Source organism: Streptomyces sp. NPDC057617, assembly GCF_042800555.1.
GTDB lineage: Bacteria > Actinomycetota > Actinomycetes > Streptomycetales > Streptomycetaceae > Streptomyces.
The window spans coordinates 230,687-288,357 of record NZ_JBHVGV010000008.1 but is presented as its reverse complement, the minus strand read 5'-3'; the positions used below and the strand labels follow the sequence as shown (position 1 = coordinate 288,357).

Here is a 57,671-nt window from a genome sequence, read left to right as displayed (position 1 = left end):
AGATAGCCCCGGGGCGGTACGACCACACCGTTCTCGCCCTGGATCGGCTCGATGATCACCAGCGCCGTCTCCTCGGTGACCGCGGCCCGCAGCGCCTCGGTGTCCCCGTACGGCACATGCGTGACCTCGCCGGGCAGCGGCAGGAACGGCTGCCGCTTGGGGGGCTGGCCGGTGAGGGCGAGCGCGCCCATGGTGCGGCCGTGGAAGCCGCCGTCGGTGGCGACCATGTGCTGACGGCCCGTCAGACGGCCGATCTTGAAGGCGGCTTCGTTCGCCTCGGCGCCGGAGTTGCAGAAGAACACCCGTCCCGGGCGGCCGAAGAGCTGGATCAGCCGTTCGGCGAGGGCGACGGGCGGCTCGGCGACATAGAGGTTGGAGACATGGCCGAGTGAGGCGATCTGCCGGGAGACCGCCCCGACGATCGCGGGGTGCGCGTGGCCGAGGGCGTTGACCGCGATGCCGCCGACGAAGTCGGTGTACTCGGTGCCCTCGGCGTCCCAGACGCGGGCGCCGTCACCACGTACGAGGGACAGCTTGGGCGTACCGTAGTTGTCCGCCATGACGCCCTGCCAGCGCTGCGACAGCTCCTCGTTGCCGGTCATTTCGCTTCCCCTTCAGATGCGTTGAGTCCGTCGGGCCCGACGGGTGCGTCGGGTACGACCATCGTGCCGATGCCCGAGTCGGTGAAGATCTCCAGCAGGATCGCGTGCGGGACCCGCCCGTCCAGCACCCGCGCCGTCCTGACCCCGTTGCGTACGGCGTACAGGCACCCCTCCATCTTGGGCACCATGCCGCTGGACAGCTCGGGCAGCAGCTTCTCCAGCTCGGTCGCGGTGAGCCGGCTGATCACGTCGTCGCTGTTCGGCCAGTCCTCGTACAGCCCCTCGACATCGGTGAGGACCATCAGCGTCTCGGCGCCCAGCGCGGCGGCGAGCGCGGCGGCGGCGGTGTCGGCGTTGACGTTGTAGACATGCCCGTCGTCGGCGCTGCGCGCGATGGAGGAGATCACCGGGATCCGGCCGTCGCCGAGCAGCGCCTCGATGGCGCCCGTGTCGATCGCGGTGATCTCGCCGACCCGCCCGATGTCGACCAGCTCGCCGTCGATGAGCGGCCGGTGCCGGGTGGCGGAGATCGTACGGGCGTCCTCGCCGGTCATACCGACGGCGAGCGGACCGTGCTGGTTGAGCAGCCCGACCAGCTCGCGCTGGACCTGTCCGGCCAGCACCATCCGTACGACGTCCATCGCCTCCGGGGTGGTGACGCGCAGGCCCGCCTTGAACTCGCTGACCAGGCCGTGCCGGTCGAGCTGCGCGTTGATCTGCGGGCCGCCGCCGTGCACCACGACGGGCTTGAGGCCGGCCTGCCGCAGAAAGACGACGTCCTGGGCGAAGGCGGCCTTGAGGTCCTCGTCGACCATGGCGTTGCCGCCGAACTTGATGACGACGGTCCTGCCGTTGTGCCGGGTCAGCCAGGGCAGCGCCTCGATGAGGATCTGCGCCTTGGGCAGCGCGGTGTGCTTGCGGGCGGTCATGAGCTGTACGCGCTGTTCTCGTGGACGTACTCGGCGGTGAGGTCATTGGTCCAGATGACCGCGGAGTCCGTGCCCGCGGCGAGGTCGGCGGTGATCCGTACCTCGCGGTAGCGCATGTCGACCAGCTCGCGGTCCTCGCCGACGGCGCCGTTGCGGCAGACCCAGACGTCGTTGATGGCGACATTGAGCCGGTCGGGGTCGAAGACGGCGCCGGTGGTGCCGATGGCGGAGAGGACCCGACCCCAGTTCGGGTCCTCGCCGTGGACGGCGCACTTGAGGAGGTTGTTACGGGCGATGGAGCGACCCGCCTCGACGGCGTCGTCCTCGCTCGCGGCGTTGATCACTTCGATCCGGATGTCCTTGGAGGCGCCCTCGGCGTCCCCGATGAGCTGACGCGCCAGATCGGCGCAGACCGTACGGACGGCCTCGGCGAACTCCTCGTACCCGGGCGTCACAGCGGACGCGCCGGAGGCGAGCAGCAGCACGGTGTCATTGGTGGACATGCAGCCGTCGGAGTCGACCCGGTCGAAGGTGGTACGGGTGGCCGCGCGCAGCGCCGAGTCCAGCTCGGGCCCCTCGACATCGGCGTCGGTGGTGAGGACGACGAGCATGGTGGCGAGGCCGGGGGCGAGCATGCCCGCGCCCTTGGCCATACCGCCCACGGTCCAGCTGGCACCGCCCGCGACGGCGGTCTTGTGGACGGTGTCGGTGGTCTTGATGGCGATGGCGGCCTTCTCGCCGCCGTGCTCGGACAGCTCGGCGGCGGCTTTCTCGATACCGGGCAGGAGCTTGTCCATCGGCAGGAGCAGCCCGATGAGACCGGTGGAGGCGACGGCGATCTCACCGGCGCTGTGCTCGTCCCCGCCGGGCTGCTCGTCGCCGCCGATACCGCTGTTGAGGACCTCGGCAACCTTCTCGGCGGTGGCGTGGGTGTCCTGGAAGCCCTTCGGGCCCGTACAGGCGTTGGCGCCGCCGGAGTTGAGGACGACCGCGCTGACCTGGCCGCCCTTGAGGACCTGCTCGGACCAGAGGACGGGGGCGGCCTTGACACGGTTGGAGGTGAAGACGCCCGCGGCGGCTCGGCGCGGCCCCCTGTTGACCACGAGGGCCAGGTCCGGGTTGCCGTTCTCCTTGATTCCGGCCGCGATGCCCGCCGCCGTGAACCCCTTCGCTGCGGTGACGCTCAAGGTGCCACTCCGATCGTGGAAAGTCCGGTGTCCTCGGGGAGTCCGAGGGCGATGTTCATGCTCTGCAGCGCGCCGCCGGCGGTGCCCTTGGTGAGGTTGTCGACGGCGCTGATCGCGATGATGCGGCCCGCGGACCCGTCGTGGGCGACCTGGATCTGTACGGCGTTGGAACCGTAGACGGACGCCGTCGCGGGCCACTGCCCTTCGGGGAGCAGATGTACGAAGGGCTCGTCCGCGAAGGCCTTCTCGTAGGCGTCCCGTATGTCCTGGTACGTCACGCCGGGCCGGGCCTTGGCGGAGCAGGTGGCGAGGATGCCGCGGGGCATCGGGGCGAGGGTCGGGGTGAAGGAGACGGTGACCGGCTCGCCGGCGGCCGCGCTGAGGTTCTGGATCATCTCGGGGGTGTGCCGGTGGCCGCCGCCGACGCCGTACGGGCTCATGGAGCTCATGACCTCGGAGCCCAGCAGATGCGGCTTGGCGGTCCTGCCCGCGCCGGAGGTGCCGGAGGCGGCGGTGATCACCGCCTCGGGCTCGGCCAGGCCCGCCGTGTACGCGGGGAAGAGCGCGAGCGAGACGGCGGTGGGATAGCAGCCGGGCACCGCGACGCGCTTGGACCCCTCCAGCGCGGCGCGGGCGCCCGGCAGTTCGGGGAGCCCGTAGGGCCAGGTCCCGGCATGAGCCGAACCGTAGAACCGCTCCCAGTCGGCGGCGTCCTTCAGCCGGAAGTCGGCGCCCAGGTCGATGACCAGGACATCCTCGCCGAGCTGCGCCGCGACCGCGGCGGACTGCCCGTGCGGCAGCGCGAGAAAGACGACATCGTGCCCGGCGAGCACCTCACCGGTGGTCGCCTCCAGCACCCGCCCGGCCAGCGGTACGAGATGCGGCTGAACCCCTCCGAGCCGCTGCCCGGCACTGGAATTCCCGGTGAGGACCCCGATCTCGACCCCGGGATGCCCGAGCAGCAGCCGCAGCATCTCCCCGCCCGCGTACCCGCTCGCCCCTGCCACTGCCACGCGTACAGCCATCGAAAGCCCTCCTCAGCGATGGCATGACTATACGTTTCTCCGCAGCTTTATGCAATGCCCACGGCTGCGCACGCCCTGCCGGACGTGCGACCACGAACGATAGTTCGCGGTTCCGATCGTTAGTTGGCGAGCCGTGACCCCGTCTCGGTCCGATCTCTGCGGGTTGCGGTCGCGTACGGAGATACGTCCACGCTGCGTATAGCGCGGTGCTGTCCTGGTTGAGTGGAAGCGCAGGCGGAGGCACGGATCCAGTCCGATGTGTGCGGGCTGGAGGAGCTGGTTGTGCCGTACGACGTCGGTGATGCCGTACGGGCGAGGTTGTCGCTGGGAGGGGACTGGTTACGGCGGTGGTCGGCGGCCTGGTGCTTCGGCGGAGGCGAGGCAGTCTGGCCGCTGCGGGATCTGGCGACGGTTCCGGTGCTGGCCTCGGAGCCGGTACGCGGTTTCACCTGGCGGGCCCGTCAGCGGCACCGACCGGGATTGCAGTATCTGGTGTCTACCGGCCGTCACCACGGGTTCGAATCGCTGGAGGAGGCCCGGCTGCTGCTGGCGCTCGACTTCGTTCGGGTGGCCGAAGTGCTGCCTCAGCCGTTTCGTCTCTCCTTCGAGCACACCGATAGCCGCGCTGATCACATCCCGGACTTCCTCGCTGTCATGCCGGACGGGGCCAGGTGGTTGTTCGACGTCCGGCCGCAGCGGTTGGTCAAAGAGGCCGACGCGCTGAAGTTCGCCGCTACCGAGGAGGTGGCGTCGGCCTGCGGTTGGCGTTACACGGTGGTGTCGGGCTGGCGGCCTCATGTCTGTTCCGTGCTGGATCAATTGTCGGCTCAGCGGCGACAGATGGAGGACGGTCTCGGCCTTCAGGGGCAGCTGAAAGCGATTGCGGAGTCCTCGTTGGTCATGGCGTTCGGGCGGTTGGTGGAGTCGACGACCCTGCCGGTCGTGGCACGTGCTCATGTGCTGCACCTGTTGTGGCACCGCCGCCTCGGGGTCGATCTGGGCCGTCCATTGGGGGACGGATCCCTGATCTGGCGGGGTGGCCGACGGGAGGGGCTGTGACGGCGCTGATGGACCTTGCCGTCGGTATTGAACTGCGGATCAGCGGCCTGGGCTGGCGAGTCGAAGAGATCCGCCCGCATCTGGGGCAGGTTGTCCTGACGGGACCTGGAGTGGAGAGCCAGTGCCGTTCGGTCCGGTGGTTGATGCATCACCCGGACTGCGTGCCGGTGCGAGCATCCGCCCTTCCTGCGCGGCACGGTGCTGTTCATCAGCGGCTTTCCGGCGATGACTTGACTCCCGACCAGCTGAAGCGGGCCAGGATGCGGGCGGCGCATTCCCTGGAGGCGGAGACCGGTTTTCGCGAGGGGCATCCGTCGCGGGCTCTGCCGGGCGAGCCCCGGTCGGCCTACGACCCGGCGACCACCACGGTCTCCCAGCGCAGGCGGGCCAAGGTCGCCGAACTGGCGGCACTCGGTAGGGAGGAAGCCGCGATGCTGGGGCTGCAGCACATGAGCCTGCGGACGCTTGAGCGCCTGGCGGCCGAGAGCGGCGAGAACCTTGTCCTGGCCTGCGCGGACGGCCGCTGGACCCGCCGAAGCGGCGGCCATCCCAGCGTCACCGAGGAGATCCGGGAAGCGGTCTTCGCGGTGAGGCGGGAGTGTGTCGACCGCGCGCGGATCAGCATGCGGGCCAAGCACCGACTGCTCCACCAGTACGTCCGGGAGGTATTTCCGTATTTCCCGCCGGAGAAGGTGCCCGGCGTCGACACTCTGGCCACGGTCTGGCATGAGTGGTTCGGGGCGGGCGGCGCCCGGCAGCGCTACGCACGGTCCGCGGCGGCGGCCGAGGCTGCGGGGGTCTCGCAGCGGTTGGTGGTGCACCGGCCGGGGCAGGTTGTGGCGCTGGACACCACACCGTTGCCGGTCAAGGTTCGTGAGTCAGTGTTCGGCGACCCGGTCTCGGTGATGCTCACTATCGCTCTTGACCTCTACACGCATTCGATCGTCGCGTTCCGTCTCACGCTGGTCTCCGATACCTCGGTGGACATCGCGATGTTGTTGCGGGACGTGATGATGCCGCTGCCGATGCGCGAGGGCTGGGGCGAGGAAATGGAGTGGCCCTATCCGGGCGTCCCGGCGGCCGTGGTCGCCGAGTTTGCCGGGCACCATGTCGCGGCCCTGCCGTTCTTCGCGCCAGAAACGGTCACCACGGACCATGGCGGCCCCTACAGGAACCACCACCTGGTCGAGGCAGAGAGGACGCTGGGCTGCAACATCCTTCCCGCCCGCACCTTGCGCCCCACAGACAAATACGCCGTCGAGCGGGCGTTCTCCGCCCTCAACGGTCTACTTCTGGAACATCTGCTCGGGTTCACGGGTTCGGATGTCGCCGACCGCGGGGCCGATCCGGAGGCCGACGCGGTACTCACCTTGTCTCGGCTCGAACACCTGATCGCTACCTGGGTAGTCAAGGTGTGGCAGAACAGGGTCCTGGGCGAGTACGCGCCAGCCTGGGGACCGGGTGAAGACCACAGCCCGAACTCGCTGTTCGCCGCATCCATGTACCAGGGCGGTTTCGCCCTGCAGATACCGAAGCCGGAACTCTACTACCAGCTTCTCCAGGCCCACTATGTCAAGATCCATCCTCGTCGCGGGGTGAAGATCGGCGGACTGTGGTACTTCGACCGTGTACTGCACGAGGCCCGGTTCCAGGGCCCGTCCACCCGGGGTGGGCGCCACAAGGGCAAGTGGGTGGTGCGTTCGGACCGGCGCGATCGGCGCACGGTGTTCTTCCAGGACGACCTCGAACCCGACCGCTGGCACATCCTGCGCTGGAACGGGCTTCCGCAAGAAGGTGAGATTCCGGCGTTCACCGACGTCACGGCGGACGCACTGCTCGCAGAGGTACGCCGCCGGGGCCTCGGTCCGCGTTCGGATGCCGAACTCTTGCCGGTTCTGCTGGAGTTGCTCGGATCTGCCATCCCGGTCGAGAGCTGGCCGACCCAGATGACCAAGACGGAGCGCAAGCGCCGGTCACGGCAGGCCGTCCAGACACAGGCCGCAGAGGCTGACCGGACACATCCCAATGTGCTGGCTCGGCCGGCAGAGGCGGAGGTGGTCGCCTGGCCGGGACAGGCCTGGAGTGTTCAGCAGAGTGTCGACGCCGACCGGCGCCGCCGCCGTGAACAGACTGTCGCCGACCGTGCTCCCGTCGTGCCGCCCCGGCTGGGAGCGTCCCTACGCCGCCCGCTGTTTCTGCTGCTGCCCGACGACGAGGGCACCGAAAATCCGGAGCCACCGGGAGAGCCGTCATGATCGAGCTTCCGCCGCCGAATGTCCTTGCTGCGGCTCTGACCCGGAAGTCACCTCGCCGCGATACCCATGCCGAGTGGCGGAACTGGTGCGAAACCCGCCTCCAGTTCGTCCCGGCAGCCCAGTTGATGTTTCACCAGTGGAAGTCTCTGAGCCTGCGCGAGCGGTCGCTTTATGACCTGTACCGCACCGCAACGCACGTGAATCTGACGCTGCAGGAGACGCCGATGTCGATGAAAGTCTCCAGGCTGGTCAACCGGCGGGTTCGCAACAACGCGCTCAAGCAGAAGCCGTCCACCCGGGCCGGAGTGATGGTGTCGGGCTGGGGCTATCAGGGCAAGACCGAGACCGTCTGTGAAGTCCTCGCCACCTTCGAGCAGGACTGGCGTGCTCTCCACGACCACCTCAACCCCCATGCAGTTGAGGGCACCCGGGACCTGCATGCTCCGGTCGCCTACGTCCAGACCCCGGTCACCGCGAAACCGAAGAGCACCTGTCAGGCCATCTTGGACTTCTTCGGCGCGGACACCAAGAAGATGACGTTGCCCGAACTCATGCGCCAGGTCACTGCCTCACTGCACGACCACGGCGTCAAGGCCCTGGTTCTGGACGACATCACCAGACTCCGCATGCACCGGGCCGATGACCAGGACAGCCTTGATCTGATCCGGGCCTTCATGAGCATGAACGTCACCCTCATCCTGATCGGAGTCGACATCCCTCACTCCGGGCTGCTGCGGGAGGGGAAATGGGACGGCGAAGCCCGTCAGTGGGTACTGCCGCCATCCCGGCACGCCCGCGTCCACGGTCTGGAAGCAACGCAGACCGAGCGGCGCTTCGACCTGGTCGAGCTCGACCGCTTCCGTTACACCACCCCCGGACAGATCACCGCCTTCCATGACCACCTCACTGGACTGGAAGACAACCTGCGGCTCCTCAAGGCACGCCCCGGAATGCTGACCTCGGGCACCATGCCCGAGTACCTCATGCGCCGCACCGACGGTGTCGTCGGCCTGCTGGAGCGGCTCATCGAGGACGGCGCTCAGGAGGCCATGGACTCAGGACGGGAACTACTCGACGAGGACCTGCTCGACGAGATCATCATCAGTCTGGACGACCCCGGCCGTGACCCGGCCGCCGGCGAGATTCCCGCCATCCCCGGTTCACCCGTGCCGGACACGGCCCCGGCCAGCGCAGCCCCCGCCCGCCCCAGGAAAGGTCGCAACACCGTTTTCGACGACCACGGCCCCGAACTTGCCCAGCCCGGAGCCTGACACCATGACCGCCCGAACTACGCTGCCTCGCAGTCTCGTCCCCCTGCCCGGCGAAGGGCTCGCGGGCTACGTCCTGCGGCTGGGACACCGCACCGACCGGTCACCGGCCCGCATCCTGCACTTGACCGGGGCCGACGGGAAACACAAAGAGTGGGCTGGCACCACTGCACGGCTACTGCTCGCCCTCCCCGCCGCAGGGCAAGCCTCACTCGCGGCTACCGCCCAAGTAACCGCAGAAGAGACGGCAGGGTTCACGCTGAGCCCGCTGGCCTCCCAGTATCCGCCTGTCGCCGAATCCCTCCTCCCACGCTCGCAGGACGGCATGCTCACCTTCGACAACTGGGTCTACTCAAAGTTCACCCGTTACTGCCCCCAGTGCCTGGCGGGCGACGGCTCGCCCATCCAGCAACGGCACGGCGGCCCCTGGCGCATCCGGTGGCGGCTCCCCGTCGTATTCAGCTGCCTGACGCACCAGGCGTTCCTGCATGCTGACTGCCCGCACTGCCGGTTACCGGTCCATGTCTTCCGCAACGGCGGCCCCAGCCGGATCCTGCCCGCCCTCACCTGCGCCGGGCTGCACCCCGCTCAGTGCCGGAACATCGACAACCGTCACGGCACCGTTCAAGGTCGCGGCCGGCAGCACACACTCTGCGGGGCCCGACTCGACGGCAGCGCCCCCGCCCGCACCATCGCCCGCCCTGCAGCGGACGACCTGGCTCTGCAGATCTACCTCGACAGCCTCCTCGATCTCCGCCACGACTCCATCGACGCCTCGCGCACGTTTGCCGACCTGCGAGTCCTGACAGCCGTCATCAGCGCGACCTGGCCTCGTGCGGCCGAGTTCGCTCGGGACACAAGCGCGGCGGACGCCGTCGATGACCACGTCGAACACATGCGGAAGACTCTGCTCAGATCGAAGTACACCTGGGACCGGCCACCGACCGATGCCGCCGCGACGGCCGCTGTCCTCCACATCGGACGCGTCCTGCTCGGCTTGGATGCCCCCGACCTACGCCACGCTCTGCGGTCTCTCCTGACGCGTAGTCCGCAACCCACTGATCACACATGGGGCCGGACCTGGCGGCGGCTGGAAGCCGGAGGCTCGTCCCACCTCAGGCAAGGACTCGAACCCGCCGCCGTCATCCGCCCCGCCGCCCGCACCTTCGCCGACGGCCCCACCGCCCCGTCACGGTCCGGGGGCTACCGCCCCGAACACGTTCCGCAGTGTCTTCCCGAGAATTGGTACAGGCCCCTGCTCGACGGACCGTTCGAGCACCATGCCGAACGCCACCTCGTCCTTCGCCGCACCGCTGCCGTCCGGCTCGTCCAGCTCCCCACCGGCATGGCCATGGCCCAGGCAGCCGACTACCTCGGCATCCCTAACACCTGGCTCCGTTACACCCTGGGTACCCATCGCGGGGGCGGCCCTCACCTCGCCAAGGACCCCTTCGCCTTCGACGATGCCGTTGAGGCCATCGCCCGCTTCCTGGACGCTCTCCCCTACCCGGTCGACTATCAGCATCGCCGCACCCGACTCAAGGACTGGGCGCTGGGCCAGACCGAGTGGGATGAGATCCGCAGCCAGCTCCCAAAGATCGGCAACGGCAAATACCGCCCGAAACTCGACCCACACAAACGGCAGTGCGCATCCACCTTCATCTGGACCGCAGCTACCCAAAGCGAACGCGCCCTCGCGCCTCTCGTCCCCGACGCCCCCACGGACCCCGCGTTCCGCGAGACCTGGCGCACCAGAGCAGGCTCCCTCTACTACCACCTCGTCCACTCGGAAGGCCTCTACTACAAAGCCCTACGCGGCCTCCTCGCCGACTACGCCACCGGCCTCGCCCAGGACACTGACACCCCACGACCATCGCAGTCCTCAGCAGCGGCAATCCCGCCTCTACCTCGTTGGGAAGCAGGGGTGGCAAGAACGTGAGTACGGAGATTCCGGGCGAAGAGGAAGGTTCCGCCACTACGCTTGGGCGGCCAGATATTCTTCGACGCTGGGGGAACTCGCCGGTGACGGGTAGAAGCGGAGCGTACGCATGTCGATAGCCGTTCCCGCTTCTCGAGGCCGGGTTCCAGCAGCGGCAGCGGAGCAGTTCGCGGCATCCCGGGGAGGGCAGGTGTCGGCGTTCGTGACTCGGGCCAGCCGGGGAGCCGGCCAACGATGTCCGTGGGAGCTGGTGTCAATGGGTGGGCACTCGGACTTCGAGCGCGGGGCGGTGGCATGGATCATCGCGGAAGCGTTGATGCGGCAGCGGTGTGGCAAGGTGACACACGCATTCGACTCCTGGAGGGCGGCCACGCTGGGCGGTACTCCGTTGACTGGGCAGCGGCGGCAGCTGGTGACGGCGTTTGCGGAACCGGTATTCAAGCCGCAGAACGATCCGGCGGCCAAGCCGCATCACGGAGTGCCGGGCCATGTAGGTGAATGGCTCTGGTACTTGCTGGCGCTGGAGAGCCCGGATACGCCCGCACGGGTACGGGAGTACCTGACCCCGCCCAAGGACAACGTCAACGACTCCGGCGGAGACGGTCTGGTGATCTACCGCTCACGTTCAGGCACCGGACCGGAACTTCTCTTCCGACTATGGGAGATGAAGAAATACACCGGGAAGGATGATTCGGTCACCGACACGGTCCGCGGTGCCTGGGATCAGCTATCGGAACACGGCATCAACTACGTGATCTCCCAGATCGCCTGGGCCGACCGGGAAGTCTCTGGCGACGTCGGTACATTCGTCAGCGAGCTGGCCGATCTGTGGCTGGAGGGGCATCCCAGCAGCGGTGCCGGGGTGAGCGTGGCCACCAACACGTCCGCGGCTCCTAAACAGCGCGCCTTCACAACGTCTCACGAACGCATTCCGCACCTACGGCATGATGGTCAACTCGAAGGCATGATCGTGGCCATCGATGACTTCCCCGATTTCGCTCGGCACGTTCAGGAACTGGTGTGGACCGCACTGTAAACCCCGAAATCCTTGCGATTGCCCTCGGCGTCCACGAGGCTGGCCTGCTGCCGTCCCCAGACGAACTCGCCACATTGATCACCGAGGTTGAGGTCGGTGCGATCAGGGCCGAGGCTGGCGTCCCAGACCAACTACTAGGGACGGCCTGGTACCTGCACGGCATCGCTGCGGCGCTTGAGGGCACCGAGCTGTACGACCCGGTCCGGCGCCGACACGCCTTCGCCGTCAGTGCCCACATCCTTGAACTGGCTCTGGACGACCGCCGCAACCGTCTCGACACCACCAACCGGAACGAGGACGACAGGACCGGCGAAGACGACGACCTAGCGGAGACTGCGGCTGCGGAAACCACGGGCCCGCCGCAGGATCCCGATGAGGTTCGAGCCCGCCGGCTGTCACTGGCGTTCGGCGCCCAGGTCGGCTATCGGCGATGCGAGCAGGACCCAAACGCTGCCGCAGTCTTCCGACAGGTCGACCCGCTCCTGGTCACCGAGGAGTCCCTGGCCTCTCACCTGGACACCCTCGCGGTTGAGGCCGGGGTGGCATTTTTGGGCTTGCAGCGGCGCAGGCTGACCCGGGTGGTGCGCGTGTGGCGACGGCAGTTGGGAGACCTGCAGCGACTGGCCGGCGTCACCGATCTACGAGAGAGCATGTACGGCCCGGCGCAGGCCGTCATTGAGGCAGTTCACAACCTGACACTGTTTCTCACCCGTGCCGACCCCGCAGCGTTGGAGACCGCCCGGACCCATCTGCGGGACGTGGTCACCGGCAGCGCTGGCCTGGCGGACCGCTCCGCCCGCTGGGTCGCCGCCCATCTCCTGGAACTCCTTGACGACCTGGCCGACGGCAGTCTCCAGCGCCTGCTGCCTCCCGATACCCCGCCAGCACTCGCCCAGGCATTCGCCCTCTCCGACCCCCCAGTGATGACGCTGTGGCCGCCGCAGCGGGAACTGCTGCGGCAGTCCCGCCCGCTGGACCCGGCCACCTCCCGGCTGCTGATCAGCGTGCCGACCAGTGCTGGCAAGACGCTCATGGCGCAGCTAGTCATCTGCGCCCATCTGGCCGCTGGCGCCGGTCGCGTGCTGTATGTCTCACCGCTGCGCAGCCTGGGCCGGGAAATGCGCCAGGCCCTTCGCTCCCGGCTACGGGTGCTGGGCCGCAAACTCGGCGACGACCAGCCCGACTTTCCCGCGCCCGGCGCCCAGGCCACAGCCGGTGACGCAGACGTGGAGGTCCTCACCCCCGAGCGGCTGATGCACGCCCTGCGGCAGGACGCGAATGCGGCACTGGAGGGGGTGGGCCTGATCGTGGTCGACGAAGCTCACCATATGCAGCACACCGAGCGCGGCTTCCTCCTCGAAGGACTGTTGGCGTTCTGCCAGGCCCATCCGAGCCCACCACGACTGGTCCTGCTGTCTGCTGCGGTCGGCAACCACGCTGAGCTCGCAGCCTGGCTCGATCCCAGCCAGCCCGCCGAGGACGTTGTGTTCACCTCGCAGTGGCGCGGGCCCCGTCGGTTGCACGGCCTGCTGAGCCCGATAAAATTTACTGACCAGCTCACCCGTACCAAGCTCCCGCCACGCGCAAACCGCACGCGCAACACCGAGGCGGTCCTGCCGATGGGCCTGCGCATCAGCGTCCGTCCGACCTCGACCGGCAAGACCTTTCACATGGCCACTCAGCGTGACCAGCCGCTAGGCCAGCGGATCTACCGTGAGAAGTTCCCCGGCGACACCACCGGCAAGCAGACCTCATCAGTGACGAACTACGCCCTGTTTGCATTTGGAGCCGCACACCTATCCCGCGCCGGCAGTGTCCTGGTGGTCTGTTCCTCCCGCCTCGCCACGCGCAACACCGCCCAGGCCATCGCCGCCCTCCTGCCCGAATTCCCGCCTGCGGCCCCACTGGCCGGCTTCCTCGCTGACACTCTCGGCGCCGACCACCCGATCGTGGACTGCGCCCGACACGGAGTCGCCTACCACCACGCCCAACTGCCCGCCGAAGTCCTGCACGCCGTCGAGGACGCCCTGCGCGGTGACCAACTCAAAGCACTGTGCTGTACCAGCACGCTCACCGACGGCGTCAACCTGCCGGTGCGCTCCGTCATCATCAACAGTGAGGTCGACGACGGTCTGCCACGCACATGGTCCGGCCAGCCGCAAATGGGACCAGCGCAACTGCTCAACGCCGTTGGCCGTGCCGGACGGGCCGGACGCGAAAGCGAAGGCTGGATCCTGCTCACCCGCCACCGCGACCCGCGCTCCCCCGACTTTGCCCTGCTCGAACCTGGCGCGGAGCGCCTGCAGGTGCTGTCCGCGCTCGGCACCGACGACGCCCTGACAGACCTCGCCGCCGCCGAACAGCTGATTGCTGACACCGCCGATGCCATCTTCAAGCTCGCCGAGAATCACGCTGCCAACTTCGCCTCCTACGTGTGGTTCACCTTAGACGCGCTCTCCCGCGTTCCCACCCTCACGACCATCGAGCCGATGGCCGCCGTCGATCGGCTGCTGGCCATGCGGCAGCTACCGCCCGAACTCAAAGACCGCTGGCTGCACCTGGCCGCAAAGGTCGCCGAACAGTACGAGGCCACCGAACCGGCCGCCCGGCGGCGCTGGACCACCCCGGGCACCAGCATCGGCACCGCCCGCACCCTGGACTCGATCGCCGAAGCCCTCACCCAGGCCCTCCTGCGAGACCCCGCCGCCACCGCGCCGGCCTACGAGGGCATCTGGGCGGAGGTCCTGGCTGGAGTTTTCCCCGACGAATGGCCACTCCAGCGCACCCTGGACTTTTTCGCCCAGTACAGCGTGTACGGCGTTCTGCTGACTTTCCCGGAAGCCAAGGAAGCGTGGACTTTCACCGAGAAGCGGACCGGCACCAGCGCTCGCCGCCACGTAGACATCGCCGCGGCGATCACCGGATGGACCGGTGGCACTACCATCCCCGACCTCGCCGACGCCTGGCTGCCGGGTCTGCCTCGCGAATGGGCTTTGGAACAGACCGTCAGCAACATCAGCGTCACCTTCGAGCACTATCTCGCCTGGACCATCGGCGCGCTGACCAACCTCATCAACACTCGTCTGGAACAAGCCCGGGCCGAGATCAGGCTGCCCGCCACCGTCGGCTGGCACCTGCGCCACGGCGTCGACACCACTCAGGCCCTGGCCCTGCTAAACGCTGGCGTCACCTCCCGGCGCCTCGCCCACCAGATCGGCCAGTCGGCCAACGACCGGAACATCGGCGCCGAGGAACTGCGCGCCTGGCTGACCGACCTCCACATTGACGGATGGCGCCGCGAATTTTCCGCCACCTCCTATGAGATCAACGACCTGCTGGAATACGTCCGCACCCGCCGCCCCAGCATGATTGGTAGCCTGCTCGACGCCAGACATACCTCCTTGCATGTCACCACCACCGGGGTGACAGTCGCCGACGGCCTGCCCGTCCAGCTGAGGTTCGCCGCCGGCCCTCAGCCATCGGCCCTGACCGCCGACGTAAACCAAGACACCGTCGCTATCATCCCGGCCGACGCGTACCTCGACGTCCTCACGATCATCGACAGCGGCATCGATTTCGACGCGACGCTCACTGACGACCGGCTCAGTTTGCGCCTGCGGGCCGCTTGGTGACGTCCACACCATCCAGCAACCTGGACTTCTGGAACTGAGGAGACTCTCCGTGGCGTTGGGCCGTAAAGGAGCACGTCGCATCGTCGTCAACGGTGTGGCCTATCGCTGGCGGCTCCGCCGAAGGCCGACCTACAGCCAGGCCCTGTGCTGGTCGCCTTGCACTTACGCCGTCGAGCATGCAGACCACCCCGGACCGGTCCTCTTGGTCACGACGGACCAGCCTCATTCCAGCAACTGGTTCGGTCACCAGGCGAGGCCGGTGTTGCCGTCCGACGTCGCTAACGCAATCAAACTCGCGCTCAGCCGGGGGTGGACACCCACCTCCTCGGGCCCACCGTTCCAACTCGACCAATCCGATGGCTTCACCCCTACACGCTGAACCAGTCAGTCGGCGGACGCCTCTGCCAGCAACACGACTCGATCACTCTCGGCATCGAACCCCAGCACTGGGTGGTCCGCGTCTCCTTCGGGCGTCATCACCGCCGCCTTGCCCAGCCTGCCTCCGATGGCTCGCAGGAATCCGCACAGCACGTCCAGCCGATCCTGTCCCTGCAGCTCACGCAGATCGACATCGAAGTCAATCTCCTCGGACGCATAGAAGCGAAAGATGGCCAGCACACCGGATGTCGGCCAGACCCTCAGCTCCGGGCACTCGGCCTCCGCCGGACGGGACAGCACCGCCTCCGCCGGAGGCATGGGCCCCACGACCGCACCCTCGGAATACTGCCACTGCCACCCACTCGCAGCCACCAAATCGAGGACAGCTTGCCAGTCCTCGACCGAGGTATCGGCGACATGGACGTCCGGCAGCGCCCCCATCACCTCATGGTCGAAGAAGCACTTCACGTCATCCCACAGAAGATCGGACACCCCGCCATGCTGCCGGGCCCACCACCATCACGCAGCCCAGTTTCTCCAGCGCGGCGGACCGTCCGTTCCTCCGCAGCCCGACTCGCCAACTACCCGTCGTCAAAATCGCCAACCAAGAATCGACACGCCCCGGCGACCTCGCCTGATTAGCGGCGCACCCGCCAACTATCGGTCGTGGTCACAGGACGGCCATGCGCACCCGACTGGACCGGGCACAGGATGTCGGGTGCGGCGGGGGGCGTGCCGCCTAGCGTGATGGTCACAGAAGAAGGAACACGAAGGAGGCCCCGGGGTGCTGGAGCGGCTCAATCAGGCCATGGAGGACATCGAGCGCAGCCTCGACCAGTCCATCGAGGTGGCCGCGCTGGCGCGTACCGCGGCCACCTCGGAGTACCACCTGCGCCGGATGTTCTCGGCGCTGGCGGGCCTGCCGCTGTCGGAGTACATCCGGCGTCGGCGGCTCACCGTGGCGGGCGCCGAGGTGCTCGCGGGGAGCGGGACGCTGCTGGAGATCGCGGTGCGCTACAGCTACGGCTCGGGCGAGGCGTTCGCACGGGCGTTCCGGGCCATGCACGGCGTCGGTCCCGGCGAGGCCCGGCGTACCGGCACCGCGCTCGTCTCCCAGCCCCGGTTGACCTTCCGTCTCACCGTCGAAGGGAAAAGCAGTATGCGTTATCGCGTCGTGGACAGGCCGGCCTTCAACGTCGCCGGCGTCAAGGCCCGGGTGCCGCTGGTGCACTCGGGGCCGAACCAGGCGATCATCGACTTCGTCCGCGGGATAGAACCTGAGACCGTGGAGCGCCTGGAGAAGCTGTCGGACCAGGAGCCGGGGGGCATCGTCGCGGTCTGTGACGACCTGGACCCCAGCCGCGCGGAAGGCACGGAACTCGACTACTACCACGGGGTGATCACGTCGGCGGACGCCCCGGAGGGCACGGTCGCCCTCCCCGTGGCGGCCGGCACCTGGGGGGTCTTCACCACCTCCGGGCCCGCGCCGCAGGCCATCCAGGAACTGTGGCGGGACGTGTTCACGGAGTGGTTCCCCTCGAACCCGTACCGCAGCCGCCCCGGCCCCGAGATCCTGCGCGTCCGTATGTCACCGGACAATTCCGAGGCCGACGCGGAGCTGTGGCTTCCGGTGGAGCGGGAGCAGCACTGAGCGGAACGGGAGCAGCATTGAACAGAGAGCGGCGCTGAACGGAGCACCCGCTCGTGGGCCGCGCCGCATCCCGGAAAATTTTTCGCGGGGTGATGTCGATCCGGGCGGCCGCCGTTCGACGTAGGGGTGAGAGCCGGGGACCGGCCCCGGCCTCACCACCGACGCGATCGAGGAGAGTCACCATGCCGCGTTATCTCACACTGGTCCACATCGACGAGCAGCACCTTCCCGCCGAAGCGCCCGACCCCGGGTTCGATCAGCGGATGGGGGCGCTGTTCGAGGAGATCACCCGGGCCGGGGTGATGCAGGAGACGGCCGGGCTGGCGCCGACCGCCGAGGCGACCCGGCTGACCTGGTCCGGCGGGAAGGTCGGTTACACCGACGGACCGTTCACCGAGAGCAAGGAAGTCGTCGGCGGGTACTCCATCATCCGGTGCGCGGACAAGGCCGAGGCGGTGGAGTGGGCCAAGCGGTTCCTGGAGGTCCACCCGGAGAACTGGCAGGTCTCCGTCGAGGTCCGCGAGATCGCGGAGGGCTGATCCGGCCGCGCTTGCCCCGGCCTCGGCCACCTGTTCTGATGGGTGGCTGTGACGGGAACGAGTACGGCGGAAACGGTCGAAGCGGTCTTCAGGATCGAGTCCGCGCGGATCATCGCCGGCGTCGCCCGCATCGTGCGGGACGTGGGCATCGCCGAGGAACTCGCGCAGGACGCTGTCGTCGCCGCGCTGGAACAGTGGCCGGAGTCGGGTGTCCCGGACAGGCCGGGCGCCTGGCTCACGGCCACCGCCAAGCACCGCGCGATCGATCTCGTACGGCGCAAGGAGACCTACGCGCGGAAGCTGGCGGAGGTCGGGCGGGCGCTGGAGGACGTATCGCCGCCTCCCGGGTCCGGGGATCCCGGGGAGGGCGCCGAGGACATCGACGACGATCTGCTGCGGCTGATCTTCACCGCCTGCCATCCGGTGCTGTCGACCCAGGCCAGGATCGCGCTGACCCTGCGGCTGCTGGGCGGGCTGACCACGGAGGAGATCGCCCGCGCCTTTCTCACCTCGGAGCCGACCGTCGCCCAGCGCATCGTCCGCGCGAAGCGGACGCTCGCCAAGGCCGGGGTGCCCTTCGAGGTGCCGTACGGTGCCGACCGGGCCGCCCGGGTCTCGTCCGTCCTTGAGGTGATCTACCTCGTCTTCAACGAGGGTTACTCCGCGACAGCCGGTGACGATCTCGTACGCCCGGCCCTGTGCGAGGACGCGCTGCGGCTGGCGCGGGTGCTGGCGGGCCTGATGCCCGAGGAACCCGAGGTGCACGGTCTGGCGGCACTGCTGGAGTTCCAGGCGTCCCGTATCGCGGCGCGCACGGGGCCCGGCGGCGAGCCGGTGCTGCTCGCCGACCAGAACCGCTCCTGGTGGAACCGTACGCTCATCGCCCGCGGCGTCGAGGCCCTGCGCCGCGCGGGCCACGGCCCGTACTCCGTCCAGGCCGCGATCGCCGCGTGCCACGCGCGGACGATCCGCTACGAGGACACCGACTGGGCGACGATCGCCGCGCTGTACGGCAGGCTGATGGCGCTGACCCCGTCCCCGGTGGTGGAGCTGAACCGGGCGGTGGCCGTCTCGATGGCGGAGGGTCCGACGGCCGGGCTGAAGCTGGTGGACGCCCTGGCCGCCGAACCGGCCCTGAAGGACTACCACTTGCTGCCGAGTGTCCGGGGCGATCTGCTGGAGCGCCTGGGGCGGAACGAGGAAGCGCGCGCGGAGTTCGAGCGTGCGGCGTCCCTGACCCGCAACGCGCGCGAGAGGGAACTGCTCCGGGAACGGGCCGCGCGCTCGGAGGCGGCGTCCGGCGACTGAAGCGCGTCCGGCCGCCCGATCCCCGGGCCGGATCCCTGTCCGGTCCTTCGGGAGGGCCCTTCGGGAGGGCCCTTCGGGAAGGTCCTTCGGGAAGGTCCTTCGGAACCCTTCGGGAGTCAGTATCCGGTCGGCCGCACCAGTCCCGATTCGTACGCGAACACCGCGAGCTGCGTACGGTCACGCAGGCCCAACTTCCCCAGTATCCGGCCCACATGGGTCTTCACCGTCTGTTCCGCCACCACCAGACGCGCGGCGATCTCCGCGTTCGACAGGCCCTGCGCGATCAGGGACAGCACCTCGGTCTCGCGTTCCGTGAGATCGCCCACGCGGTCCTTGAGCGGGGCGCGGGGCGCGGCGGTCACCCGGGCGAACTCGGCGATCAGCCGCTTGGTGATGTTCGGGGCGAGCAGGGCGTCGCCGTCCGCCACCACCCGTACCGCGTGCGCGAGTTCGGCGGCCGAGGCGTCCTTCAGCAGAAAGCCGGAGGCGCCCGCGCGGATCGCCTCGTACACGTACTCGTCGAGGTCGAAGGTGGTCAGGACGAGGACCTTGACGGTCGCTCCGGCAGGGGCGGTGAGGCGGCGGGTCGCCTCGATGCCGCCGAGTCCGGGCATCCGGATGTCCATCAGGACGACGTCCGGGGCGAGGTCCGCGGCCTGGGCGACCGCGTCGAGGCCGTCGACGGCCTGGCCGACGACCTCGATACCGGGCTCGGCGTTGAGCAGTACGGTCAGGCCCTGGCGGACCATCATCTGGTCGTCGGCGATCAGTACGCGGACGGCCGGCTCAGCGGTCGTCATACGGTGTCCTCGGAAGATCCGGCGGGGGCGCCGGGTCCCGCGGCGGACCTGTCCGGCTCAGCAAAGGACGGCTCCGCAAGAGGCGGCTCCGCAAGGGACGACTCCGCGAGGGGCGTCGTGGGCAGCGTCGCGGTCACTTCCCAGCCGCCCTCGGGGGTCGCCCCGGTCGCCAGCTCGCCCCCCAGCATCGCCACGCGCTCCCGCATCCCGAGCAGACCATGGCCGGTCCCGGGCGAGGGCGGGGCAGTACCGCCGGGCGCGGTGTTGGTGACCCGGACCGTGATCCCCGAGGAGTGGTACGCGGTCTCCACCCGCACCTCCGCCCCCGGCGCGTGCCGCATCGCGTTGCTGAGCGCCTCCTGCACGATACGGAACGCCGACAGCTCGACGCCCGGCGGCAGCGGGCGCGGCTCCCCGGTGGTGCGGGCGGTGACCCGGACACCCGCACCTCGCACATTGCCGAGCAGCTCGTCCAGCCGGTCGAGGGTCGGCTGCGGGGCATGCCGTACCCCCTCCGCGAGGGAGTCGCCGGAGCCGAGGGCGTCCTCGGAGCGGAGTACGCCCAGCACCCGGCGCAGTTCGGTGAGCGCCCCGACCGCGTTCTCGCGGATGCCCGCGAGATTCTCCCGCAGCTCCTCGGACGGGTTCTCGGCCAGATGCGGGGCGGCCTGCGCCTGGATGGATATGACCGCCATATGGTGCGCGACCACATCGTGCAGCTCGCGCGCGATGCGGTGGCGCTCCTCCAGCAGGGTGCGCCTGGCCCGCTCCTCCGCGGTGATCTCCTCCTGTGCGACCAGTTCGGTACGGGCCACCTGGCGCCCGCGCAGGGCCGCCCCGACCACCACCGCGATCACAAAGAGCAGGATGACGGTGCGGTTGAGGTGGCCGGTACGGAACAGGCCCGCCAGCACAGTGATCACCAGGACCTCGACCGCCACCCGGGGCCGGGACCGCAGCGCCACCAGGAACAGCACCCACGCTTCGAGGGTGATCCCCGCGCCGGTCCAGGGGTAGAGGGTGGTGGTGCCGGCGGTGAGGGGATTCGCGTACAGGGAGAGCGCGACCAGGACAGCTGTCGACGCCCACCAGGCAGGCACCGGGCGGAACGGCGCGGCGACCAGTGCCGCCGACTGGACCGCGGCGAGCAGCAGGGCGAGCGAGGGGCTCATCCGGTAGTCACGGGTGTACTGGTCGCCGTTGGAGACCAGCAGGAACACCCCCAGCAGCACCAGCGGCACGAAGAACGCCGGCCACCAGTCCAGCAGCCGCGACCGGCCCAGGCGCCGGGGCGGCTCGGCGGCGGCGGTCCACAGGTCCTGGCGCAGGGCGCGCGGCACCGCCCGTACGGCCACCGCAAGCCGTCCGGACCACTTCGGCCGCTCTCCGGGATTCCCCGCCCCGGGATTCCTCGCCCCGCGATTCCCCGCCCGACTCCTCACGGGCTTCAGCCTAGGCACGCCGCACCACCTCTTCCCGGTCGGGACGCCCTTCGCGGACGATCCGGCCGCTCGGCCGCGGCCGCCCTTTGTGCGCAGTGATCTCGTACGTACGGAACGCCGCCCAGCACACCAGCAGCGCCACCGCGAACACCGGCAGCCAGGCCAGCCTGGCCAGCACCCAGCCGCTTCCGTCGGGCACGGTGTGCAGGCCCGGCAGGACATTGCCCCCGAGCAGACCGAGGGCGGTGACGGCGATCATCGCGGTCTGGTGCCAGAGGAAAACCGTCATCGCGGACAGATTCAGCAGAGCGACCGCCGCCCAGGCCGTGGGCCGCCGCAGCCACCTGCGAAGCGGACCGGTCAGCAGCAGGGCCGCCCCGCACTGGGCGAGGCCGAAGGTGACGGCGGCCAGGGTCGGCGGGTTGAGGTTCGAGACCGCGGCGCCGGGCACGCCGACCATCGACGCCGGGTAGCCGGCGAACAGGATCAGCGCGGCCGTCGCCGCCGCGCCGCCGGCCAGCAGCGCCCAGCCAGTCCTGGGCCCCGGCAGTCCGCCGCGGGCCCAGGCCGCGCCCAGGCAGTACGGTACGAGCCAGCCCGCCGCCACATTGATCCAGCCGAGCCACTCCGGGCCGCCGAACCCGAACCGGAAGAGGTCGACGTACAGCACCACGGCCAGCGGCCACAGCGGGTGCAGCCGGGCGGCCACCGGGGTCGCGGCAGTCAGCGCGGCGAAGACCAGCAGGAACCAGAGCGGCGAGAGGACCAGCCGGAACAGGGCGTGCACGGTGTCGTACCCGGCGCCGGAGGCCAGCATCACGCCCGCGGCCACGGCCCATACCGCCAGGACGGCGGCGACCGGCCGGAACAGCCGCGCGAGGCGGCTGCGGAGCCACCGCGGGTAGCCGGTGCCGCGGGCGCGGGCCGAGGCGTAGCTCTTCGCGGCGACCTGCCCGCCGACCAGGAAGAAGACCGCGAGCGTCTGGAACACCCAGGATATGGGCGCCAGTTGGGGCAGGTAGTGGAGCGGGCTCGCGGCGCGTACGGTGCCGCTGTCGGCGACGAGAGCGGTCACCAGCCAGTGCCCGAGCACCACGCCGAGGATGGCGAAGGCGCGCAGGGCGTCGATGGCACGGTCGCGTTCCGGTGGGGTGGCGGAGTCGATCCGCCGTACGAGATCACGCATGGCGGGCCGCCTCGGGCGCCTGTCCGGCGACGCCGGTCTTTCCGGTGACGATCCGGGCGAGGTTCCGCAGGGATACGGAGCCGGGCTTGAGGTAGTCGCTGTGGCCGCCCGGGCCCGCGTCGAAGGGGCGGGCGCCGAACTCCTGCGACACCGGATCGCGCCCGAACCCGATTGTGGTGAAGGGCAGTCGGAGCCGGGTGTGCGGCACATCGGCGATCCAGTCGCCGTCCCCCCGGCCAGCCCAGACGGTGGCCCGGGTGCGCAGATCGGCGGCACTGTCGACGCCGGTGCCGGGGCTGCCGTACAGGACGATGTCGGAGACCGGCAGGCCCGGGGCGGCCAGCGCGCAGACCACCGAGCCGTACGAGTGGCAGAGCAGGGCGGTCCTGGCGGCGGGCTTGGCCGTACGCAACTGCCGTATGAAGGAGTCGAGTTGAGGAGCCGCCTCATGGGCGCGGCCCGGGGTCACCGCCTCGCGGCTCACCGTGCCCGGAGTCCCGTATCCGAGCCAGGCGATCACGGCGGACCCGGCGCCCAGCTCCTTCTGGAGCGCTCGCGCGCCGGTCCGGAAGCGCCCGTACCGGTCGAGGCTGGTGTCCGAGCCCGGTACGAGGACGGCGATCCGCCGGGCCCGCGCCAGATCGCCGAAGACCTCGGCGGTACGGCCTCCGCCGCGGCCGTCGAAGGAGAGGAAGTGGCGCATGGCGCCCGCCATGGCGCGCAGCGCCGAGGCCCGGCTCCGGTCGCCATGGTTGGCCGCCATGCGCTCGGCGGCCCGGATGCCGTCGCGGTTGGCGGCGTACCGTGCGTCCAGGGCCGGGCCCAGGGCGACGGCCGTGAGCGGGGCGAGAACGGGCGGGGCGGGGGCCGGAACAGCCGCGGGGCGGGCCGCGCCGGACACCGGCACCGCCACCGACGCGGCGACGAGTGCGGCGAGCAGGGTGCGGCGGAAACGGCTGCTACGCGGGCCAGACGCCATGGAGGAGGGTCCTTCCGTACCGGAACGGGTGGTGCGGTGAGTGCGGTACGGACGCTATGGACGGGGCCCCGTGGCCGTCGTCCCGCCATGGAACTCACCTTGCACGTAGCTCTGAGGTACTACGGGTACGGGGCAGGGTCGGCGCGGACCGGCACAGGGGGGTTCTGCTGGAACCCGGGTAGGAGCGGACCCCTCTGGCACCCCTGCGAGGGCATCCGCCGGTGGTTGGCTGGAGTGTGACCGCCCGGAACATCCGGGTCTGCCGCCCAGGAGAGGGCCGGCGTCCAGGAGACCCGGGCCCAGGTCACGGCACGTACACAGCGCCCTCGGCGCACACCGAGCACACCCGCAGCACCCAGAAAGGCACCCCCATGACCGAGCCGACGCGGATCACCACCCCCTTCGACGCCAAGTCCACCGCCGCCGAGGTGATCGCCGGCATCGATCTCACCGGCCGTCGCGCCATCGTGACCGGCGCATCGTCCGGCATCGGTGTCGAGACCGCGCGGGCGCTCGCCGGAGCGGGTGCCGAAGTGACCCTGGCGGTACGGAACACCGCGGCCGGCAAGGAGGCCGCCGAGGACATCGCGGCCACCACCGGCGCCAGGAACGTCCAGGTCGCACCGCTGGACCTCGCCGACCAGCGGTCCGTCGCGGCCTTCACCACCGGCTGGGAAGGCCCCCTGCACATCCTGGTCAACAACGCCGGAGTGATGTACACCCCGGAGACGCGGACACCGGAGGGCTGGGAGCTCCAGTTCGCCACCAACCATCTCGGCCACTTCGCGCTCACCACCGGACTGCGCCCGGCGCTGCTCGGGGCGGGCCGGGCTCGGGTCGTCTCGCTCAGCTCGGTCGGGCACATCGGGAGCCCGGTGGACTTCGACGACATCCACTTCCGTACCCGCCCGTACGACCCGCAGACCGCCTACGCCCAGTCCAAGACGGCCAACGCCCTCTTCGCGGTCGAAGCGAACCGGCGCTGGGCCGACGACGGCATCACCGTCAACGCGGTGCACCCCGGCGCAATCCTGTCGAACCTGACGCGCCATATGGACCAGGAGCAGCTCCAGTCCGCGATCACCGGCGGCGCCTATGTCTTCAAGACGCCCGGGCAGGGCGCGGCCACCTCCGTCCTGGTGGCGACGTCACCTCAGCTCGAAGGCATGGGCGGGCGCTACTTCGAGGACTGCCACGAGGCTCCCCGCCATGTCCCCAGCGGCCCTCGCACCGGCGTGGCACCTCATGCCCTCGACCCGGAAGCGGCGGCGCGCCTCTGGCAGGTGTCCCTCGATCTGATCGCCGGGGCCTGATCGCAGCGTCCCGATCGCCGGGCCGAGCTGACCACCGCGTCGAAGCGGGTCCGACCGGCCGACCGGCTCACCGGCTCCTGGGGCGGGCGCGTACATGCATGCGCTCGCCCTGTCTGCCGAACAGGCTGAGGACCTCGACCGGCTCCGGCCCGGCCGAGGTAAAACCGTGGGGCGTACGGGTGTCGAACTCCGCGGCTTCTCCGGCGGTGAGTACGAGGTCGTGCTCGCCCAGCCGCAGCCTCAGCCGCCCGGCCAGCACATAGAGCCACTCGTACCCCTCATGGACCCGCTGCTCCAGCTCGCCGCACGAGGCAGCCGCGGGCCCCGGAGGGATGATCAGCTTGTACGCCTGGAGGCCCCCGAGCTGGCGGGTCAGCGGGATGTACGTCGTGCCCTCGCGGATGAAGGGGCGGGGGTGGACACGCGGGTCGCCCGTCGCGGGGGCGTCGACCAGTTCGTCCAGGGGGACGCCGTACGCCTTCGCCAGCGGCAGCAGCAGTTCCAGGGTGGGTTTGCGCTGTCCGGACTCCAGGCGCGAGAGGGTGCTGAGCGAGATCCCGGTCGCCTCGCTGAGGCCGGCCAGTGTGGTGCCCCGGTCCCGGCGCAGGGCGCGCAGACGCGGCCCCACGGCGGTCAGGACGCTTGAGAAGTCGTCGTCTGCGATGTCCGCGATTGCCATGTCTCCATTTGCCGTCTCGGCAACAAGGTTTGTCAAACATTCCCCGGCGGGCGGAGTATCCCCGGCAGACGGAGGTATTGCGGATGGCACACCACGATCACGCGGACCACCACCACACTCATGAAAGGGGCGCACCGATGACCGACCACTCCCATGAGACCCCCGCCGTCGAGGAGTTCGGCTCGATGGAGGAGTACTGGGACGACCGTTACGGCCAGGACGACCGGATCTGGAGCGGGAATCCGAATGTCGTGCTGGTCCGCGAGGTGACCGGGACGCCCCCCGGCAGGGCCCTGGAGCTGGGCTCCGGCGAGGGGGCCGACGCGGTCTGGCTCGCGCGGCAGGGGTGGCGGGTCACCGGCACCGACATCTCCGGAGTCGCCCTCGGCCGCGCGGCCGAGCACGCGGCGGCGGAGGGGGTCGCCGACCGGATCGACTGGCAGCGGCACGATCTCGGGGAGTCCTTCCCCGAGGGCTCGTACGATCTGGTCTCCGCCCAGTACCTGCACTCGTACGGCGAGCTGCCCCGGGAGAAGATCCTGCGGTCCGCCGCGTCGGCGGTCGCGCCCGGCGGGGTGCTGCTGATCGTCGGGCACTGCGGCTTCGCGCCCTGGGAGGAGAACCCGCACCCCGACGTGCACTTCCCGACGCCGGAAGAGGTCCTGGAGTCGCTGGAGCTGCCGGACGGGGAGTGGGAGGTGCAGATCTGCGAGGAGCACGACCGCAGCCAGACCGGCCCCGACGGCCGGCCGGGCCACCGCAGGGACAACACCCTCAAGGTCAGGCGCCTGCCGAAGTGACGGACCCGGCCCCGCGGTTCCTGCCGGAGGGCCCCGGTCCGGGGACCCGCGGCTCCTGCCATAGTGACCGGCCGGGAGAGTGTCCCCGTCAGCCGGAGGGGTGCCCCCGCGCCGGGTAGGGGCGCCCCCTCAGCTCTCCCCCGCCCCCGGCCGCTCGCCCACCACAAACGTGTTGCCGAACGGGTCGGTGATCTCCGCCAGCCTGGCATGGACCATGTCCGAGGGCGCGCCCGCCGTGCCTCCCGCCGCGACCGCCCGCGCCACCGCGGCATCGGCGTCGGCGACCTCGAAGCAGGTCCCCCAGGCCGAGGGCGCCCCCTGCGATACGCCCAAGATGCCGCCGATCTCATGGCCGTCCGGCCGGCGCAGGAAGGTGAAGTCGGTGTCCGGTTGCCCGTCGTCGCCGTCCAGGGTGTAGTCGAAGACCGCCGGGTAGAAGGCGCGCGCGGTGGCGGGGTCCGGGGTGGTGAGATCGTTCCGTACGAGACTGCCCGGCTCGTTCACGATCCCGCTGCCGATGCGCCCGCGCCCCTGCCACAGGCCGAACTCGGCACCGACCGGGTCCACCGCCAGGGCCGCGCGCCCCCGGTCCCCGACCTCCGCCGGGCTCTCGATCAGCGTGCCGCCCGCGTCGAGGACGCGCTTGGCGGTGCTGTCGCAGTCGTCGGTGGCGATATAGACGCGCCAGTGCCCCAGGGCCGGCCCCGTCGTCACCGGCCTGAGTCCCGCCACCGCGTGGCCGCGCAGCAGACACACCGTGTACTGGCCGGCCCCCGGCGCCCCCACCGCGAACTCCCAGCCGAACAGAGCCCCGTAGAACTCCTTCGCCCGCTCGGTCTCCGCGACGGGAACATCGAGTTCGATCCAGGTCGGAGTGCCCGTCGGCTGATTGCTGGTCACGTAACTCATGTTCTTCTCCTGACACATCGCTCTCGCCGCTCTCGCCGCCCCACTGCCGGGCGGCACCCTCGACGCTAGATCCCGTGCAGGTCAGACCGTGTCCTATATGGCCGCCGCCGCTCCAGCCGCCGCCCTGACCGCCCGGATCGCGGAGACCGCCCGGATCGCGGATCGGTCCGACCCGTGTCGTAGGAGCCTCATAGAATCGCCGGATGAGCGCTGCCGATACCGACCCGCGTCCCGAGACACCTGCCGGAGCCGGCCCCGAGGCCGGCAGCGAGGCGCTGCGCGTGCTGCACCGCGTCTTCGGTTACGACTCCTTCCGCGGGAGCCAGCAGGAGATCATCGATCATGTGGTGGCCGGAGGCGACGCCCTTGTGCTGATGCCGACCGGCGGCGGCAAGTCGCTCTGCTACCAGATCCCCGCGCTGGTGCGGAAGGGCGTCGGAGTCGTCGTATCCCCGCTCATCGCGCTCATGCAGGACCAGGTCGACGCGCTGAGAGCGCTCGGTGTGCGGGCCGGGTTCCTCAACTCCACGCAGGATTTGGACGAACGGCGGCTGGTGGAGGCCGAGTTCCTCGCCGGTGAGCTGGATCTGCTCTATCTGGCGCCGGAGCGGCTGCGCGTGGAGTCGACCGTACGGCTGCTGGAGCGTGGCACGATCTCGCTGTTCGCCATCGACGAGGCGCACTGCGTGGCCTCGTGGGGGCACGATTTCCGCCCCGACTATCTGGCCCTGTCCGCGCTGCACGAGCGGTGGCCCGAGGTGCCCCGTATCGCGCTGACCGCCACCGCCACCGAGGCCACCCACGCGGAGATCGCCTCCCGGCTCAGGCTCCAGGACGCGCGCCACTTCGTGGCGAGCTTCGACCGGCCCAACATCCAGTACCGCATCGCGCCGAAGAACGACCCCAAGCGGCAGCTCCTGCACCTCCTGCGTGCCGAGCACGCGGGCGACGCGGGGATCGTGTACTGCCTCTCCCGGGCCTCGGTCGACAAGACCGCCGAGTTCCTGGTGAAGAACGGCGTCGAGGCGCTGCCGTACCACGCGGGGCTCGATGCCCGTACCAGGGCCGCGAACCAGGCGCGCTTCCTGCGGGAGGAGGGCATGGTGATGGTCGCGACGATCGCGTTCGGCATGGGCATCGACAAGCCTGACGTACGGTTCGTCGCCCATCTCGATCTGCCGAAGTCCGTCGAGGGCTACTACCAGGAGACGGGCCGCGCCGGGCGCGACGGCCTGCCGTCCACGGCCTGGCTCGCGTACGGACTCCAGGACGTGGTCCAGCAGCGGAAGATGATCGACACCTCCGAGGGCGACGACGCGCACCGGCGGCGGCTGGGCGCCCATGTCGACGCGATGCTCGCGCTGTGCGAGACGGTGGAGTGCCGCCGGGTCCAGCTCCTCGCGTACTTCGGTGAGAAGAGCGGGCCGTGCGGCAACTGCGACACCTGTCTGACGCCCGCCGAGTCGTGGGACGGCACGGTGCCCGCGCAGAAGCTGCTGTCGACGGTGGTCCGGCTGAAGCGGGAGCGCAATCAGAAGTTCGGCGCCGGGCAGATCACCGACATCCTGCTGGGCAAGAAGACGGCCAAGGTCATCCAGTTCGACCATGACGCGCTGAGCGTGTTCGGCATCGGTACGGAGCTGCGCGAGGCGGAATGGCGCAGTGTGGCACGGCAGTTGCTGGCGCAGGGTCTGATCGCCGTCGAGGGCGACTACGGCACGCTCGTCCTCACCGATGACAGTGCCGAGGTACTGGGCGGGCGGCGGTCCGTGATGCTGCGGCGCGAGCCCGAGAAGGCGGCGGTGGCCAAGCCCGCGCGCGCCGAGAAGAAGGGGCGTGCCGTGCCCGTCGATCTGCCGGACGAGGCGGTGCCGGTGTTCGAGTCGCTGCGCGCCTGGCGGGCCGCCACGGCGAAGGAGCAGGGGGTGCCCGCGTATGTCGTCTTCCATGACGCGACGCTGCGCGAGATCGCGCTACGGGCACCCGCGACGCTGGCGGAGCTGGGCACGGTGAGCGGCGTGGGCGAGAACAAGCTGGCGAAGTACGGCGAGCAGATCCTGGAGACGCTGGGTACGGAGTGACGTCCGGGGCGGAGCGGACCCGGCCGCGGCGGGCGCGCAGGCGGTGCGGGCGTTGCTTCAACACGCGGGCGGGTGTGCGAATTTCTGTACCTTCCCCTAGGCCTTACCGCGCTATACAAGCCGACGGAGCGTTGTCGCCTCACCGTTAGGCTCCGCATGATGCGTTCTCCCTACGTTTTTCTCCGCCGAGGCGCCGTGACCCTGAGGCGCCTGTCGCTGTACGGACGCGGTCCCGGCCGGGCCGTGGGAGCCACGGTCGCTGCCGCGACCGTGCTGGGCGGAGCGCTGAGCGGATACGCGCCGGACACCGGTGTACGGGACGCGGGCGCGGCGGCCGATCTGTCCGTGCACACGGACGCGCTCCCGGAACGGCCGGAGGCGCGCGCGGCCGAGGCGTACCCGCCCCTCGACGGCATCCGCGTCCCCGCGGACGGCGGACTCGGCGGCCTGTCCGTGGCCGCGCTGCTGTCCCGCGACCCCCGGCTGCCCGAGCGGTCGCGCGCCGCCCTGCGCGACTGTCCCGGCCCGCGCTGTCCCGTACGGCCGCCGGTGTACGAGGACGTGACCGGCGACGGCGGGGCCGAACTCGTCGTCGCGGTCGACGAACCGGCGGCCCGCCGCACCTTCCTGGCGGTGTATCAGGCCGCCGCCGGCCGCGTACGGCCCCTCCTCGTCCACCCCGGCGCACCCGGTGCGGGACTGGCGGTGGCCGGCGGGGACTTGCTGCTCACCGTCGCGGAGGACGCGGGTCCCCGTACCGTCCGCTACCGCTGGAACGGCGCGGCGCTGACGGCCGTCGGCGACGAGATCCCGGCGGACACGGCTCTCGCCGCGGCCGTACGAACCAGCACGCCCGCCCTGCTCCGTACACGTACCGAGACAGCGAGGACGCCGCCATGCCCACCGTCCGCCGTGCCCGCCCCGACACCCGCGCCGACGTCTGCCCGGACGGCCCCGCCGAGCCGCACATCCTGTTCGTCGAGGACGACGAGGTGATCCGGAACACCGTCCGTATCGCCCTCCAGCGGTACGGCTTCACCGTGTCCACCGCCGCCGACGGCCTCACCGGTCTCGAACTCTTCCGGGAGACCCGACCCGATCTGCTGGTCCTCGATGTCATGCTTCCCGAGCTGGACGGCATCGGACTGTGCCGGCGGATAAGGGAGTCGAGTCTGGTCCCGATCCTGATGGTGACCGCGCGCGGGGACGATCTGGACATCATCTCGGGCCTTGAGGCCGGTGCCGACGACTATGTGGTCAAGCCGTGTGAGAGCGCGGTGCTCGTCGCGCGGATCCGTTCGCTGCTGCGCCGCGCCTCCTTCGCGCCGGCCGGCCCGGCCGCGGACAGCGGCGGGCCGGCCAGCGGCGAGGAGGTCCTCCGGTTCGGGGACCTGACCATCGACACCGATGGCATGGAGGTGCGCCGGGCCGGTGAGATCACCGCGCTGACGCCGACCGAGCTGCGGCTGCTGCTCGTCTTCGCCGCCTCGCCCGGTGTCGTACTGGAGCGCAGAACACTGCTGAGACAGGTCTGGGACCACGCCTGGGACGGTGACACCAGGGTGGTCGACCTCCATGTGAAACGGCTGCGCGCGAAGATAGGTGCCCATCGCATCGACACCGTGCGCGGCTTCGGATACAAGCTGCGGCGGTGACGATGGCCCCTCGCCCGTCAGCGCCTCGCCCGTCGGCTCCCAGCACGTCGGCGCCTCGCCCGCCGACGCCCCACCCGCCGGCTTTCCTTCCGCGGCCCGCGCTCTCCGCCGCGTATCCGCTGCGCTCCTTGCAGTGGCGCATCATGGGGCTCGTGGCCGCGGCGACGTGTGTGGCCGTCGTCGTGCTGGTCGTGCTGGTCGACCGGGCCTCGCGCGCCTTCGAACTGGAGCAGTCGCGCTCCATCGCCATGCTCACGCTCGACCGTGCGGCCGTGGCGTACGCGCGCACCGGAACGGTCGGCGGCACGGGAGCCGAACTGGACGCGCCCGGAGTCCCGGGTGAGCTGCGCGCCCTCGTACGGCAGGGGCGCCGCGGTACGCAGTACGGGCACGGCGAGACCGGCGGGGACGGCCCCGCGATGTGGGCGGCGCGGCCGGCCGCCGGGCGGACCCTGTCCGTACGGCTCCCGCTGGGCCCGGCGCTCAACGACCTGGACGCGTTCAACAAGAGCGTCCTGAGAGCGGGTCTGCTGACGGCCGCCGTCGTGCTGCCGCTGGTGAGTCTGGTCGCCAGGAACATGAGCCGCAGACTCAGATCGGCCGCCGCGACCGCCCAGCGGATCGCGGCCGGTGATCTGGACGCGCGGATCTCGGCGCGCCCGCGCGCGTTCGACGAGATCTCCGAGATCTCCGGGGCCGTCGACTCGATGGCGGCCTCGCTCCAGACACGGCTGCGCAACGAGCAGCGCTTCACCGCGGATGTCGCCCATGAGCTGCGCACCCCGCTGATGGGTCTGCTCACCGCCGCCGAACTGCTGCCGGACGGCGAGGCGGAGCGCTATGTACGGAACCGGGTGAAGGCGCTGTGCGCGCTGGTGGAGGACCTCCTGGAGATCTCCCGGCTCGACGCGGGCGTCGAGCGCGCCGATCCACGGCACTGCGGTCTGGTGGCGCTGATCGAGGAGGCGGTGGAACGGGCCGGGGCCCGCGGCGAGGTGGCGGTGCTGGTCCCCGGGGTGGCCGACCCGGCGGGCGTCCGTGTCTGGACCGATCCGCGCAGGCTGGAACGGATCGTCGCCAACCTCGTCGGCAACGCGCACCGGCACGGGCGGGCGCCGGTGACGGTCACGGTGGGGGTGGACGCCACAACCGGTGTCACCACCATTTCCGTACGGGACCGGGGCCCGGGTTTTCCGCCCGGACTGCTCGACGACGGGCCGCAGCGGTTCCGTACGGGAGCGCGCGAGAGGGGCACCGGACACGGTCTGGGGCTGACGATCGCGCTCGGGCAGGCGAGGGCGGTCGGGGCCACGCTGGCGTTCGGCAACGCTCCGGACGGCGGCGCGGTGGTCGTCGTACGGCTGCCGCACGGCCCGGCGGGGGGCCTGGCAGGCCTGGTGGCACCCGGCTGACACCACCTCGACGCCCGGACTGAGCCGGGCGCCACGCGGTGCGGTTATCCGGCGCCGCCGACCTGGAGGTGCCAGTGCCCCGGCGTACCGGTGAGGGTGACCGTCGACAGCGGGCGGACATCCACGTACCAGTACGTCCGGGGCGGCGCCTTCAGCGCGTACACCAGCGCCGCCCGTACGACCGCCGGTTCCGCGACCGCGACGATCGCGGCGATGTCCTGCGCGGGGCGTGTGTCCAGCCACCCCCCTATCCGGGAGATGAAGGCCAGCAGGGGTTCGCCGCCGTGCGGTGCCGCGCGCGGGTCGGCGAGCCAGGCATCGACGGCGGCGGGCTCCCGGGCCACCACCTCGGAGAGCGTGAACCCGCGCCACCTGCCCATGTCGCAGTCGCGAAGGGCGGGCTGCGCGAGCGGCGCGAACCCCAGCGCGTCCCCGGTGGCACGGCTGCGCGGGGTCGGCGAGCAGTAGCGGAGGTCGGCGGCGGCCAGCGGGATCAGGGTGTGGGCGGCGAGCTGCATCTCGTACCACCCGACCTGGTCGAGGGACCGGTCGTCGTCGAAGCGCTCGTCGAACACGTCCGAGCTGCGCGCGGCGGCGACCAGCGTGACCCGAACACTCATGGGCGCGATCGTGGAGCCGATTGCCCAGCAGGTCAAGAGGCTCCCCGCGGCGGTGCGCCCGGCGGCGGCAGCGGTGCGCCCGGCGGCCGGGGTCCCGCCGGGACGAGCGCCTCGTCGCAGGCGGTACGGAGCCTGCTCACCCCCTCGCCGATCTCGGCCGGACCCGCCACCGCGGCGAAGCTCAACCGGAGGTGGGCGGCGGGCGGTTCGGCGCTGAAGTACGGCCGGCCGGGCGCGACCGCGACCCCCGCGCGCAGCGCGGCGGAGACGACGGCCTGCTCGTCCGTGCCGTCCGGAAGCCGGAGCCAGAGGTGATATCCGCCGGACGGAATGTACGGGAGGTCCAGCTCGGGCAGCTCGGTACGGAGCGCGGCGGTGAGGGTGTCCCTGCGGACCTTCAGCGCCGTGGAGACGGAGCGCAGATGCCGGGTCCAGGCGGCGGACCCCACCAGTTCCAGCGCGGCCTCCTGGAGCGGGCGCGGTACGAAGAAGGTGTCGACGACATGGATCGCGCGCAGCCGCTCCAGCACGGGGCCGCGCGCCGCGAGTGCCCCCACCCGCAGGCTCGGCGACGACGCCTTCGTCAGGGAGCCGACATGGACGACCGCACCGTCCGGGTCGTCGGCGGCGAGCGGCCGGGGCAGCGGGCCAGCGTCGTCGTGCGCGAGGCGCCGTACGAAGTCGTCCTCGACGACGAAGGCCCCGGCTTCCCGGGCGATACGCAGCACCTCTGGGCGGCGCGCCGGGGAGAGCACGGCGCCGGTGGGGTTCTGGAAGAGCGGCTGGCAGACGAAGACCCGGGAGCCGGTGGCCCGGAAGGCGGCGGCGAGCAGTTCGGGCCGTACGCCGTCGTGGTCGACCGGCACCGGCACCGGACGCAGCCCGGCGGCGCGGGCGATCGCCAGCATCCCCGGGTACGTGGGCGATTCGACCAGGACCGGCGCGCCGGGCGGGGCGAGCGCACGCAGCGCGGTGGTCAGCGCACTCTGGCCGCCGGCGGTGATCAGCACCTCGGCGGCCGTGACGGTGTCCCCGATGCCCCGGGCGAACCACTCGCGCAGCTCGGGAAGGCCCTCCGAGGGCGGCCGTCCCCAGGCGCCGGGCCGTCGGCCCGCGCGGGCCAGGGCGGCGGCCATGGCGTGTTCCGGCTGAAGGGAGTGGTGGAGGTAGCCGCTGTTGAACTCGATGACTCCCGGCGGCGGCGCGGCGAGCGTGATCAGGACCCCGGAGGCGTCGACGGCGCGCGGTACGAGTTCGGTGGTCGCGTCGGCGCTGAGGGCGACCTCCTGCCAGCGGGTGTCGCCGCGCTGCGGGGCCGCGGCCCGCGCGGCCCGGAAGGCTCCGGCGCCGGGGCGGGTGACGACCAGCCCCTCGGCGGCGAGCCGGGCGAGGGCGCGGGAGACGGTCACCGGGGAGACTCGGTAACGGTCGACCAGTGCTCTGCTGGACGGCAGTTTTCCACCGGGTGAGTAGCGGTCCAACTCCTGCCTCAGGGAATCGGCCAGTTCCGACACGCTGCTACGCTCGTACATGACAGCACAGGATAGCGCTACTCCACATACCCCGATAGCGGTCGGCGGTGGCACACTGCTCGCCGCGCTGGGCGTCACCTCCTTCTCACTCACCTTCCCGTCCACCGTGTGGGGCCTGGAGAGCTTCGGTCCCTGGTCACTGGTGGCCGTACGGAGCGTGCTCGCGGCCCTGATCGCGGGCGCCTTTCTGCTGGCGCTGCGGGTGCCGGTCCCGGAGCGCCGGCACTGGGGCGGACTCGCGGTGGTCTGCGGCGGGGTCGTGGTGGGCTTTCCGCTGCTGACGACCCTGGCGCTGGAGACCTCCACCACGTCGCACGCCGCCGTGGTGGTCGGGCTCCTGCCGCTGACCACGGCGGCGTTCGCCGCGGTCCGTACCGGCCGGCGGCCCTCCCGTACGTTCTGGCTCGCGGCCGTGGCCGGTGCGGCCGTGGTGATCGCGTTCGCTGTTCAGCAGAGCGGCGGGGCACTGTCGGCGGCCGACCTGTATCTGTTCGGCGCGCTGGTGGTGTGCGCGGCGGGCTATACGGAGGGCGGCAGGCTGGCCGGGGTGATGCCCGGCTGGCAGGTGGTCGGCTGGGCACTGATCGGCTGCCTGCCGCTCTCGGTGGCCGGCGCGGCGGTGGCTCTGGCCTTCGAACCGGTGCGGCTGACCGGCCATGGGGTGGCCGGGCTCGTCTGGGTGGCCGCGGGCTCGACGTTCTTCGGGCTGTACGTCTGGTACCGGGGCATGGCCGCGATCGGGATCCCGAAGGCCAGTCAGCTCCAGCTCGCCCAGCCGGTGCTGACCCTGGTCTGGTCGGTGCTGCTGCTCGGTGAACACCTGACGCCCGCGGCGCCGGTGGCGGCGGTGGCGGTACTGGTCTGCATCGCGGTCACACAGCGCGCGGGCACCTGACGCGTACGGCGGTCAGGAGGAGGCGGGCACCTGCCGCATGGGGCTCGTCACTTGCCCGCCCCGCCGTAGTGGTCCGCCACCACCCGGGTCATCGCCCCGATCGGATCGGCACCGACCTCCTTCGCCGAGAAGAAGCAGTGCCCGCGCACCTCCGCGAACTCCTTCGCCAGGGTGAGATGGCGGGACAGCTCGGCCGGGTCCTGCCAGGCGGCCGGCTGCGCCGGGTCGCCCGCCTTGTACAGCGCCTCGCCGATGTGGAGCGCCACCCCTGTCCCCCGTACCACCCCGTCCCACCAGCGCAGCAGCTTCGCGTAGTCGGCGGCGGGGAAGCCGATGTTCCAGTAGAGCTGCGGGACGATGTCGTCGATCCAGCCCTCCTTGACCCACTTGCGGGTGTCGGCGTGCAGATCGTCATAGGTCTGCACGCCGGCCGTGGTGTCGGAGCCGAGCGGATCGGTGGCCGCGTTGCGCCACACCCCGAAGGGGCTGATACCGAACCGTACGTCCCTCCGAGTCCTGTTCGTCCGGTTGATCTTCTTGATGCGGGCCGCGGTCTCCCGTACCAGCCGGTCCGTGTTGTCCCGCCGCCAGGCCGCCTTGTCCGGGAAGCCCGCTCCGTACCGCGCGTACGCCTCGTCGTCCTCGAAGACCTGCCCGGCGACCGGGTACGGATAGAAGTAGTCGTCCCAGTGCACGGCGTCGATGGCGTACCGCTCGACGGCGTCCAGCATGGCGTCCTGGACGAAGCGTCTGACCTCGGGCAGCCCCGGGTTGTAGTAGAGCTTCCCGCCGTACGGGAGGATCCACTCGGGGTGGACCCGGGCCGGGTGGGTCGCGGTCAGCCGGGACGGATCGGTGTGGTTCGCGACGCGGTACGGGTTGAACCAGGCGTGCAGCTCCAGACCGCGTGCGTGCGCCTCGCGCACCGCCGTGCCCAGCGGGTCCCAGCCGGGATCGCGGCCCTGCACCCCGGTGAGGTACTGCGCCCAGGGCTCGTACGGCGAAGGCCACAGGGCGTCCGCCGTGGGCCGGACCTGGAAGACGACCGCGTTCAGCCCGCGCGCCACGGCCGTGTCCAGATGCGCGATCAGCTCGGCCTGCTGCCGCTCCGCCGTCAGACCGGGCACCGAGGGCCAGTCGCGGTTGGCGACCGTCGCCAGCCACATCCCGCGGAACTCCCTGCGCGGCGCGTGGTGCCGGGGCGTCCGCGCGGCGGCGTCGCCCGCCGCCAGCAGTGCCGCCGCCACCCCCGCCGCGCCCGCGACCAGCCCTCGTCTGCCGATGTGTGCCATGCGCCGCCCCGTCCTCCGGTCCGCTGCCCGGCGGCCCGCCGGTGGTCGCCGGGCGGGCCGCTGCTTCCGCTGAGCATGCCCGCCCCGGCCGGTCGTCCACACTCCCCCGCGGAGTAACGTCCTGTCCGGAAGCGGGCACCGGAACCAGACGGGGGACCCGCGGGGACACGGACGAGTGAAAGGCACGATGTGACCGACACCCTGACCGATATCACCCGCGTCGGAGTGGTGGGCTGCGGCCAGATGGGCGCAGGCATCGCGGAGGTCGTCGCCCGGAGCGGGCTGGCCGTGAAGGTCGCCGAGACCACCGGCGAGGCACTGGAGATCGGCCGTACCCGGCTGCACAACTCGCTGTCGAAGGCCGCCGAACGCGGCAAGATCAGCGAGGAGGAGCGCGACGCGACGCTCGGCAGGCTCACCTTCACCACCGATCTCGGTGAGTTCGCCGACCGCGATCTGGTCATCGAGGCCGTGGTCGAGAACGAGAAGGTGAAGACCGAGATCTTCCAGGTGCTCGACCAGGTGGTGACCCGCCCGGACGCGATCCTCGCCTCCAACACCTCGTCGATCCCGCTGGTCCGGCTGGCGGTGGCGACCTCGCGCCCCGACCAGGTCATCGGTATCCACTTCTTCAACCCGGCGCCCGTGCAGCGGCTCGTCGAGCTGATTCCCGCGCTGACGACGTCCGAGGACACGATCAAGCGGTCCGAGTCCCTCGTCCAGGGGGTGCTGGGCAAGCATGCGATCCGCGCCCAGGACCGCTCCGGCTTTGTGGTGAACGCGCTGCTCATCCCGTATCTGCTGTCCGCGATCCGGATGTTCGAGTCGGGCATCGCGAGCCGCGAGGACATCGACGACGGGATGGAGCTGGGCTGCGCCCATCCGATGGGCCCGCTCAAACTGTCCGATCTGATCGGTCTGGACACGGTGGCGTCGGTCGCCGATTCGATGTACGCGGAGTTCAAGGAGCCGCTGTACGCCGCACCGCCGCTGCTCCAGCGGATGGTGGACGCGGGCCGGCTCGGCCGCAAGACCGGCGCGGGCTTCTACCCGTACTCCTGACCCTCGGAGGCGAACCGGCCGGGGGGCCAGGAGTACGCGAGGCGGACCGGGGGCGGTCAGCCGAGCCGTATGTGATGGAGCATCAGCAGCCCGGCCGTCATATTGGCGGCCGGGATCTCCCCGCGCGCGATCATGTCCGGCACCAGCTTGAGCGGGATCCATTCACGGCGCGAGGACTCGAAGTCGTCCTGGGGATGACCGATGTACGTGGCCTCCTCCGCCCAGTAGAGATGGTGCCTGGCGTCCGTCAGACCGTTGGACGGCTCGACCGTCAGCAGATGCCGGAGCGGGCCGGGCCGCCACCCGGTCTCCTCCTCCATCTCCCGTGCCGCGGCCGCCTCGATGGACTCGCCGTCCTCGACGACACCCGCGGCCAGCTCCCAGCCCCAGCTGTCGGTGATGAAGCGGTGCCGCCAGAGCATCAGCACCTCGTTGGCGGAGTTGACCGCGGTCGCCACGGCGACCGGCCGGAGCCGGATCAGGAAGTGGTCGAGATGCCGGCCGTCAGGAAGCTTGACGTCCGCCAGATTGACCTGGAACCAACGATTCTCATAAACAGTTTGTTCGCTAAGTTTCGTCCACTGCACGTTTCTGCCACCTTCCGACAAGTTGATGGCAATATCGCAGCAGCGGCTCTTGCACACGGTGGTTCAGAGGGGGCTCACAGAGGGGCTCACAGGGGAACGCGCAGCGCGCCTGAGATCAGTTCGGCCGCCGCCTCCGCGTCGGAGGATCCGCTGGCCACCAACTGGGCGCGCACGGCGCGCAGCCGGTCCCGCAGCCGCTGGGACTCCATCCCCCGCGCCCGTTCCGCCATTTCGCGTGCCGTACCGGCGGCCCTGTCCGCCTCGCCCTGCCGCAGTTCGATATGGCTGAGCATGGCGAGCCGGTGCACCCGGCCCCGATCGTGCGCCGGTGTGTCCACGGCCGCCGCCGCGTGCGCCCGCGCCGCCGCCAGATCCCCCAGGCTGAGCAGCGCCTCAGCCACTTGTACGTTCACCAGGCCCGGCTGGACGTAGCCCGTCTCCTCCGGCTCGTGCCCCGGCCTGATCCGCTCCGCCTCCGTCTCGGCGCGTCTGATGCACCCCAGCGCGCCGCTGCCGTCGCCGAGATGGGCGTACGACTTGGCCTGCATCGCATAGAGATCGGCGGCCAGCGCCGGGGTGATCTGGCGGCCCGCCGCGCGCAGCGCGGCCTCGGCGAAGGCGACGGCCTGGCGGTGCTCGCCCATGTGCAGCGACTGGTTGACCAGCAGCGCGATCACATAGGCGCCCAGGCCCCGGTCGCCGCTGGCCTTGGCCAGCCGCAGCGCCTGGTGGAAGTAGCGCTGGGCGAGGCCATGGGCGTCGGAGTCGTACGCGCAGATACCGGCGACCGCGACCAGTCCGCCGGTGGCGCGGTGCAGTTGGCGGCCCAGGGCGTCGCTGTATCCGCCGCGCAGCAGCGGCGCGGTCTCGGCGTTGAGGAAGCGGACGATCCGGGAGCGGGTGGCCACACCGCCCGCCCTCCGGTACATCAGCTCGTAGTGCTCCCTGGCTGATCGCAGCAGTTCGATATCGGCGGGACCCACCTTCGTACGGCCGCTGCGCGAGACATCGGCGTCCTCCGGAGGGTTCTCCCACTCCCAGACGGGGATCACCGCGGGTGTGCCGGTGACGGCGGGGGCGTCCACTATGTGCGGCCTGCGCTGCTCGTCGCAGCGCCACAGCGCGGTGGCCCGCTCGACAAAGCCCGAGAGCGGGGTGGGCCCCGGTGTGCGCGGCTCGCCCGCGACGCCGAGTCCGATGTCGTCCAGGGTGAGCGCCCGGCGCAGCCGCTCGCCCAGCACCCCGCAGATCAGATCGGGCACCTGGCCGCGGGGCCGCTGCCCCTTCAACCACCGGGACACGGCCGTGTGTTCGTACCGCAGGGCAAGGCCTCTGGCCCGGCCTGCCTCATTGACCCGGGCGGCGAGTCCGGCGTGGGAGATGCCCGACTCGTCGAGCAGCGAATCGAGCAGGGTGTTGGGCTGCATGTGCGGTGCCCCTCCAGTGACGCGTCCGATTCCGGGCCTTCTTGACGAGGGCGCCAGCGTAGTGCGATTCGCACGGGGTGTGAACGTAATGCCCGCATCCGCACCTTGTGCACTCTGCCGGCGGGCGCCCGGGACCGATTGACTGGAGCCCGCCTCGGAAAGAGGCGGCCGGGCCGCCGGCTCCCCCTCGCACAGTGCGGTGGCCCGCAACCGCGCCGTCTGCCCTGCCGACCTGCCCGACACTCCGCGGCGGGGCAGGCGGCGCCGGCCGTCGTGGCGATGTGCAGCCATGTCGCCCCTACCGGCGGAAGGAAAGCGTGCGTACCACCCCGGTCACGGTCATCCCGGACCGGGGACACGGACGTTGCTCGGGCGTATGTAAGTCCGCGAGCTTCTCCGGCTGCGTGTCCGCCAGTACGTCAGGTGAGGAAGCGCCAGGTGACCGAGGCTCAGGGGGCCCCGGCTCCGGTGCCCGGCTTTGCGGTGGCCGATGCTCCGGTGGGTGCTTCTCCGGTGGGTGGCCGGCCGGTGGGCCCGCAATCGACACGGCACTCTCTGGTGGCCGGTCGCCCGGTGGCCCCACGTCCCGCGCCCGGGAATCCGCACCCGCGTCCGGCGCCGGATCCCCGGCCCGTACCGCCGGGCGGTCGTTGCGCAGGACCAGCAGCGCCATGTCGTCGGTGATCCGCCCGCCCGTGTGCCGCAGCAGCGCGGCATGCACCCGCCGCACCACGTCCGCGGGCGAGAGCGGCGCTCCGCGGGCACCGGCCACCGCTTCCGCGAGCGCGGACTCCAGGCCGAAGAACCGTCCCGCCGAATCCCGGGCGTCCTGCGCGCCATCGGTGTGCAGGAACAGCGACTCCCCCGGCAGCAGCGGCCCGCACCGCTGGAGCGGAAGTTCCGCCGGCAGCGGAAACGCGCCGAGGGGCGGCAGCGGCTCAGCGGTCGAGAGCGGCACGGCACCCCGGCCGAGCCGATAGGGCCAGGGATGGCCGCAGTTCAGGGCCCGTACCTGCGCGTCGGCCCCGATCTCCAGCAGCAGTACGGTGACGAACTCCTCCGCCGACAGGCCCTCCGGGTCCCCGGCGCCGTACTCGATGCCCGCGAACCCCCGCCCGGACCGCCAGCGCCCCAAGGCCCAGCGTCCGAATCCCCGGCGCCCGGGCCCCCAGCCGTACCACCGGCCGCAGGACCACCAGCCGGCGGGGACTCCGACGCCGAACCCCCGCCCCACGGCTCTCCAGCCGCCCGGCCCGGGGCCGTCGCGTCCCAGGCCCTTCAGCACCGACGCGTCCGCCACCGGCCCTTCGCCGTCCAGGCCCTCCGCTCTGACGGTCTCCTGCCACCACAGCTCCCGCAGATGACGCTGATGCGCACGGTCGAGTCTTCGCAGCACACCGTCGAGCCCCGGCTCGTCATGCGCGGCCTCCCGGAAACTGCCCAGCACCGCGGCCACCGCCCCGATCGCGGGCAGTCCGTGCCCGCGCACATCGCCGATGACGACACGGACACCGTGCGGGGTGGCCACCGCCTCGTACAGATCGCCGCCCACATCGGCGCCGCGGGACGCGGAGAGCTGGCGGGCGTGGAAGGCCAGCCCGTCGATCCGCGCCGGGAGCGGTCTGAGCAGCACCTCCTGCACGGCGCGCGCCACCGCCCGTACCTGGCTCAGCTCCTTGAGCCCCCGGCGCCGCACCCGGTTCAGCAGATACGCCACGAGCAGCAGGAAGGCCACACAGGTCACGATCCGCGGGACCAGATTGTCGAGGGTGGCCGGCGGGCAGGTCAGCTCCCAGGTGACCACCAGGGCGAGCACACCGCCCGGAATCGCACACTCGACGACACCCCAGGGAGCCGGCGCGTCCTCGAACGCGTCCTCTTCTGCACTGGTCCGATTCATCCGTCGGCCCCCTTCGGCCGCCCGGCCGCTAAGCCGATGGGCGTACGTCGACCGTAGTGGCCGGATCGATTGTGTCGATCACGCATATGCGTTGGCGAACCCGCCCCGGACTTCTCACCCGAATGAGTGAGGGGCGCTTCCGGAGATCCGGAGGCGCCCCTCAGGGGACGGCCGTCTGTCCAACGACGACCTATGACCAGGTGTTACGCAGTGGCGATTACGCGCCGCGAAGAACCGCGCCGGTCCGCTCGGCGGCCAGCGCGACGGCCGCGTCCCGCGCGGCCGTGGCCTCCTCGACGGTCAGGGTGCGGTCCGGCGCGCGGAAGCGCAGCGCGTACGCGAGCGACCGGTGGCCCTCCCCGATCTGCTCGCCGGTGAAGACGTCGAACAGCCGCAGGGACTCCAGGAGTTCACCCGCGCCCTCGCGCAGCGCCTCCTCCACCGCGGCGGCCGGTACGTCCCGCGCGACGACCAGCGCCACATCCTGGGTGGCGACCGGGTAGACCGAGATCCGGGGCGCCTCGATCGCACCGGTGCCCGCCCGCTCCAGCAGATCGAGATCGATCTCCATGGCACAGGTGCGCTCCGGCACTCCGAGCGCCTTGACCACCCGCGGGTGCAGCTCTCCGGCATGGCCGACGAGGGTCTCCTCGCCGTCCACGGTGACCAGCAGCGCGGCGCAGCGGCCGGGGTGCCAGGGCTCGTGCCGGTCCGCCCGTACGGTCAGCTCGGCGCCGGCCTCCCTGGCGACGGTACGGGCCGCCTCCACGGCGTCCGCCCAGTCGGCCGGGCGGCCCTTGCCCCACCAGCCGGCCTGTTCGCGCGCTCCGGCCAGCACGACCGCGGCGCGGCGCGGCTGGCGCGGCAGCGCGGCGTCCAGCACGGCCAGGTCCTCGTCGGACGGCCGCCGGTCGACGGGCAGCCGTACCGGTACGGTCTCGTCGCCGGTGGGCCGGAAGACCAGGCCGGTCTCGAAGAGCGCCAGATCGTGCGAGCCGCGGCCGTCGTTCCGGCGCAGCGCCGCGAGCAGCCCGGGCAGCAGCGTGGTGCGCAGCGCGGGCTCCTCGTCGGAGAGCGGGTTGACGAGCTTGACCGTACGGCGGCGGCTGTCGTCGGCCGGCAGCCCGAAGGCGTCGAGCACCGCGTCCCCGATGAACGGGTAGTTCAGCGCCTCGACATAACCGGCTCCGGCCAGGGCGCGGCCGACGCGGCGGTGCAGCCGCTGGCGCTCGGTGAGCCCGCGCCCGGACGGCGGGGTGGGCAGCGTCGAGGGAAGGTTCTCGTACCCCTCCAGGCGGATGACCTCCTCGGCGAGGTCGTTGGGCGCGCCGAGGTCGGGCCGCCAGGACGGCACGGTCACGACGAGTTCGTCCTGCCCGTAGACGTCGCAGCCGATCTGCTGGAGGCGCCGTACGACGGTCTCCCTGCCGTAGCCGACACCGGCGACCCGGTCGGGGTGGTCGGCGGGCATGGTGATGGTGTGCGGCGCCGAGGGCGCGATGACCTCGGTGACCCCGGCCTCGGCCGAGCCGCCCGCGAGCAGCACCAGCAGATCGACGGTCCGCTGCGCGGCGGCGGCCGTGGCCTGCGGGTCCACACCGCGCTCGAAGCGCTTGGACGCCTCGGAGGCCAGCTTGTGGCGGCGCGCGGTCCTGGCGATGGAGATCGCGTCGAAGTGCGCGGCCTCGATGACCACCTCGGTGGTGCCCTGGACCTCGCCGGTCTCGGGGTGGGCCGTGAGATCGGCGATCTCGGTGTTGGCGCCGCCCATCACCCCGGCGAGACCGATGGGCCCGCGGTCGTCGGTGATGACCAGGTCCTGGGGGTCCAGGATCCGCTTGGCGCCGTCGAGCGTGGTGATCTTCTCGCCGGCCTGGGCGCGGCGGACCCCGATCGGCCCCTCAAGACGGGAGCGGTCGTACGCGTGCAGGGGCTGGCCCAGCTCCAGCATCACGTAGTTGGTGATGTCGACGGCGAGGGAGATCGGCCGCATTCCGGCCTTCTGGAGCCGGCGGGTCAGCCAGATCGGGCTCCGCGCCTCGGGGTCGAGACCGGTGACCGTACGGGCGGTGAAGCGGTCGCAGCCGCTCGGGTCGGCGATCCGTACCGGGTGGCCGTACGAATTGGGCGCCGGTACGTCGAGCAGCGCCGGGTCGCGCAGAGTCAGCCCGTACGCGATGGCGGTCTCGCGGGCGACACCGCGCAGCGAGAGGCAGTAGCCGCGGTCGGGGGTGACGGCGATGTCGAGGACCTCGTCCACCAGCTCAAGCAGCGCGATGGCGTCGGTGCCGACCTCGTGCTCGGGCGGCAGGACGATGATGCCGCCGGCGCCGTCGTCGCCCATGCCCAGTTCGTCGCTGGAGCAGATCATGCCGTGCGAGGTCTTGCCGTACGTCTTGCGCGCGGCGATCGCGAAGTCGCCCGGCAGGACCGCGCCGGGCAGCACCACGACGACCTTGTCGCCGACACGGAAGTTCCGCGCGCCGCAGACGATCTCCTGCGGCTCGCCGGTGCCGTTGGCGGTGCCGACGTCGACGGTGCAGAAGCGGATGGGCTTCTTGAAGCCCTCCAGCTCCTCGATGGTGAGGACCTTGCCGACGACGAGGGGGCCCTTGAGGCCGTCGCCGAGCTGCTCGACGGTCTCGACCTCCAGACCTGCGGAGACGAGCTTGGCCTGGACGTCGCGGCCGGTCTCCGTCGCCGGCAGGTCGACGTACTCCCGCAGCCAGGAAAGCGGGACGCGCATCAGATCTCCATCCCGAACGGCCGGGTGAACCGGACGTCGCCCTCGACCATGTCTCGCATGTCCTCGACGTTGTGGCGGAACATCAGCATCCGCTCGATTCCGAACCCGAACGCGAATCCGCTGTATTTCTCCGGGTCGACACCGCAGGCGGTCAGCACCTTGGGGTTGACCATGCCGCAGCCGCCCAGCTCGATCCATCCCTCGCTGCCGCAGGTGCGGCAGGGCCGGTCGGGGTTGCCGACCGAGTCGCCACGGCAGACGTAGCAGACCATGTCCATCTCGGCGGACGGCTCGGTGAAGGGGAAGTAGTTCGGGCGGAGCCGGGTCTTCATGTCCGGGCCGAAGAGCGCCCGCACCATGTGGTCGAGGGTGCCCTTGAGGTCGGCCATGGTCAGGCCTTCATCGACGGCGAGCAGCTCGATCTGGTGAAAGACCGGGGTGTGGGTGGCGTCCAGCTCGTCGGTGCGGTAGACGCGCCCCGGACAGACGACATAGACCGGGGGCTCGCGGTCGAGCAGGGCGCGGGCCTGGACGGGCGAGGTGTGCGTACGGAGCACGACACCCGACTCGTCACCCTCGGTGCCTGTTGCGCCCTGGACGAAGAACGTGTCCTGCATCTGGCGCGCGGGGTGGTCGGGGACGAAGTTCAGGGCGTCGAAGTTGAACCACTCCGCCTCCGCCTCGGGCCCCTCCGCGACCTCGTACCCCATCGCCACGAACACGTCGGCGACCCGCTCCATGAGCGTGGTCAGCGGGTGGCGGGCGCCGGACGGTACGCGGTCGTACGGCAGCGTGACATCCACCGCCTCCTCGACCAGGACACGGGCGTCCCGCTCCGCCTCCAGCTCGGTCTGCCGGGCGGCGAGGGCCTTGCTGACGGCGCCGCGGGCCTGGCCCACGCGCCGGCCCGCCTCGGCCTTGGCCTGCGGCGGCAGCGCGCCGATCTCCCGGTTGGCGAGCGCGAGCGGCGAGGTGCCCGAGGTGTGCGCGGTCTTGGCGTGGGCGAGCGCGTCGAGATCACCGGCGGCGGCGAAGGCCGCGAGCGCCTCGTCCCGCATGCGCTCGATCTGTTCCGGTTTCAGCGCCTCGACCTCGACTGGGTCGTACGACTTGTTGGGTGCCGACATCTCTTCCCGTACTTCCGATTGGCTGGCGAAACGACCCTGCTCGATCACTGAGGGCACGAAGGTTGCCAAAGGTCGAGTCTAGAGGCCGTACGGAGGTGAAGTGGCCCGCGGGCCGCTGAGGGGTCCGCCCGCCGGCTGCCACGCCCTGTCTGTCGCTTCGCGGCAGATCCTATTTCAGGTAGGCGGGGGCGCCGACAGGCAGAATAAACCGGAACTGAGCGCCGCCGCCGGGTCCGCGGCCGACCGTGATCGTCCCGCCGTGCGCCTCGACGACACCCTTGACGATATACAGGCCCAGGCCCGTCCCGCCGCGCTTGCTCCCGCGCCAGAAGCGGGTGAAGACGCGGCCCATCGACTCCTCGGGGATGCCGGGGCCTTCGTCGCACACGGTGACGGACGTTCCCTTCTCTGTTGTCTCCGCCCGCTGGAGGGACGCGGCGGACACCTCGATGGTGACGGTTCCCTCGCCGTGGCGCACCGCGTTTTCCAGCAGGTTGCCCAGGATCTGGTCGATCTTGTCGGGATCCGCCCACAGATCGGGCAGCGGCTGCCGGATCCGTACGAGAAACCGGTCCGGCGACTGTCCCGCGGCCGTGTGCGCCTGCACATGCCGCCCCACGGCCGCGCCGATGTCGACGGGCTGGCGGCGCACCTCAAGACGGCCGGAGTCGATCCGGGAGATGTCGAGCAGCTCGGCGATCAGCCGGGTGACCCGGTTGGCGTCGGCGTCGACGGTCTCCAGCATCAGCCGCTTCTGGTCGTCGGTGAAGCGCTCCCACTTGGCCAGCAGGGTCGCGGTGAACCCCTTCACCGAGGTCAGCGGGGAGCGCAGCTCATGGGCGACGGTGGCGATCAGCTCTGCATGGCTGCGCTCGGTGCGCCGCCGCGCCTCCGTACCGCGCACACAGATCACCAGCCGGCGCACGGGCCCGGTCGGACGGGTGCGTACGTACCGGGCCGAGACCAGCACCTCCCGGCCGCCGGGCAGCAGCAGATTGCGCTCGGGCTGGCCGACGCGGGTGGCGAGTCCGCCGTACGGATCGGTCAGCGCCCACCAGCGGCGGCCCTTGAGATCCTCCAGCGGCAGCGCTTCGTCCAGCGGCCGGCCGAGGGCGGCGGAGAGCGGTACGGCGGTGATCCGGGCGGCGGCGGCGTTGAAGCAAATGACCCGGCCGTGCTCATCGGCGACGACGAGCCCGTCGGGCAGATCATCGGGATCGATCCCGAGTCCGGCCGCCGCGGCACCGTCGTCGTCGGCCGGCGGACTGCCGGGGCTGTGCGGGCCCGGCGCGGCGGGTATCGGTGGCGGTGCGGGTGTCAGGGTGTCGCTCTGCGGCGCCTCGGGCCCGCCGGAGGGCGCGCGCGCTAAAGCTCCCTGGACCGCGGCGGGTCCGCTCGCCCCGACAGTCATGCCCGCATCCCACCTCTTCCGCGTAGCTCAGTGGGCCCGAAGCCGCAACATTACTAGCTGAATGTGACGGAGCCGACCCCCTCAGCGCGCGGGACGGACTCGCTGGGCGCGCGCGGAGGCATACAGACATACGGCCGCGGCCGTCGCCAGGTTCAGACTCTCGGCCTTTCCGTGGATCGGCACCCGTACCACCGCGTCCGCGAGGTCCCGGGTCTCGGCCGGCAGCCCCCATGCCTCATTGCCGAAGATCCAGGCCGTGGGCCCGCCCATGGTCCCCGCGTCCAGTTCGTCGTCCAGGTCGTTCTCGCCCGCCCCGTCGGCGGCGAGGACACGGACGCCCGCCTCCCGCAGCCCCTGGACGGCGTCCTCCACCGGGACTCCGACCACGACCGGAAGGTGGAAGAGAGAGCCGACCGAGGCGCGGACCGACTTGGGGTTGTAGAGATCGACGGACGCGTCGGTGAGAACGACGGCGTCCGCGCCCGCGGCGTCCGCGCAGCGCAGCACCGTACCGGCGTTGCCCGGGTCGCGGACATGCGCGAGTACGGCGACGAGCCGGGGCCGTGCGCGCAGGATGTCGTCGAACGGCGAGTCGAGGAAGCGGCAGACACCGAGCAGCCCCTGCGGGGTCACGGTCTGCGAGACATCGGCGAGCACGCCGTCGGCCGCGTAGTGGACCCGCGCCCCGGTGGCCCGCGCCGCGTCGACGATGTCGGCGTACCGCTCGGCGGCCTCCGCGGTGGTGAACAGCTCGGTCAGCGTCGGCTCACCGCCCTCCCCGCGATGGGCGACCGCTTCCCGTACGGCCTGGGGTCCCTCGGCGATGAACCGGCGTTCCTTGCCGCGGAAGGCGCGCTTGGCGAGCCTCCTGGCGGCGGTGACACGCGGGGAGCGCGGGGAGATCAGCTCGGGGGTGCCCATGGGCGGCGGCTCGCTTTTCTTCGTACGGGATGGCGGTGGTCCGGTCGTACGGGACGGGACCCGGGCCGGGAACGCACCGGACCCGCAGGCGCGGTGCCTGCGGGTCCGGCGGGAAGGAGAGACGGCCTGACGGAGATCAGGCGGCGGCCTTCGGAGCGTTCACATCGCTCGGGAGGGCCTTCTGGGCGACCTCGACCAGCGCGGCGAACGCGGTGGCGTCGTTGACGGCCAACTCGGCGAGGATCTTGCGGTCCACCTCGACATTGGCGGCCTTGAGCCCCTGGATGAAGCGGTTGTACGTGATCCCGTTGGCGCGGGCGGCCGCGTTGATGCGCTGGATCCAGAGCTGACGGAAGTCGCCCTTGCGCTTCTTACGGTCGTTGTAGTTGTAGACGAGGGAGTGGGTGACCTGCTCCTTCGCCTTGCGGTACAGGCGCGAACGCTGGCCGCGGTAACCGCTGGCCTGCTCCAGGATCGCCCGGCGCTTCTTGTGGGCGTTGACTGCCCGCTTGACGCGTGCCACGTGTTAACTCCTTGTAGCGGGGCCGTGGTTGGACTCACACGGCCCGAGAACGAATAGGTCCCGGTCCTGCTGCCGTGCCCCCGGTCACCCGGGGCCGCGACATCACTTGCCGAGAAGCTTCTTGATCTTCTTGGCGTCGCCCGGGGCCATCTCGGCGTTGCCGGTGAGGCGACGCGTCAGCTTGGACGACTTGTGCTCCAGCAGGTGGCGCTTGCCGGCCCGCTCGCGCAGCACCTTGCCGGAGCCGGTGATCTTGAAGCGCTTGCTGGCACCGCTGTGCGTCTTGTTCTTCGGCATGGCGCCGTTCTCTCCTCGTCAGTGGCGCTCCCTGCCGGCCGGTCGGGCCGGCGCGCGGGAGCGTCAGATCTCTGGTGGTTTCCGGACCGGAGCCGTGGGCCGCCTGGATGGCGGCCCCCCGGATCACGCTTCGGAAGATGCCTCGGCCGGAGCCTCCGCGGTGGAGCCCGCCGACTCCTCGGCCGCGCCGCCCTGGCGACCGGCCTTGCGGGCCGCCTGGGCCTCGCGGGCCTCGGCCATGGCCTCGGTCTTCTTCTTGTGCGGGCCAAGGACCATGATCATGTTCCGGCCGTCCTGCTTCGGGTTCGACTCGATGAAGCCGAGTTCCTCGACGTCGGAGGCGAGCCGCTGGAGCAGCCGGAAGCCCAGCTCGGGACGGGACTGCTCACGGCCACGGAACATGATCGTGATCTTGACCTTGTCACCCTGCTTGAGGAACCGGACGACATGACCCTTCTTGGTGTCATAGTCGTGCGGGTCGATCTTGGGCCGGAGCTTCATCTCCTTGATGACCGTGTGCGCCTGGTTCTTGCGCGCCTCACGGGCCTTCATGGCCGACTCGTACTTGAACTTCCCGTAGTCCATGAGCTTGCACACGGGCGGACGGGCGTTCGCCGCGACCTCGACCAGGTCCAGGTCGTACTCCTGCGCAAGCTCCAGGGCCTTGGCGAGCGGCACAATGCCCACCTGCTCGCCACTGGGACCGACAAGTCGCACTTCGGGAACGCGAATCCGGTCGTTGATGCGGGGCTCGGCGCTGATGGATCCTCCTCGGTAGCACCACACGACTGTCTGGCAGACAGCCGCGTAACGTCTGTTTCATAGGACCAACCGCGGCGGAACACGAAAAATGCCCCGAACGGCACACAGGCAGGGCTCCTACTGAATACCGGAGCACCGCCGCGCATGTACCACGGGGCGCGTCGGGCGGCTCCATCGTCCGTACGGAACGATGGGCACCGCCTGACCGGTGACCCGCCGCCCCTTAGGGGCAGCCAGGTGGGAGATCGGAGCCTCCACTTGTGGGCCGGGCATAAGGATGTCCGGCCGGTCGTAACACAAGGTTAGCAGTTCCCCGGAGGAGGTGCTAACCCTGTGACTCCCAGGGCTCGCCCGGGACTCGCCCGCGACTCTCCCGGGGAGGCAGGCCACCCCCGCGGGCGGGCTCCCGCGAGCGGGCCGCGCCCCTCGTACGCCTATCGTATGGGGCATGAGTGACGCCACCTCCCCCCAAGAGTCCCCCGGCTTCGACGCCATGACGCGCGACATCGCGGAGGTCCCCGCCGTCGAGGTGATCGTCACGGTCGCGGTGAACCTGATGAGCGCCGCCGCCGTGAAGCTCGGTCTGACCGAGGAGGGCGAGGAGCACAAGGACCTGGACGAGGCCCGGAAGCTGGTCCACGCGCTGGCCGGGCTGATGGACGCGAGCGCGACGGAGATCAGCTCGTTCCACGCGGCGCCGCTGCGGGACGGTCTGAAGTCGCTCCAGCTCGCGTTCCGCGAGGCGTCGGTCGTACCGGACGAGCTGGGACAGGGCCCGGGCGAGAAGTACACGGGCCCGGTCTACGGCTGAGCCGTGGCCCAACGCCTGAGCCGTTCCTCGGGCTGTCTCAGGCGCCGAGCCGTCTCAGCGCCGAGCCGTCTCAGGCGCGTACGAAGAGGGGCTCGCCCGGAGGCACGGCTCCGGCCGGCAGCAGAGCCAGGTCGAGCCCGCGCACCAGGCGGGCCCTCAGGATGTCGTCGGCCGCGAGCGCCCCGGCGATCCGGCGGGCCGCCTCGGCCGGGGGCGCGGCCGGATCCAGCACCAGCGCGAGGGTGCCGTCCGCGCTGCCGGGTCCGAGGTGCGCCCGTAGCACCGCTGGCTCGGCGGCGACCGCGGCCCGTACCGCCCCGGTCACGGCGGGGTCGTCCAGCGGATCGGTGCTCGTACGCCCCTCGGCGAGGGCGAGCAGCGCGGGCCCGGTGAGCTGGTACGGCACGGGCCCGGCCAGATCGATCACCACGGTGTCGGCCTTCTCGTGCGCGGCGGCCTGAAGCGCCTGATGCAGCGGTACGGCGACGGGCCGCGCCTCGGGGTCCCAGCGGGCCAGCGTCTCGGTGGAGGTGAAGGCGGGCAGTGCGCGCCGGTCCCCCGCCGTCAGGGTCGGCACGGCCATGTCGCTGGTCTTCTCGCGCCGCAGCCCGCGCTCGTCCTCCTCGGTCTCACCGAGCACAGCGACGACGGGCACCAGCAGCCGTGCTCCCTGGAGCGCCCCGAGCACCCGCCCCTCGGCCGCCCGGTCCTGCGCCCACGCGGCCAGAGCCGCCGCCAGCACAGGATCGGGAGAGCCGTCGTCATCGGAGAAACCGGACCCGGGAATGTTCTTGAGCGCCACGAGTGGAGCTTATGCCGTGCCGCCGCACGGCCGTCATCCGGCCGTGCGGCGACCTGGCCACGCCCGGCGTCATGGCACCGGCGTCGGGTCTCCGCGGGTCAGAGTGGTAGAGCGCTCAGCTCAGGCCCAGGGTGTACGTGCCCGTCTTCAGGGCGCCGGGATCGACGGTCACGGTGTAGACGCCGTTGGCCGGAAGGGCGGCCAGGGCGTACGAGAGCGTCGACGCGCTCATGGAGCGCTCGTTGACCAGCCACTTGCCGTCCGGGCCGGCGACCGACAGCAGCCATTCGGACGCCGGTGCGGTGATACCGAGGGTGATCTTCTGGCCCTTGGTTCCGCTGAAGGTGAGGTGGCCGTGTCCGCCCGGCGTGCTGATCGTGACCGGCTTCGGGGCGCCTCCCACGGTGACCGCTCCCGCGTCCGTGTCCGGGACGAGAGTCGCTGTCGTACGGCCGGTCGCGGGGGTGCTGGGCTGGACCAGGATCCGGTGGGTGCCCGCGGCCAGCGGGGCGCGCAGGGCGATGTCCAGGTCCGCCGTGCGCAGCGAGCCCAGCGAGACGTCGGACGACGCTCCCGGCGGAAGGTGCCGGACGGCCGACGGGGCGGTCAGGGTGGTCCCGGAGAACACCAGCGCGGCGCCACCCCCGGCCACCACGTCGGTGGTGTACTCCAACTGCTGGCCGGGCCTGGTGAGTTCACTCGTGACGGAAGGGCTCGCCGCGGTCAGCGCGCCGGCCGCCACCGGCTTCGACAGCCACAGCGTGAGGGAACCGGTCGCCACGGACCCGGGCGTCAGCAGCAGGGTGTACCGCTTGCCCGGGGTGAGCCCGGCCAGATACTGGACGCCGTCCGCGTTCTTGGCGAACGAGCCGACGGCCTGCGACGTACCGCCCTCGGGGATCAGCCGGACATCGGTCGACTGCGGCACGCTGTTGCCCGTAGCGGCGAAGCCCAGTGACGCCGTGTCGGGCGCGGTGAAGTCGATCCGCGCGCGCTGTCCGGGCCGGGCCAGCTCCGCCTTCGCAGACGGGCCGTCAGCCGCCAGGGGCACGGCGAGATCCTCGCTCAGGGTCAGGGTGAGGCTTCCCCCTGCGCCCTTGTTCGGATTCAGGATCACGGTGTACGCGCCCGACTCCGGCAGCCCGGACTCGGGCAGCTCGATCGTCGCCGACTTACCGGCCGCAACGGTCTTTCCGTTCACGACCGCCGCGCCGGACGGCGCGAACACGCTCACGCCGACGGTCTCGGTGAAGGCGTTGCCCGTGACGGCCAGGGTGAGCTGGGCGCCTGCGTCCGCTGTGAAGGCCGTTTGCGCGTTCTGTCCGAAGCGGCCGATGCTCACCGCGACCGGATCACCGGTGGCGGAGAGCGGGGCGAGCGCCACCGGGCGCGACAGTGTCAGCGCCAGCCCGCCCGTCGCCAGCGGATTGTCCGGCAGCGCGGCGATCGTGTACGTACCCGAGTCCGGCAGTACGGAACTGTCCCACTCGGCAGCGGAGTTGTCGGGAACCGTGAAGAAGTCCAGCCGGGAACCGTTGGGACGCCGGATTTCCATCCGCGTATAACCGCCCAGCCCCGACGCCGCCGTTCCCAGCGAGACACGCTGCCCGGCGGTGGCGGTGAAGGTGGCGCGGCCGTCCTGGCCGATCCGGTCGATCGGCAGCTCCACGGCGGGGGCGGCCAGATCGAGGATCCCGGCATCCGCGTAGTGCGAACCGGTCACCTTCACCGTGCCCGTGGCGCCCCCATCGGGGTCGAGGGTCAGTGTGTACGGACCCGCCTGCGGCAGCGCGTCGATGTCGAGGGCGCCCGCGCCCCTGGCGGCCACGTACCGGCTGAGGACCTGGCTGCCGTCCGGACCGTACAGGCGCGCGTAGAGGCTCTTCTCCATGCCGGCCGCGTCGACGCCCAGGCTGAGCGAATCGCCCGGCTGCGCCGAGAAGGTCAGTGCTCCGTCCTGCCCGGCCCTGGAGAGCGTGGTCAGGGCCGTGGGGCCGGTGAGATCGAGCGGTCCGCTCACCCGCTCGGACAGCGTCACCGTGGCCGAACCGCTGTTGCCCGTCCCCGGCTTGAGGATCAGTGAGTACCGGCCGGCCAGCGGCAGATCGCTGACCTCCCAGTCATCGGCAGCACCGGTCACGGTGCCGTTGATGCCGACCTTGGCGCCCTGGGGGTCGTACAGCTCAAGGGCGACCGAGGAGTTGAAGGTCGAGCCGGTGACGGCGAAACCGATGTCGTCACCCGCGTCGGCGTCGAAGAGGACCTGCGCCCTGTTGCCAGGGGTGGTGACCGAAAGGACGGGCGGGGTCTCGTCCGTGAACGATGTCGTCGCCGACGAGTCGATGTCCCCGTCCCCACTGCCGCTGACCGCGTTTGCGTTCGCGGGTCCAGCGGCCGACAGTGCCAGTACGAGCGCACCGACGGCCAGCGATCGCCGGCGCGTGGACAACCTTGATCCGAACTGCTCTCTGTGCATACGCACATGCCCTCCCCAGAGCAACACCAGATGGCCACAGATGGCCCAACCTGCCCACGCTTCTCACGCAGGCCGTCACAACGTACACACATCCAGTGACAGTCGCATGGGAAATAAGATCATCGCGCCGCATCGTACGGTCGTGGGGTGGATCTTTCTGTCGCGATGTACGACATGGCCGGCGGGCGCGAGGCGGCGTACGGCGAGGACCGCCGGTATGTGTGTGCCAGCGTGGTGAAAGTCGCGGTTCTGGCGGCGCTGCTGTTGCGGGCTCAGGACGCCGGGGAGTGGCTGACCTGCGGTCAGGAGCGGCTCGCCGCAGCCATGATCGAGCGCAGTGACAATGACGCGGCGACGGTGCTGCGCGCGGCGGCCGGTGGGGTGGCGGGGCTGGACGCGGCGTATGCGCGGCTCGGGATGGGGCGGACGGCGGCCGCGCCCGCGTGGGGGCTGACCCGTACCACCGCCCGCGATCAACTCACGCTGTTGAAGGCCGTGTTCGATATGGACACCAAGAATTCACCCTTGAACGGCCGGTCGCGCCGGTTCATCGCGGGCCTGATGGAGCGGGTGGTGCCGGGGCAGGACTGGGGCGTGTCGGCCGCCGGTGACGACTGGGCACTCAAGAACGGCTGGCTGCCCAGGACCGCGAGCGGTCTGTGGGCGGTCCACTCGGTGGGGCGGGTGCGCGACTGTCTGATCGTGGTCCTGTCCGACGGCCACGCCACCAAGGACGAAGGCGTCGCACGGGTCGAGACGGCCGCCGTCAGCGCCGTACGCCGAATGTGCCGGAGCGCCTGACGCCGCCGCGCCACAGCACCACCGCACAGGCCAGCAGCACGGCACCGACCGCGCCTGCCGTGGGGGCGAGCCAGGAGACCGGTTCCGGCTCCGCGCGCGGCACGGAGGGCCCGGCGCCGAAGTACCGCTTGCCGTATCCCGCGGACCGGCCCCGGACCTCCGTACGGGACAGTTCGCCGCCCGCCTCGATGGCCGCGGCCGGGTCGACGATCCCGTACCCCCTGGCATCGTCGCGACCGCCCTGGGGAGCGTCGCGCGCGGTGTCCGCGAGCAGCTTCTTGATCTGCGCGGGGGTGAGGTCGGGGTGGGCGGACCGTACGAGGGCGACGGCTCCGGAGACGAACGCGGCGGCGGCGCTGGTGCCCCAGCCCTCGTAGTAGCGGCGGTCCGGGTCCGCTATCACCACGTCGACACCCGGGGCGCTGACGGTCGCGTACCAGCGGCTCGTGGAGAACGCGGCGTGCGTTCCGTAGCGGTCGACGGCCGCCACCGCGATCACTCCGGGATAGGCGGCGGGGTACGAGATGTGGTCGCCCTTCTCGCCGCCGTTGCCGGCCGAGGCGACGACGACGGCGCCCTTGGCGAGGGCGTATTGGACGGCCGCGTCCTCGGCCGGCTCCGGGTGGGCCGACTCGCTGTCGTCGCCGAGGGAGAGGTTGATGACGTCGGCGCCGTGGTCGGCGGCCCAGCGGATGCCTTCGGCGAGGGCGCCGCCCTTGGAGTTGCGGGCCTTGGCGCGGGCGGGGTCGGTGCCTTCGAGGATGACCCGGACGGGAAGAATCTTCGCCTGGGGCGCGATCCCGAGGACACCCTCGGAGCGGTCCGGCCCGTGGCCGTGCCCGGCGATGATGCCGGCCATGGCGGTGCCGTGGCGGGCCCAGGAGCGGTCGCCGTCGGAAGCGCCGAAGCCGATCAGGTCCTTGCCCTGGAGCACCTGTCCGTCGAGATCGGGGTGGGTGGGGTCGACACCGGTGTCGAGGACGGCGACGGTGACGCCATGGCCCTGGGAGGTGCGCCAGGCACGCTCGGTGTGCAGCGCGTCGAGGGCCCACTGCTGAGCGCGTATCTCGTCGGCGTGCGCGGGGGTGGTAGGCACGAGCAGGAAGGAGGCGGCGGCGAGCACGGCGGCGAGGCGGTGACGGCCTCGGGGGCTCCGGGGCGTCCGGGTCTGCGGGGGCGGCGGGGTCTTCGGCGAATTCGGGGTCATCGACGGCCTCGACGGCTTCGGGGTCACTCGGGGGCCACCGCGCCGGCGCTCACGGTCGCCCGCAGCCCCCGTTCGATACGGTCCGCGATCCCCTTCGCCTCATGGCCGAGGCCGGCCTGCGCGGGCGCGCTCGTGGCGCCCTTGGCCGTGGCCTTGTCGACGGGCTGCGGCGCGGTGACCGTACGTCCGTCCGCGAAGCCGGAGACGGCGTACACGACGACGGGCGCCTCGGTGAGGACGTTCACCGTCCAGCTCGCACGCTGCGCGGGACCGAACCGGGCGGCGGCTGTGCCCTCGACGGGGAAGGTGAGGGGCATGAGGTCGGTGCGTTCGGTGAGCCGCTCGCCGCGGAAGCGGGCGTTCAGGGCCTGCATCCCGGCGGGCTCGGCCCGGGTGAAGACGAGCCCCACGGTGGTGACGCTGCTGGAGGTGGCGTCCGCGTAGGTCGCGCGCAGGACGCGCCCGCAGCCGACCGGACGCAGAGTGCTCAGCAGGAGCGGGTCGAGGGTGCCGGCGCAGTCGCTGTCTGGCGCGACCGCGATACGGGTCCACTCCCGGTCCGCGCCGCCGGGGCCCGCGCCGTCGCCCTTGAGGGTGCGGGGGAACAGGGTGTCGACGGGGACGCTGTGCCAGAGGGCGCGGGCGGTGGTGTACGCGTCGCGGGCGGCGGGTTCCGCGGCCGAGTCGCCGGTCAGCCAGGTGCCGGTGGCGGCGCCCCCGATCAGCCCGAGTCCGAGGACGACACAGACAACGGCGGAGACCGTCCTGACCGGGCGCCGGGCGGGTACGGGCCGGAGCCGGGTCGTGGTCTCCATGGGGGTCTCGGGGACCTGCGGGCCGCGCGCGAGACCGATGCCGCCGAGGGGCCGGCCCCAGGGCAGCGGCGGTACGGGCGGCCGCGGGGGAACCGGCCGCGAGGGGATCGCACGCAGCCGGGTGGTGACCTCGGAGGGGGGAGGCTCGGTGGCGCGCGGGCGCCCGGGGGACGTTCGGTGGTCGTACGGACGCTGCTCGCCCACGCGCTGCCCGACCGTCGGCGGACCGGGGGGCGGCGGAGGTATCCGGGGCGGCCCCGGCGGCTGCTCGGGCAGCAGCAGGGCGTCGGTGATGCGCGAGGCCGCGGGCGGGCGCGGGGCGTCGGTGGCGCGGGGAGCCACGGGCGGACGTCGGCTGTCCGTGGCGCTCGGGGCCGCGGGCAGGCGCGTCGTGTCAGTGGCGCTCGTTACCGTGGCCGCACGCGGGGTGTCGGTGCGCGGGGCGCCCGTCGGGGCGGTGTCCGGTGAGGTGGCGGGCTGCGGTGTCCGAGGGGTCGCCGGGGGTGTCGTGGGGCGCGGTGGTACGGGAGCGCGTGGTGCTTCGGTGCTCATCCGCCCCCCTGTGCCGCCCGTACCGACTGATCCACTCCGTCGCACACCGGCCGCGCGCGTATCTGGTCCCGCGCACACCGGTCCAGCCGTACGGGACAAGCCCGTTCGACACTGCGTGTGCGTCACTCTACGGGCTTGCGACGGCCCGGCGGGAACGTGCGGCAAGGACCGGGGCGATCTGCCCCGATCATCCCCCTACCGTGCGGTAATCCGGTCTGGCAGGCTCTGGCCATGACTCCGCGCGCCACCGACCGGGCCCGGTACGACCGGGCCACCGCTCATCTCGACGCCCCGCTCGCGATCGTCGACCTCGACGCGTTCGACGCCAACGCCGACGATCTCGTACGGAGGGCCGGGGGCAAGCCGGTCCGGGTGGCCAGCAAGTCGGTGCGCTGCCGCGCGCTGCTCGAACGGGTGCTGGGCCGCGAGGGGTTCGCGGGCATCATGTCGTTCACGCTCGCCGAGTCGCTGTGGCTGGCGCGGTCCGGGTTCGAGGACGTCCTGCTCGCCTATCCGTCCGCCGACCGCGCCGCGTACGCGGAACTCGCCGCCGATCCCAAGCTCGCCGCCGCCGTCACAGTGACCATCGACGACCCGGCCCACTTGGATCTGATCGACGGAGCGCGGCAGGGCGGCCGGGAGGAGATCCGGGTCTGTCTAGAACTCGACACGGCCTTGCGGCTGTTCGGCGGCCGGTTGAGGATTGGTGCACTGCGTTCCCCGCTGAGCGAGCCGGCCGACCTGGCCGAGCTGGCCAGATCTATAGCCCGGCGCCCCGGATTCCGGCTCGTCGGACTCATGGCGTACGAAGGTCATATTGCCGGGGTAGGGGACGCCCTGGCAGGACAGCCGCTGCGCTCGCGGGCCATCCGGCTGATGCAGTCCGCGGCCCGCAAAGAGCTGACGGAGCGGCGCGCCGCTGTGGTGCGTGCCGTACGGACCGTCGCCCCCGAGCTGGAGTTCGTCAATGGCGGCGGCACAGGAAGTGTCCAGCACACGGCTGCCGAGGAAGCGGTGACGGAGATCGCCGCGGGCTCGGGG

General features: G+C 71.1%; 47 protein-coding genes and 2 pseudogenes (2 of these 49 running past the window's edge). 20 read left to right on the top strand and 29 right to left on the bottom strand.

Annotation, left to right across the window (positions count from 1 at the left end; translation table 11 throughout):
* The 4 genes in view from ACFU9P_RS21475 to argC are tightly spaced (each overlapping or abutting the next) and all read right to left on the bottom strand, a layout consistent with a single transcriptional unit that may run on beyond the window.
* On the bottom strand, positions 1-602 hold the beginning of the coding sequence (locus ACFU9P_RS21475) for an acetylornithine transaminase (protein ID WP_384083192.1). 607 nt of this gene lie to the left of the window's left edge; 602 of the gene's 1,209 nt are visible here — the first part of the coding sequence; it begins with the start codon at positions 600-602; its stop codon lies off the left edge, out of view.
* Positions 599-1,531, bottom strand: a complete 933-nt coding sequence (gene argB / locus ACFU9P_RS21470) for an acetylglutamate kinase (RefSeq protein ID WP_376373209.1) — start codon at positions 1,529-1,531, stop codon at positions 599-601. The genes ACFU9P_RS21475 and argB overlap by 4 nt, the downstream gene beginning before the upstream one ends.
* Complete coding sequence (gene argJ / locus ACFU9P_RS21465; protein ID WP_384083189.1) at positions 1,528-2,718, bottom strand: bifunctional glutamate N-acetyltransferase/amino-acid acetyltransferase ArgJ; 1,191 nt, start codon at positions 2,716-2,718, stop codon at positions 1,528-1,530. The genes argB and argJ overlap by 4 nt, the downstream gene beginning before the upstream one ends.
* Positions 2,715-3,743, bottom strand: a complete 1,029-nt coding sequence (gene argC, locus ACFU9P_RS21460) for an N-acetyl-gamma-glutamyl-phosphate reductase (RefSeq protein WP_384083187.1) — start codon at positions 3,741-3,743, stop codon at positions 2,715-2,717. The genes argJ and argC overlap by 4 nt, the downstream gene beginning before the upstream one ends.
* 222 nt (positions 3,744-3,965) lie before the next feature.
* Between argC and ACFU9P_RS21455 the strand changes: the two genes are divergently transcribed.
* From ACFU9P_RS21455 to ACFU9P_RS21430, 6 genes are all read left to right on the top strand, one after another.
* Positions 3,966-4,802: a TnsA-like heteromeric transposase endonuclease subunit gene (locus ACFU9P_RS21455; protein ID WP_384083184.1), complete on the top strand. Its 837-nt coding sequence runs from the start codon at positions 3,966-3,968 to the stop codon at positions 4,800-4,802.
* Positions 4,799-7,057, top strand: coding sequence for a transposase (locus ACFU9P_RS21450; protein WP_384083181.1), 2,259 nt, complete (start codon positions 4,799-4,801; stop codon positions 7,055-7,057). Before ACFU9P_RS21455 ends, ACFU9P_RS21450 begins: the two co-directional genes overlap by 4 nt.
* Positions 7,054-8,328, top strand: a complete 1,275-nt coding sequence (locus ACFU9P_RS21445; RefSeq protein ID WP_384083178.1) for an AAA family ATPase — start codon at positions 7,054-7,056, stop codon at positions 8,326-8,328. The genes ACFU9P_RS21450 and ACFU9P_RS21445 overlap by 4 nt, the downstream gene beginning before the upstream one ends.
* Before the next feature lie 4 nt (positions 8,329-8,332).
* Positions 8,333-10,264, top strand: a complete 1,932-nt coding sequence (locus ACFU9P_RS21440) for a TniQ family protein (protein ID WP_384083175.1) — start codon at positions 8,333-8,335, stop codon at positions 10,262-10,264.
* A 289-nt stretch (positions 10,265-10,553) separates the two neighbouring features.
* Complete coding sequence (locus ACFU9P_RS21435) at positions 10,554-11,300, top strand: hypothetical protein (protein WP_384083172.1); 747 nt, start codon at positions 10,554-10,556, stop codon at positions 11,298-11,300.
* Positions 11,285-14,932, top strand: coding sequence for a DEAD/DEAH box helicase (locus ACFU9P_RS21430; RefSeq protein WP_384083169.1), 3,648 nt, complete (start codon positions 11,285-11,287; stop codon positions 14,930-14,932). Before ACFU9P_RS21435 ends, ACFU9P_RS21430 begins: the two co-directional genes overlap by 16 nt.
* 384 nt (positions 14,933-15,316) lie before the next feature.
* Here the strand turns inward: ACFU9P_RS21430 and ACFU9P_RS21425 are convergent, their stop codons facing one another.
* Complete coding sequence (locus ACFU9P_RS21425; RefSeq protein WP_384083167.1) at positions 15,317-15,802, bottom strand: hypothetical protein; 486 nt, start codon at positions 15,800-15,802, stop codon at positions 15,317-15,319.
* A gap of 292 nt (positions 15,803-16,094) precedes the next feature.
* On the opposite strand from ACFU9P_RS21425, the gene ACFU9P_RS21420 reads away from it, so the two are divergent.
* The 3 genes from ACFU9P_RS21420 (at position 16,095) to ACFU9P_RS21410 (ending at position 18,808) form a co-directional block, all read left to right on the top strand.
* The gene (locus ACFU9P_RS21420; protein ID WP_384083164.1) at positions 16,095-16,961 is read left to right on the top strand and encodes a GyrI-like domain-containing protein; all 867 of its coding nucleotides are present in this window, start codon (positions 16,095-16,097) and stop codon (positions 16,959-16,961) included.
* A 182-nt stretch (positions 16,962-17,143) separates the two neighbouring features.
* Positions 17,144-17,500 (top strand): YciI family protein, encoded by a 357-nt coding sequence (locus ACFU9P_RS21415; protein ID WP_384083161.1) that lies wholly within the window; start codon positions 17,144-17,146, stop codon positions 17,498-17,500.
* A gap of 48 nt (positions 17,501-17,548) precedes the next feature.
* Complete coding sequence (locus ACFU9P_RS21410) at positions 17,549-18,808, top strand: RNA polymerase sigma factor (protein WP_384083158.1); 1,260 nt, start codon at positions 17,549-17,551, stop codon at positions 18,806-18,808.
* Between the two features lie 116 nt (positions 18,809-18,924).
* On the opposite strand, the gene ACFU9P_RS21405 is transcribed toward ACFU9P_RS21410, so the two are convergent.
* From ACFU9P_RS21405 to ACFU9P_RS21390, 4 genes are all read right to left on the bottom strand, one after another.
* On the bottom strand, positions 18,925-19,608 hold the full coding sequence (locus ACFU9P_RS21405) for a response regulator (RefSeq protein ID WP_384083155.1): 684 nt from the start codon (positions 19,606-19,608) through the stop codon (positions 18,925-18,927).
* Positions 19,605-20,963 (bottom strand): sensor histidine kinase, encoded by a 1,359-nt coding sequence (locus ACFU9P_RS21400; RefSeq protein WP_384083152.1) that lies wholly within the window; start codon positions 20,961-20,963, stop codon positions 19,605-19,607. The genes ACFU9P_RS21405 and ACFU9P_RS21400 overlap by 4 nt, the downstream gene beginning before the upstream one ends.
* A 97-nt stretch (positions 20,964-21,060) precedes the next feature.
* Positions 21,061-22,236: an acyltransferase gene (locus ACFU9P_RS21395; RefSeq protein WP_384083149.1), complete on the bottom strand. Its 1,176-nt coding sequence runs from the start codon at positions 22,234-22,236 to the stop codon at positions 21,061-21,063.
* On the bottom strand, positions 22,229-23,215 hold the full coding sequence (locus ACFU9P_RS21390; RefSeq protein ID WP_384083146.1) for an alpha/beta hydrolase: 987 nt from the start codon (positions 23,213-23,215) through the stop codon (positions 22,229-22,231). Before ACFU9P_RS21390 ends, ACFU9P_RS21395 begins: the two co-directional genes overlap by 8 nt.
* Before the next feature lie 371 nt (positions 23,216-23,586).
* Between ACFU9P_RS21390 and ACFU9P_RS21385 the strand changes: the two genes are divergently transcribed.
* A complete protein-coding gene (locus tag ACFU9P_RS21385; RefSeq protein WP_384083143.1) occupies positions 23,587-24,528 on the top strand; it encodes an SDR family NAD(P)-dependent oxidoreductase in 942 nt (313 codons plus the stop codon).
* Between the two features lie 67 nt (positions 24,529-24,595).
* On the opposite strand, the gene ACFU9P_RS21380 is transcribed toward ACFU9P_RS21385, so the two are convergent.
* Positions 24,596-25,207 (bottom strand): helix-turn-helix domain-containing protein, encoded by a 612-nt coding sequence (locus ACFU9P_RS21380; protein ID WP_376373177.1) that lies wholly within the window; start codon positions 25,205-25,207, stop codon positions 24,596-24,598.
* A gap of 137 nt (positions 25,208-25,344) precedes the next feature.
* Between ACFU9P_RS21380 and ACFU9P_RS21375 the strand changes: the two genes are divergently transcribed.
* The gene (locus ACFU9P_RS21375; RefSeq protein ID WP_384083140.1) at positions 25,345-26,007 is read left to right on the top strand and encodes a class I SAM-dependent methyltransferase; all 663 of its coding nucleotides are present in this window, start codon (positions 25,345-25,347) and stop codon (positions 26,005-26,007) included.
* A gap of 129 nt (positions 26,008-26,136) precedes the next feature.
* On the opposite strand, the gene ACFU9P_RS21370 is transcribed toward ACFU9P_RS21375, so the two are convergent.
* Positions 26,137-26,916 carry a VOC family protein gene (locus ACFU9P_RS21370; RefSeq protein ID WP_384083137.1) on the bottom strand — a complete coding sequence of 260 codons (780 nt, stop codon included), beginning with the start codon at positions 26,914-26,916 and terminating at the stop codon, positions 26,137-26,139.
* A gap of 203 nt (positions 26,917-27,119) precedes the next feature.
* Between ACFU9P_RS21370 and recQ the strand changes: the two genes are divergently transcribed.
* The 4 genes from recQ to ACFU9P_RS21350 all read left to right on the top strand — a co-directional run bounded on the left by recQ (position 27,120) and on the right by ACFU9P_RS21350 (position 32,064).
* Positions 27,120-28,997, top strand: a complete 1,878-nt coding sequence (recQ, locus tag ACFU9P_RS21365) for a DNA helicase RecQ (protein WP_376373169.1) — start codon at positions 27,120-27,122, stop codon at positions 28,995-28,997.
* Between the two features lie 243 nt (positions 28,998-29,240).
* Positions 29,241-29,993, top strand: coding sequence for a hypothetical protein (locus ACFU9P_RS21360; RefSeq protein WP_384083134.1), 753 nt, complete (start codon positions 29,241-29,243; stop codon positions 29,991-29,993).
* Positions 29,894-30,652, top strand: a complete 759-nt coding sequence (cseB, locus tag ACFU9P_RS21355; RefSeq protein ID WP_384083131.1) for a two-component system response regulator CseB — start codon at positions 29,894-29,896, stop codon at positions 30,650-30,652. Before ACFU9P_RS21360 ends, cseB begins: the two co-directional genes overlap by 100 nt.
* A 143-nt stretch (positions 30,653-30,795) precedes the next feature.
* The gene (locus ACFU9P_RS21350) at positions 30,796-32,064 is read left to right on the top strand and encodes an ATP-binding protein (protein ID WP_384083496.1); all 1,269 of its coding nucleotides are present in this window, start codon (positions 30,796-30,798) and stop codon (positions 32,062-32,064) included.
* Between the two features lie 44 nt (positions 32,065-32,108).
* Here the strand turns inward: ACFU9P_RS21350 and ACFU9P_RS21345 are convergent, their stop codons facing one another.
* Together ACFU9P_RS21345 and ACFU9P_RS21340 are read right to left on the bottom strand one after the other, a co-directional pair.
* Positions 32,109-32,684 (bottom strand): histidine phosphatase family protein, encoded by a 576-nt coding sequence (locus ACFU9P_RS21345; protein ID WP_384083128.1) that lies wholly within the window; start codon positions 32,682-32,684, stop codon positions 32,109-32,111.
* 32 nt (positions 32,685-32,716) lie between these two features.
* A complete protein-coding gene (locus ACFU9P_RS21340; RefSeq protein WP_384083125.1) occupies positions 32,717-34,216 on the bottom strand; it encodes a PLP-dependent aminotransferase family protein in 1,500 nt (499 codons plus the stop codon).
* Here ACFU9P_RS21340 and ACFU9P_RS21335 point away from each other — a divergent pair.
* Positions 34,215-35,111, top strand: coding sequence for a DMT family transporter (locus ACFU9P_RS21335; protein WP_384083122.1), 897 nt, complete (start codon positions 34,215-34,217; stop codon positions 35,109-35,111). The genes ACFU9P_RS21340 and ACFU9P_RS21335 overlap by 2 nt on opposite strands.
* A gap of 47 nt (positions 35,112-35,158) precedes the next feature.
* Here the strand turns inward: ACFU9P_RS21335 and ACFU9P_RS21330 are convergent, their stop codons facing one another.
* A complete protein-coding gene (locus ACFU9P_RS21330; protein WP_384083119.1) occupies positions 35,159-36,403 on the bottom strand; it encodes a glycoside hydrolase family 10 protein in 1,245 nt (414 codons plus the stop codon).
* A 201-nt stretch (positions 36,404-36,604) separates the two neighbouring features.
* On the opposite strand from ACFU9P_RS21330, the gene ACFU9P_RS21325 reads away from it, so the two are divergent.
* Positions 36,605-37,465 (top strand): 3-hydroxybutyryl-CoA dehydrogenase, encoded by an 861-nt coding sequence (locus ACFU9P_RS21325; RefSeq protein ID WP_376373340.1) that lies wholly within the window; start codon positions 36,605-36,607, stop codon positions 37,463-37,465.
* 56 nt (positions 37,466-37,521) lie between these two features.
* Here the strand turns inward: ACFU9P_RS21325 and ACFU9P_RS21320 are convergent, their stop codons facing one another.
* The 11 genes and pseudogenes from ACFU9P_RS21320 to infC all read right to left on the bottom strand — a co-directional run bounded on the left by ACFU9P_RS21320 (position 37,522) and on the right by infC (position 49,190).
* Positions 37,522-38,052, bottom strand: coding sequence for an NUDIX hydrolase (locus ACFU9P_RS21320; RefSeq protein WP_376373147.1), 531 nt, complete (start codon positions 38,050-38,052; stop codon positions 37,522-37,524).
* Positions 38,053-38,138: 86 nt separating this feature from the next.
* The gene (locus tag ACFU9P_RS21315; protein WP_376373144.1) at positions 38,139-39,479 is read right to left on the bottom strand and encodes a transcriptional regulator; all 1,341 of its coding nucleotides are present in this window, start codon (positions 39,477-39,479) and stop codon (positions 38,139-38,141) included.
* Positions 39,480-40,122: 643 nt separating this feature from the next.
* A pseudogene (locus ACFU9P_RS21310) lies at positions 40,123-40,560 on the bottom strand (PP2C family protein-serine/threonine phosphatase); the annotation flags it as partial.
* A gap of 240 nt (positions 40,561-40,800) precedes the next feature.
* Positions 40,801-41,379: pseudogene (locus ACFU9P_RS21305) on the bottom strand (PP2C family protein-serine/threonine phosphatase); the annotation flags it as partial.
* A 217-nt stretch (positions 41,380-41,596) separates the two neighbouring features.
* Positions 41,597-44,125, bottom strand: coding sequence for a phenylalanine--tRNA ligase subunit beta (pheT, locus tag ACFU9P_RS21300; RefSeq protein WP_384083115.1), 2,529 nt, complete (start codon positions 44,123-44,125; stop codon positions 41,597-41,599).
* On the bottom strand, positions 44,125-45,252 hold the full coding sequence (pheS, locus tag ACFU9P_RS21295) for a phenylalanine--tRNA ligase subunit alpha (protein ID WP_376373138.1): 1,128 nt from the start codon (positions 45,250-45,252) through the stop codon (positions 44,125-44,127). Before pheS ends, pheT begins: the two co-directional genes overlap by 1 nt.
* 169 nt (positions 45,253-45,421) lie before the next feature.
* On the bottom strand, positions 45,422-46,663 hold the full coding sequence (locus ACFU9P_RS21290; RefSeq protein ID WP_384083112.1) for an ATP-binding protein: 1,242 nt from the start codon (positions 46,661-46,663) through the stop codon (positions 45,422-45,424).
* Positions 46,664-46,744: 81 nt separating this feature from the next.
* Positions 46,745-47,584 carry a TrmH family RNA methyltransferase gene (locus tag ACFU9P_RS21285; RefSeq protein ID WP_384083109.1) on the bottom strand — a complete coding sequence of 280 codons (840 nt, stop codon included), beginning with the start codon at positions 47,582-47,584 and terminating at the stop codon, positions 46,745-46,747.
* A gap of 136 nt (positions 47,585-47,720) precedes the next feature.
* A complete protein-coding gene (gene rplT / locus ACFU9P_RS21280) occupies positions 47,721-48,107 on the bottom strand; it encodes a 50S ribosomal protein L20 (protein WP_046504483.1) in 387 nt (128 codons plus the stop codon).
* 102 nt (positions 48,108-48,209) lie between these two features.
* Positions 48,210-48,404, bottom strand: a complete 195-nt coding sequence (rpmI, locus tag ACFU9P_RS21275) for a 50S ribosomal protein L35 (RefSeq protein ID WP_046504486.1) — start codon at positions 48,402-48,404, stop codon at positions 48,210-48,212.
* Positions 48,405-48,527: 123 nt separating this feature from the next.
* Positions 48,528-49,190, bottom strand: coding sequence for a translation initiation factor IF-3 (infC, locus tag ACFU9P_RS21270; protein ID WP_079023549.1), 663 nt, complete (start codon positions 49,188-49,190; stop codon positions 48,528-48,530).
* 424 nt (positions 49,191-49,614) lie between these two features.
* Here infC and ACFU9P_RS21265 point away from each other — a divergent pair, with 424 nt between their 5' ends.
* Positions 49,615-49,977, top strand: a complete 363-nt coding sequence (locus ACFU9P_RS21265; protein ID WP_376373127.1) for a DUF1844 domain-containing protein — start codon at positions 49,615-49,617, stop codon at positions 49,975-49,977.
* A 70-nt stretch (positions 49,978-50,047) separates the two neighbouring features.
* Here the strand turns inward: ACFU9P_RS21265 and ACFU9P_RS21260 are convergent, their stop codons facing one another.
* A complete protein-coding gene (locus tag ACFU9P_RS21260) occupies positions 50,048-50,779 on the bottom strand; it encodes an SseB family protein (protein WP_384083103.1) in 732 nt (243 codons plus the stop codon).
* Positions 50,780-50,894: 115 nt separating this feature from the next.
* Positions 50,895-53,228, bottom strand: coding sequence for a hypothetical protein (locus ACFU9P_RS21255; protein WP_384083100.1), 2,334 nt, complete (start codon positions 53,226-53,228; stop codon positions 50,895-50,897).
* Positions 53,229-53,402: 174 nt separating this feature from the next.
* On the opposite strand from ACFU9P_RS21255, the gene ACFU9P_RS21250 reads away from it, so the two are divergent.
* Complete coding sequence (locus ACFU9P_RS21250; RefSeq protein ID WP_384083097.1) at positions 53,403-54,056, top strand: serine hydrolase; 654 nt, start codon at positions 53,403-53,405, stop codon at positions 54,054-54,056.
* On the opposite strand, the gene mycP is transcribed toward ACFU9P_RS21250, so the two are convergent.
* Positions 54,022-55,263, bottom strand: coding sequence for a type VII secretion-associated serine protease mycosin (mycP, locus tag ACFU9P_RS21245; RefSeq protein ID WP_384083094.1), 1,242 nt, complete (start codon positions 55,261-55,263; stop codon positions 54,022-54,024). The two genes, ACFU9P_RS21250 and mycP, sit on opposite strands and share 35 nt — an antisense overlap.
* 23 nt (positions 55,264-55,286) lie before the next feature.
* Positions 55,287-56,078, bottom strand: a complete 792-nt coding sequence (locus ACFU9P_RS21240) for a hypothetical protein (protein ID WP_384083493.1) — start codon at positions 56,076-56,078, stop codon at positions 55,287-55,289.
* A 783-nt stretch (positions 56,079-56,861) separates the two neighbouring features.
* On the opposite strand from ACFU9P_RS21240, the gene ACFU9P_RS21235 reads away from it, so the two are divergent.
* A protein-coding gene (locus ACFU9P_RS21235; protein WP_384083091.1) for an amino acid deaminase/aldolase crosses the window boundary here: on the top strand, positions 56,862-57,671 show its 5' portion. 393 nt of this gene lie beyond the right edge of the window; the window shows 810 of its 1,203 coding nt (coding positions 1-810); it begins with the start codon at positions 56,862-56,864; its stop codon lies beyond the right edge, outside the window.

Excerpts from the sequence above, each read along its gene's own strand:
- argB (WP_376373209.1), bottom strand. The coding sequence starts at position 1,531 with ATGACCGCCCGCAAGCACACCGCGCTGCCCAAGGCGCAGATCCTCATC.
- argC (WP_384083187.1), bottom strand. The coding sequence starts at position 3,743 with ATGGCTGTACGCGTGGCAGTGGCAGGGGCGAGCGGGTACGCGGGCGGG.
- ACFU9P_RS21445 (WP_384083178.1), top strand. The coding sequence starts at position 7,054 with ATGATCGAGCTTCCGCCGCCGAATGTCCTTGCTGCGGCTCTGACCCGG.
- ACFU9P_RS21440 (WP_384083175.1), top strand. The coding sequence starts at position 8,333 with ATGACCGCCCGAACTACGCTGCCTCGCAGTCTCGTCCCCCTGCCCGGC.
- ACFU9P_RS21415 (WP_384083161.1), top strand. The coding sequence starts at position 17,144 with ATGCCGCGTTATCTCACACTGGTCCACATCGACGAGCAGCACCTTCCC.
- ACFU9P_RS21405 (WP_384083155.1), bottom strand. The coding sequence starts at position 19,608 with ATGACGACCGCTGAGCCGGCCGTCCGCGTACTGATCGCCGACGACCAG.
- ACFU9P_RS21395 (WP_384083149.1), bottom strand. The coding sequence starts at position 22,236 with ATGCGTGATCTCGTACGGCGGATCGACTCCGCCACCCCACCGGAACGC.
- ACFU9P_RS21390 (WP_384083146.1), bottom strand. The coding sequence starts at position 23,215 with ATGGCGTCTGGCCCGCGTAGCAGCCGTTTCCGCCGCACCCTGCTCGCC.
- ACFU9P_RS21385 (WP_384083143.1), top strand. The coding sequence starts at position 23,587 with ATGACCGAGCCGACGCGGATCACCACCCCCTTCGACGCCAAGTCCACC.
- ACFU9P_RS21380 (WP_376373177.1), bottom strand. The coding sequence starts at position 25,207 with ATGGCAATCGCGGACATCGCAGACGACGACTTCTCAAGCGTCCTGACC.
- ACFU9P_RS21375 (WP_384083140.1), top strand. The coding sequence starts at position 25,345 with ATGACCGACCACTCCCATGAGACCCCCGCCGTCGAGGAGTTCGGCTCG.
- ACFU9P_RS21370 (WP_384083137.1), bottom strand. The coding sequence starts at position 26,916 with ATGAGTTACGTGACCAGCAATCAGCCGACGGGCACTCCGACCTGGATC.
- recQ (WP_376373169.1), top strand. The coding sequence starts at position 27,120 with ATGAGCGCTGCCGATACCGACCCGCGTCCCGAGACACCTGCCGGAGCC.
- cseB (WP_384083131.1), top strand. The coding sequence starts at position 29,894 with ATGCCCACCGTCCGCCGTGCCCGCCCCGACACCCGCGCCGACGTCTGC.
- ACFU9P_RS21350 (WP_384083496.1), top strand. The coding sequence starts at position 30,796 with ATGGGGCTCGTGGCCGCGGCGACGTGTGTGGCCGTCGTCGTGCTGGTC.
- ACFU9P_RS21345 (WP_384083128.1), bottom strand. The coding sequence starts at position 32,684 with ATGAGTGTTCGGGTCACGCTGGTCGCCGCCGCGCGCAGCTCGGACGTG.
- ACFU9P_RS21335 (WP_384083122.1), top strand. The coding sequence starts at position 34,215 with ATGACAGCACAGGATAGCGCTACTCCACATACCCCGATAGCGGTCGGC.
- ACFU9P_RS21340 (WP_384083125.1), bottom strand. The coding sequence starts at position 34,216 with ATGTACGAGCGTAGCAGCGTGTCGGAACTGGCCGATTCCCTGAGGCAG.
- ACFU9P_RS21330 (WP_384083119.1), bottom strand. The coding sequence starts at position 36,403 with ATGGCACACATCGGCAGACGAGGGCTGGTCGCGGGCGCGGCGGGGGTG.
- ACFU9P_RS21315 (WP_376373144.1), bottom strand. The coding sequence starts at position 39,479 with ATGCAGCCCAACACCCTGCTCGATTCGCTGCTCGACGAGTCGGGCATC.
- pheT (WP_384083115.1), bottom strand. The coding sequence starts at position 44,125 with ATGCGCGTCCCGCTTTCCTGGCTGCGGGAGTACGTCGACCTGCCGGCG.
- pheS (WP_376373138.1), bottom strand. The coding sequence starts at position 45,252 with ATGTCGGCACCCAACAAGTCGTACGACCCAGTCGAGGTCGAGGCGCTG.
- ACFU9P_RS21290 (WP_384083112.1), bottom strand. The coding sequence starts at position 46,663 with ATGACTGTCGGGGCGAGCGGACCCGCCGCGGTCCAGGGAGCTTTAGCG.
- ACFU9P_RS21285 (WP_384083109.1), bottom strand. The coding sequence starts at position 47,584 with ATGGGCACCCCCGAGCTGATCTCCCCGCGCTCCCCGCGTGTCACCGCC.
- rpmI (WP_046504486.1), bottom strand. The coding sequence starts at position 48,404 with ATGCCGAAGAACAAGACGCACAGCGGTGCCAGCAAGCGCTTCAAGATC.
- ACFU9P_RS21265 (WP_376373127.1), top strand. The coding sequence starts at position 49,615 with ATGAGTGACGCCACCTCCCCCCAAGAGTCCCCCGGCTTCGACGCCATG.
- mycP (WP_384083094.1), bottom strand. The coding sequence starts at position 55,263 with ATGACCCCGAATTCGCCGAAGACCCCGCCGCCCCCGCAGACCCGGACG.
- ACFU9P_RS21240 (WP_384083493.1), bottom strand. The coding sequence starts at position 56,078 with ATGGAGACCACGACCCGGCTCCGGCCCGTACCCGCCCGGCGCCCGGTC.